Genomic DNA, 57,671 nt, shown 5'->3' on the forward strand with positions numbered 1-57,671 from the left:
GTAAAACATTGGGTTATTCAAAATCACCGGAAATGCATGACAAAGTCATCGGGACTTTTATCGAAAGAGAATATTATATTTAAGACCAATCAACATTTTGAATACGTGACCGGCATTTATTCTTTTAAACGACCCAAAAGTTAAATATGTACTTATACCAAAACCTACAATATCATATGAAAACTCGCCCACACCATCATTAGCCCGTCGATTTGATAACACTCATTTCTTTGCGATCGACAATTTTGCCACCGTAAAAGAAGATCAACTGTACGATCTGTTATTAAATGAGTTTAAAGACTGGCACGATGCCGCCGCCGCTGAACGAATTCTATAGTTATGCAGTATGCAATTTATAACTATGAGCGCCCCACAATTAGGGGCGCCAGATTCATCCTAAAATTTCATAGAGTCTCTTAATTTCCTTTCTCCATATCTCCTGATTTTTCAGCTTCTGATGTTTCGGTTTCCGAGCCAAATCCTCTGCCAGATTTTTTTCCAATACTACAATACGTTGAAGAACTTTCTCTTCATCCGCTAAATCCGCTAATATTTCTGATTCATCATGCGTGCTTCCCCGATCTCTAACTACTTCTTTTTGAGAAAAAATCACCTTTTTTTGAGAAGAAATCACTTTTTCATTCAGGAATAGATAATATCCATCGCTGGACGTCACTTCTTCCAACTTGCCATTTTTAATCAGTAAAAAACGATTAGCGACGTTATCAATAAACGCCCTGTCATGCGAAGTAATTAATATCGTCATTTCGTTATTAATCAATTCACTTTCCAATTCCATTTTGCCAAAAATATCCAAATGGTTAGTAGGCTCATCGAGAATCAAGAAATTATGTTTATTTAACTTCAAGATTAAAAACATTAGTCTGGAGCGCTCACCACCACTTAATCTCCCCACCAATTTATTAAAATCCGCATATTCAAAACCTGCCGCAATTAATTGTTGCTTACAGGTAATATCGTCGATATTCGGTGTGTTATTTCTAACCACATCGAAAATAGATTCATTCAGCGGGATTTTCTCCAATTCCTGATCGAGATAGCCCATATTACACTGTGGGGAAAAAGTGATATTTTCGGTATCGTAAGCCGAATTTTCCAATTGCTTATTATGCTTACTTCTTGCCTGATTGTAAGCCTCAACAAGGGTATGAATCAGGGTGGACTTCCCCACACCATTGTCCCCCAATAGAGCAATTCTATCTCCCGGCCGGATATACAATCCATTGGTAGCAAATAAAGAATTAAACTGTCCATTCAGTTGATAGCCAATCCATTTTTCCTCAATCTGCAACATCTGTTTGGATTTGATCGTGTCAGCATCCAGCGATAGACGATAAGTTTCTCCTTCGGTGGTTCTGGTCTTACTCTGTTCAAGTTTTTCGACACGCTTCTCCATCGATTTGGCTTTTCTGGCTAACTTTTCGTTATCGTAAAGTTTTGCCCACAGTGCCACACGTTTTGCGCTTTCCTGTATACGTCGAATATTCTTCTCCTCTGCTTTCAATCGCAGAGCATCAGCTTCATCCTTTTCCTGTAACGCTTCAAATGCCTGACTAAATGGCAGGGAAAACGACGTCAGTTGTTGGTCACGCAAGAAAATCGTCTGATTGGTAACGTTATCCAGAAAATTTCTGTCATGGGAAACAATGATAAAAGCACTCTTGAGATTATTATTAAAAAAATCCTCGAAGAATTTCAGAGTATTGGCATCCAAGTGGTTACTCGGTTCATCAAATAAAATAATATCGGGTTCCACAACTGCACTGATGGAAAACATCAACTTTGTCTTCTGTCCACCGCTGAGATCAGCGACTTTAGTATCAAAATCAATATCCTGAAAGCCAAAATTATAAAGCATGGATACTGCTTTATAATCACTATATTCATCAACTTGTTTCACTTTTTGAGAAATAGACTCAAGCAAGGTCATTTCAAGCAATGCCCCGTCAATAAACTGAGAAACCATTTCCAATCTAAGCCCATTGGCATACTCAATAAGCCCATCATCCAGTTTTTCAATGCCAGACAATAGCTTAAGTAAGTGAGTTTTTCCTGTGCCGTTATAACCGACCAATGCAATTCTGTCGTTTTCTTTAATCGTTATGGAAAGATTGCTAAATAATGGCTTTGAATTAATACCAAAGTTAACCTTATTACAATGAATCAGCGTTGACATTGTTATGTTCCCATCATAAAAAAACTTTGTTAATCTCAGATTGATGATTATTTTGCAAACAAAACTTATATATGCAAACAAAACTTATATATTCAAAGAAAAATCAGGTCAAGCCATTGTCATAATAAATGAAGGCATAACGACTAAATTTTATGTATCTTAATGTTATTATTTAATCCTTTTATGGATAAATCATTTTTAATGATGACAGGAATGATAATTATGTGAATCCGTGATTAACGTAATAATTACAAAAAGGTACTTTTCAATATAGAAAAGCACCTTTCTCTATAAGAATCAGATCTTGATTTAATCCCAATAAATATTGAGAGCTGCATCAAAGAGAAAGAGTATCCCTAAACACATCAAGAAATATACGCCTTAAATTCGTTGTTTAGAAACGATATCCCACACCGATATTAAATCCATTGATATTAAGTCGATCTTCACGACCTTTTAATGATGAACCTTCATAGCCAGCATAAAGGCTGAGATTTGGAATGGGATTGACGTCCACTCCAGCACCATAGGCGAAATCGGTCGATTTATTATCCAGCTTTACAGAATGAGAAATTATTTCCCCATTTCTTCCACGCTCAGTTCCGCTCTCGGAAACATCGACTTTTGAATGGGCAAAACCCAACAATCCATAAACACTTATATAATCATTAATTCGGTAAGCAGGGCCAGCCATCAACGAATAATATTTTAGATCAGCATTGGCTTTCCAAGGCCCGTGCTCATTATGGCCACTACCACTTTCATTATCTTTCATATAAGTAAATGAGCCAATAATACTCACAGGAGAATCCCATTCATAACGGTAGTGAAGATTCACACCGCGAATATTTTTAATATCTTGGATTTTACTTTGAGCGTAACCCACTGCGACAGTCTGTGAATCAGCATAAACGACTGAGCCACACATAAAACCGGATACGACTAAAGTTGCAAGGAGCGTTTTTTTCATCACCATTAATGATTACCTTTCATGTTTACTAAACGTTTTAACCGTTTAAAGTATAGATAGTTTCTGTAAGGCGATCGGGTAAAATGCAACAAATGTGAGTAAGGTTGAATTATTAACATTGTGATATCAATATAATTTATAGAGATACTTCATCAAGAAAACCAAATACCTCCCTTTTAACCCCAGTATCAATTTGATATCTATTGATATTTATTTTTGATATTGATTCACCACAATATCATTTTGTAAATTGGCTATAATTTTTTCTTTAATTTTATTAGTCAACAATAAGGCATAGAATGATAATTGAATTTATATTTCAGGATAAAATAATCTCTCATAAGATATATCTCGCCAGCTAATACAGGAACCGCAACCAACATCCAACAAAAAACGCGCCACTATTCTTGATTATCAGTCTCAAACGCCAGTACCACTTCACTTAACTAAAGGAAATGAGAATGAAATTAGAAACACTATCCATTCATGCCGGTTACTCATCAGATCCAACAACCAAAGCTGTTGCTGTCCCCATTTATCAGACTACTTCCTATTCTTTCGATGACTCTCAGCATGGTGCAGATCTTTTTGACTTAAAAGTCGAAGGCAATATTTACTCCCGCATAATGAATCCAACAAACGATGTATTGGAAAAACGTGTTGCCGCTTTAGAAGGTGGCATTGGTGCACTTGCAGTTGCTTCTGGGATGTCAGCTATCACCTACGCTATTCAAGCCATTGCAAGGGTTGGGGATAACATTATTTCGGTGGCGAAACTCTATGGTGGTACTTATAACTTAATGGCACACACTTTCCCAAGTATTGGGATTGAGACCCGTTTCGTGGCTCATGACGATATTGGTGCCATTGAAGAGATGATTGATAAGAAAACCAAAGCAATATTCTGTGAATCCATAACCAACCCAAGCGGGAATATCATTGATATCCAAGCACTGGCAGATATTGCCCACTGGCACGGAATTCCCCTGATTGTCGATAATACCGTCGCCACTCCTTATCTATGCCGTCCGTTCGAGCATGGTGCGGACATTATCATCCACTCCCTGACCAAATATATCGGAGGCCACGGTACTTCGATTGGTGGAATCATTGTTGATTCAGGAAAATTCCCATGGGAAAAACATCAAGATCGTTTTGCCATCCTAAGCACACCGGATGCCTCATACCACGGAATAACTTATACCGAACATTTTGGTGCCGCAGCCTTTATCGCCCGCTGCCGTGTTGGGCCACTGCGCAGCACTGGTGCAGCACTTTCACCATTTAATGCTTTTCTCATCCTACAAGGTCTTGAAACATTGGCACTTCGCATGGAGCGTCATACTGAAAATGCCTTGAAAATCGCCCAATATCTGGAAAAACACTCTCAGGTGTCATGGGTTAAATATGCGGGGTTGCCTGCACATCCAGAGCATGATTTGGCTGTACGTTATATGGAGGGAAAACCGGCTTCAATTCTTTCTTTCGGCATTAAAGGAGGAGAAGAAGCGGGCATCCGTTTTATTGATGCCCTGCAACTGATTGTGCGTCTGGTAAATATCGGCGATGCCAAATCATTGGCTTGTCATCCAGCATCAACAACACATCGCCAATTAAATAATGAAGAACTGGCAAAAGCAGGTGTATCACGGGATCTGATTCGCCTATCTATTGGAATCGAACACAGCGACGATATTATTGCGGATCTTTCACAAGCCTTGGATGCGGCAAAATAATTGTTAGTATTGCTTTACCAATAAAGATATCCAACAAGAATACGAATCAGGGCTGGTTAAAACCAGCCCTTCACTATGATGTTGATAAAAAGCTTCTCTGACTTTCTGCGGTTTATGCTTGATAGTATAAATATTGGTATCAAACATATATTTAATCATCAGAATTCTTCCCTGAGCTGTTCACTTGGCTGCTGCCTGTCTGTCATAAAATCAGGAGTAACATTTTCGCCATCAAACCAGCTATCCCATCCTTCTCCTGCCGGAGTTATGATACGGGTTCGGTCAATAGCAATAATATCAACGTGTTTTACACCTTCCGGTAAAGCAACAGCTTTGGGCAAACGTACAGCCTGACTTCGATTACTTTTAAAGACCGTTATTTTTTCCATACTGACCTCCAAAATAAAGTCTTCTGATTAAGTTCATTGAAAAGCATAGCGCTTTCATAGGATATGTTAACGGGATATACATTACTTGATTTGTCTTAATTTCACGCAAAAACGAGCAGTATTAAACCACCCGTTCTACAAATTATTCCTTTAAACTATCCCTTTTTCCTGATAATCCGACGACGTTTATTAAACAGATCCGGCAATATCGTTTGTGAAACGCACTGCCACTCAAGTTTATCGATATCAACACCCTGTTTGGCAAAATAGTCTGACAGCGCTGATTGGCATTGCTGGAGAATCTCAATGGCACAATCACCTTCTAATTTCAGCAATAACTCAGTTTGCGTAAGTCGATAATCACTCGTCAGCGGCAGGGTATTGGCAATGATCCGTGAACAAGGATCGGCGAAAATACTTACTGTTTCTCCATCTAGCGCAGGTAAAATTAACTGGTCATCACTACGCCCTTCAACGCGCTCTATCGCCAATGCTGGATTGCCACAAGCACACAGGGTTTTCTTCATCACCAAAATATCATCAAGCTGATAACGCACAATTGGCTGAGATTCCCGTGTAAAATCAGTAATGATCGGGTTAAAACGGGATTCATCAATCCATTTTGGCTCTATATGGAGAAATTCTTCATTAAGGTGCAGGGTTCCATGCGGACAAGTACATGCCAAGAAACCTTCTGTTGCCTGATAAATTTCTCCCACTTCCCTGAATACATTTTCCAACAGTTGACGATCCTGCGGCTCCAGCACTTCTGCCACTGAGATCACTTTCGCTGGTGACAAGGACACTTCACCTTGTTGAATTTTCAAGGCGAGCGCCCGCAATACTTGAGCAGGAGCGACGATAATCGTTGGTTTATACTCTGCCAACGCTTGCACCTGCTGGTTAAAGTCAGCGAACAAATCAAAAAAACGGAAGGATATCCAGCGATTCTGAACGCTGTCGTAGAGATTGTTTCCTGCCCGTAAAAACAGCGCGACCCGCTCACCGTGAAATAAGCCATTCGGCAGCATTTTGGCGAGCATAGTTCCAGCCCAGATATCCCGCTCTTTAGGGCTGATAACGAAAATCCCCCGCTGCCCTGATGTGCCCGATGACATTCCAACGCTGAATTTACCGACCGTTGGTTTGAAATTGCGTGACTGTTCGCTCAATCGCGCACACTCCAAGAGCGCATCACGCTTGAGACCTGCCGTATTCATTCGGTCGAAATTTTCCATCATGATGGCTTTATTCATGAGCGGATATTCCGCCAACGGTAAATCACCGTATGAGGCAAAATAAGGGCTTTTCGCCAGCACCCTGAGCCTGAATTTCGCTAGCTCTCTCGATTGATGTTGTTCAAGCTGCTGTCGGTTGGAAAATTTCCACTGTTTTTTGGCTCGCCAATAGTACCAAAGCGTTTTAAGTATCATTCCAAATCTCCCTCGTGACATAGCTGGATAGGAATCTGCTTTTGGTCAATTTGGTGCAATTTATTCAATGTTTCGTAATAGGCGCGGCTGTCATCCATAATGATATTCGCCAACTTTGCAGGCCCACGCAGTTCACGGTAGTTACTTGGTGACCAAGCCGCATCTCCTGCCAGCAATACCCAACCCTGTTCAGTCAATATACAAAGGCCGAGGTGTCCCGCCGCATGACCGGGCAGTGGAACAATAAACATCTGTTTCTGGCTCTCTGGCACAGCATAACCTTCACCCAATACCGCCAATTCTTCTGGCAGCGGACTGGTTTCAAATCCTTCATAAAAACAGGCTCTGGATTCAAAATCTTCTGGGATCAATCCCCGTACAAATGCTTTTCTCAGTGCAGCGATACCACGTAAGTTGCGGGTTTGCTGCCAGCCTTCCCCCGAACAGATGAATTTGGCCTGCGGGAAATCCCGCAAGCCAGCAATATGATCACCATGAAAGTGAGAAATGATAATGCCATTAATATCACGCGCTTGAATGCCTTCTTCTTTCAGCTGCATCACCAATGAATCTTTGGTGTCAAAGTAGACTGGCGTGACTGTGCGATATAACCGAATAACCCCACTGCGGGTATGATCGTAAAAATGGCTGGCATATCCGGTATCGAGTAGCCAGCGCTTGTCATTGCACTCCAGCAACCATGCGCGGGCCGGAAATTTACATATGCGAAGACTGGCGCCTTTCAGTGCCATGCAGCCGGGATGAGTGCAGTATCCTACTTCAAAAACACGCATCTTAACCATGTGAACCCGCCTGCTGATCTATCTGTTTTAACCAATTGGCTGTTAAATGAATGCCTTCTTCCATGGTATAAATCGGCGAATAGCCCAGCTCTTCCCGTGCCTTTGAGTTATCCAGTGTCATGGAATAATAAGCCGCCCCAATACCGTAACGAGTCAGCAACGGCTCTTTTCGGGTGAGCATAGCCATTCCTTCCAATACTGCCGCAACTCCATACAGAAATGGATAAGGCAATGATTTGATCCGATAACCAAACTGCATCTCGTCAAATAACTGTCCTAAGGTCTTCGCCAATGGTTGTGGCTGCTGATTGGTAATATTATATATCGCTCCGCTTTGTAAACCTTCGCGTTGGGTCGCCAATGACATGGCATGGACAACATTCATTACATAAGTGAGATCCAAGGTATTCTTCCCACCCGCAGGCAAGGCCATAACGCCTTTACTGGATTTAACCTGAGCCAGCAGGCGCGGCAACAACACTCGGTCATGTGGGCCAAATAACCCACGGGGACGCAAAATAATATAAGTTGTGTCTGGATAGCGGCGAATCAGTTTGAGTATGCACTCTTCCGCCAGGAACTTCGTTCGGGCGTAATCATTGGCGAAACGCTGGCTACGCTGATTTTCGGTAATATGCTGTTGGTGTGAAAAATTAAAATATACGGCTGGCGTAGAAATATGGATAAATCGCTGGATACCACATATTCCTGCTGCCTGCACCAACATATATGTCGCAGTCAAATTGATACGTTCAAACTCATCAGGATCACCCCAGGGAGAAGATTTGGCGGCACAATGCCAGACTGCATCACAATCTGACATCAGCTCGATTGCTTCATCCACTGTTAGCGTCGCCAGTTCAGCGCGGCGGAATTTGGCTCCCAATTGAGTTAACAACTCCCCCGCCTGCGGATCACGTCCGGTTGCTACCACCGTCTCCCCACGCGATAACAGGTAATCAACGGCATTACGACCTAAACCACTTGTTGCCCCAGTTACAAGAATTTTCATGGTCTTAAAATCATCTCACTTAATGAAAGCCCGGCCGCCGTGCCAAGCAACATCACATAATCACGGCCATAATAGCGATCGGTAATCATGGCTTCATGCAGAGCACTAGGAATCGATGCTGCGACCTGATTACCGCGATAACGATAAATATTCATAAATCTCTCATCCCTGATATTCAATCGATTGCGAATATGTTTCAGCCCCAAATGACTTGCCTGATGAGGAACCACGGTATCAATATCAGACATTTCAAGGTTGGCACTCGCCAGTACACGCTCTGTAAAGCCTTCAATTAATGACGCAGTCAGTTTAAACAGTGGCTTACCTTGCATCTGGAACAGAAAATCACTATCTTCCATGCCCGCACGAAGATTCTTGCGAGTTCCGCCAGCCCGGACCTCACATAATTCGAGGCCTTCTGGATAAGTCTCATGTTTGTAGGTCACAATCCCGCTTTGCCCATCTCCTCTTTCGACGATCATACACGCCGCTCCATCACCAAAAATCAGTGAAGATTCCTGATGTGACCAGTCAATGCCACGGGAAGCCATCTCTGCGGAGACAATCGCAATACGCCGATACTGTCTGGTCGCCAACAATCCACTGGCAACACTCAAAGCAGAGATAAAACTCACACAACTTGAATTAATATCAAAACAGGCAATTCCTGCCTTTAATCGGCTCACTTTTAAAATATGTGCGGCGGAATAAGGTAAGGCTTGAATCGGGATTGCAGAAGCTGAAATCAACAGATCAATTGAATCCGGCTGGATTTGATGTGTTTTTAAAGTATCATGTAATGCATCTACGGCTAATTTAGCTTGAGATGCCTGATAATCAGAATGATAACGATATTCTATTCCGGAATGCTTTTCTACAAAACCACTCGGTTTATTTAACCTCAAATCTAAATCGGATGAATACACTTTATTTTCTGGCAAAGCAGTGCCAGACGCAATGATCTTTAATGGGATCAATTCATTTGAGTTTTTCATTTTCTTATTACTTCCAAGTGTTAATTTTTTGTTTAAATTTATTATCAGAATATAAAGTTAGTTCTGAGTATAGGGTTAGATGAAATAAGTATTTATCAGATAGTCGGTCAAACAGGAAGTAGATATTTATGATACATCATATTACTAAATTGAAATATTTAACACAGATGCATGAAAAATAAAATTTTTTCCCGGCTCATTATTTCGATGCTATAAATTTTTTTTAATGAAATTAAAGTGCCATGAGATTTAATTATGGGATTTGTTGTGTTTATGTGAAATAAAAATAAATATTAATTTACAAATAAACCAACTTAACTTAGTCATAAGAAATAGTTTTATTGGTTTTTTATTTCAATGAAAAACTATTTAAATCTAATTATTCAAAAGAAACATCAATTAAATATCAATTCAATATTTTTGGTTATTTGCATCCTTAAATTAAATAAATCACCTCACTCATCAATGCATATATTTAAAAATAAAAACAATAAGAATATTATTCTGAATAATATATTGCTGTTCAGAAAAATGATTTCAATAAATCAAGTGCTATTTTATTCCTATTCCATTTTATTTTTCTGTCTCTCATGCACTACTCCGTTTGCTGGTTTGCTTGCGTTCAGAACGATCCACAACTACCTGTAAAATTAACTGACACAAGATGCCAATAACAATTGCTGTTAATAACCCTGCCATAAGATCAATAAATAAATGCCGCCGCAATTGAATAATGGAAAAACATATCAATACTCCCCACGTTAACCACAACAGCCGCCAAGATTTTTGTTTTCCTTGCCAAAGCGCATACACAGATAATGCGGTCAACGAAGCATGTAATGAAGGCAAACAGTTTTGTGATGAATCTATCGTGATCAAGTAAGCCAGCATACGATCTGTAATTTTGTCACCCGTAATCGACGGATAATCGAGAGTGGTGGGATAAAGCAAATAGATCAAACCGGAAAACAGGGCACAACCCTGCATTGCCAACATTAACCAACGTACACGGGATAGTGGACAGAACAGATAAGCCAACGGTATCAACAGGAAGAAAGAGAGATAGAACCAAACTCCATTGGAAGAAAATGCAATCCATTCATCAATAACAGAAAATTGCAATATCGTCACTTGATCGTTCAAATAATAGTTAGCCGTGAAATGGTAAATAACCCCAACTGTTCCCCATCCCAATAGACAACACAATAGTCGGTATCCTAACAGTTCGATTCTCCAGTTCATTCTGGCCTCTTTATCATTTGACAGCCTGTATTATTCATCATCTACTCCGCCCCATTTCTCACGCCATAATCCATTTATTGCATCAGCTACAAGCATATTTATCATCTGGATTTATTTAACTTAAGGTATAAATCAGAGGGTATAATTTCTGTTCCGGAAAAAATGTACCAGAGGCAATAATCTTCAATAAGATCAATCCCTTTGCATTATTAATTTTCACAAAATATTTCTGTTTGTTATTTTTTATTTTAAATGGTCTTCTCAGAAAAAATGGTTTCTGAACGCGGGGTTAGAATAAACTATTATTTATCAGACAATCGAGGGAACAGAAAGAGGATGTTTATTAAATAGAAGAGAACTAAAGTGAAACTCACATACAATCAATTGAAAATAAAATTATATTTAACTTGAGATTATAATTTTATGCCCACCTTGCTCTCCATCACTTTTGCGAGCATGATCGCAATACCTTTACCCATTAATCAAACAAGTTACATGCCTACAATCAAAGAACTTCAGGTCGCAATCTCAAACCTTTCTATATGGCGCAAGGGTGATCAACGAGCGCCACATAAGCCATTACTGTTGCTGTATGTGCTCTCTCAATATCAGAAAGGCCATGAACGACTGTTTGATTATGGGAAGGAGATCCACCAGCCATTACTGGAGCTACTCAACAACTTTGGCCCAAGACGCAAAAGTCACGATCCCTCTTTACCCTTTTGGCGCTTACGTGGTGATGGTTTTTGGGAGCTGCAAAATACCGAACTCTGCACACCACAAAAAGGCAGCAGGCAACCACCAAAACGTGAACTAATTGAATTTGGCGTGAAGGCAGGTTTCGACCAACCAAGCTATCAGTTATTACGCAAGAAGCCAGCTGCCATTGATAAACTGGCACAACAAATCCTCAGTGAACACTTTCCTGACAGCATACAGGAGCTGCTGGCTAATCAATTGGATTTCTCGTTAAGTGATATCCGCAAAATGCGCGATCCACGTTTTCGCCAGCAGATACTGCGCGCCTATAACTACGAATGTGCAATATGTGGCTACAACCTGCGACATGACAGTACTCCTGTTGGTCTGGAAGCGGCGCACATCAAATGGAAACAATATGGCGGCCCCTGTACCGTAAGTAACGGGCTTGCCCTTTGTTCATTGCACCATTCCGCATTCGATATGGGTTCAATCAGTATTGACAATAATATGAATTTACTGGTTTCAGAAAGTATTAATGGCGGCCCGATAGTTAAGCAACTTTTTTGGAATTTTGCAAAACAGCCAATATTACGTCCCCAGAACAAAAACTATTATCCGTTGGAAAGCTTCATCGCTTGGCATCGTAACCAAGTCTTTAAGGAATAATCCTCAGATATTAAAAGGGGAAGCAACGCTTCCCCAATACCTTAATTGAATTTCAGATCACTGACCTGCTTTCAATTTTTGGAAATACTCTTCGTACAAGATATTGGCATTACCAACATCATTCTGCCATTCTCCTTTTTGGATCACGGCTTCATCTGGATAGAGAGATTTATCTTCTGTCATTGCCTTAGGCAGTAATTTTTTCGCTTCCAGATTCGGGGTTGGATAACCAATTTTTTCAGCTACTTGCGCTGCAATCTCTGGACGCAACAAGAAATTGATCAATTTCATCGCACCATCGACATTCTTGGCATTCGCTGGAATAGCCAAGCTATCCATCCAGAAAATCCCGCCTTCTTTCGGCCAAATAATATCAACAGGCGTGCCAGCCTGACGAGCAACATAAGCAGAGCCAGTCCACATCATACCGATATCAACCTCACCTTCCATAAATGGGTTAGCGGGGTTGTCAGAGTTAAATGCCAGTACATTTGGCATCAGATTTCGCAGTTCCTGATAAGCGGCTTCAATCTCTTTCGGATCGGTGGTATTGCCGGAATATCCTAATTTCAGCAACGCCATCTGGAAAACTTCACGAGCATCGTCAGTCAGCACTAAGCTGCTTTTGTACTTTGGTTGCCAAAAATCAGCCCAAGAAGAGAGGGTTTTCGGATCAATAGTATCGCGATTAACACCAATCGCCGTTGCACCCCAAATATAAGGGATAGAGTAATCGTTATTCGGATCAAAAGACTTATGCAGCAAGTTAGGATCAAGATTATGGAAGTTGCTCAGTTTACTGGTATCGATTTTTTGCAACATCCCTTCTTTACTCATTTTTGAGACAAAGTAAGTGGATGGAACCACTAAATCATAAGCGTCGTCTTTATAGGTTTTCAGCTTGGTGTACATGCTCTCATTGGATTCATAGGTGGAATAAATCACCTTGATCCCAGTCTCTTTAGTGAACTGGTTGAGCAAACCAGGCGGAACGTATTCAGTCCAGTTGTAGAAATACAGCGTCTTGCCATCATTAGCAGCAGCATTTACCGAACCAATGCTTAATGCCATCATCCCAGCGGCTAACAGATAATAAAACCACTTTTTCATGTCATGTTTCCACGCAGTTAGTGCGTCAGTATCGTATATAGGCTCTGCATGAACCTACCCCCCAAAAAACGGCTATTATAAAAGCGGCATTTTGTAGGGTAAAGCCACTTGTTATGTTGTAGGCTTATGAATTGTACAATACGCTAACAATGCACATAATATACACAAATGCAGGAGAAAACATTGTGGATACATTCACCATTTCACACGCCCGCGAAAATCTAGCAGCAGTTATCGATCAAGCTGTGGCTGGACAACCCGTGGAGATTACCCGTCACGGTCGAGAAACTGCAGTAATTATCAGTAAAAAAGAATTTGAAGCACTCCAAAAAGCGAAATTGGACGCTGAATTTGCTGATATCGTTGGCCTATTAGACACATCGAACAGGATATTAACAGATAGATGATCCGACACGTCACTCCCAATGAAGTGATTGCCCTTCATGATTATCTTTTACGCCGTTATGCGGGTGTCCCCGGAATGTCTGACCCTGGCCGAGCAGATGAAATTGTTAGCCGAGTGATGAACCGAGAATTTTATGAAGATATCACTGATATCTATGAACTAGCTGCAACATACTGGCTCGCCATTGCCCGTGGTCATATTTTTATAGATGGCAACAAGCGGACAGCTTTGAACACCGCTATATTATTCCTGAAACGTAACGGAGTAAAAGTTTATGACCATCCAGAATTGGTTGAATTGACGGTAAAAGCAGCTAAAGGAGAATTTGTATCTGCACAATTGGCTACCAGACTCAGAGAACTTTTCAAACCAGAGGTTAGCCCTTATTGATGTTTATCGAATTACTTACCTATGGCGAAAACGATTACAAAATAAGAAAAGCGTGGTCAACCTACAACCACGCTTAAAAGAAGATTAAGACTTACCCGTGCGATCGCGCATTACAAATTGGCTAATCATCACCAAAACCAAAGACATAAGTAACAAAATCGTTGCCAATGCGTTCACTTCCGGCGAAATACCCACTTTTACCATTGAATAAATCTTAAGTGGCAGGATTTCATAGCTTGGTCCCGTCACAAATGAAGAAACAACCACATCATCCATTGACAGGGTAAAACTCAGTAACCAACTCGCCATGACTGCCGGCATCGCTAACGGCAGGATGATTTTTCGCAGGATGGTCAGTTCACTTGCTCCCAAATCACGTGCTGCTTCCAGCATTTTGACATCGAAGTCTTTCAGGCGGGAGTAAACCGTGACAACCACAAACGGCAGGCAGAAGGTGATGTGCGAAAACAGCAGCGACCAGAACCCCAGTGAGATGCCGAGCAGCATAAACAGCACCAGCAAGGAAATTGCCATCACGATATCCGGCGACATCATCACCACAAACAACATGCCGCCGACAAATTTTTTGCCACGGAACGAGTAACGATACAAAGCCACCGCAGTTAAAGAGCCAATCAAGGTCGCAAACGTGGCGGATGCTACCGCCATCGTCAGAGAGTGGCCTGCCGCTTGAAGCAGGCTATCATTGGAGAACAGCAAACTGTACCATTCGGTGGTAAAACCCTGCCAGTTAATACCAAAACGTGATTGGTTAAACGAACTTACCAGCAGAATGATAATTGGAATATACAGATAAGCATAAACGATGGTCATGAAGCCACCGCGCAACAGGCGTCTGATCATTCCAGTTCCACCTTCTTGTTCAACAGCTTAGCCGCACGATAGTAAACCAATAACATCAGCCCCATCACCAGCGTCAGACAGATGCTGGTCGCCGCCCCAAACGGCCAGTCGCGGATATTGAGGAATTGGCTCTTAATCACGTTACCGATCAGCAGGTTCTTTGCTCCACCCATCAAGTCAGCCACGTAGAACAGCCCCATCGCTGGCAGCAATACCAGCAAACAACCAGCGATAATACCCGGCATGGTGAGTGGCACAATGATGCGGATAAACGTCTGCAATTTCCCTGCCCCTAAATCGCGCGCCGCTTCCAGACAGGGTTTATCCAGCTTCTCAATGCTGGAATAAAGCGGCATCACCATAAACGGCAGCAGGATGTAAACCAGCCCCAATACAACCGCTTCGGGGGTATACATAATGCGCAACGGTTTATCAACAATCCCCACCCACAGCAGAAAATCATTCAAATATCCGCGGGTACTGAGAAACATCTTCAAGCCGTAAATGCGGATTAACGAGTTCGTCCAGAACGGTACGATCAGCAGGAACAGCATGAGTGGACGCAGTTTCTGCGGCATACGAGCCAGGAAAAAAGCGAACGGATAGCCAATCAGCAGACAGCACAGCGTCGCCACAATCGCCATATTCAGCGAGTGTAGCAACACTTCGGCGTACAGCGGATCGAACAATCGGGTATAGTTATCCAGCGAGAATACCATCTTCACTAAATTGGCATCATCTCGAGTCAGGAAGCTGGTTCCGATAATCATCAGATTCGGCAAAAAGACGAACAACATCAGCCAAGCGACGATGCCCGTAATGACGATATTCTGGAATAGCTTACGCGTCTTCTTCATCGACCAGCACAACCTCCCAGCTTTCTACCCAATTCACGGCAATTTTCTGGTTCAGGGAATGGTCAACGTCAGGATCATCTTCGTTGAAGAATTCGCTCACCATGACCATCTTGCCATTTTCCATTTCGACCACTGAATCCAGCGTCATACCCTTGTAGTTACGCTCGCGGACATAACCAATCAGGCCCGATACTTGCTCACCATTGTTGATCTCGTCAACGCGCAGGTCTTCCGGGCGCAGCAATACTTTCAGCGTTTGCCCTACCATCACAGGTAGCGAAGTGAAAATATCACATTCGTGGCCTTCAACATTGGCGCGTATCCGCTGCTCATCAATACGGTGCAATACTTCAGCATCAAAGATATTGATTTCGCCAATAAAGCGGGCAACAAACAGGTTTTTCGGCTCTTCGTAAATCTCACGCGGAGAACCATCCTGTTCAATGCGTCCGTCACGCATAACCACGATACGGTCTGACATTACCAGAGCCTCTTCCTGATCATGGGTAACGAAGATAAAGGTGATGCCGAGCTTACGCTGGAGCGCCTTCAGCTCATTTTGCATCTGCTTGCGCAATTTGTAATCGAGCGCGGACAGTGATTCATCCAGCAGCAAGACTTTGGGTTTATTGACTACCGCACGGGCAATCGCCACACGCTGCTGCTGACCGCCGGAAAGCTGGGCAGGTTTACGCTGGGCAAACTCTTCAAGCTGAACCATGCGCAATGCTTCTTCAACACGCGGAGCAATCTCTTTTTCCGGTGTCTTCTGCATTCGAAGTCCAAAAGCGACGTTTTCAAATACGGTCATGTGAGGGAACAGGGCATAACTCTGGAAGACCGTATTGACGTGACGGTGCTCGGCGGGAATATCGGTAATATCCTGCCCTTCCAGTAAAATTTTGCCGCAATCAGCATCTTCCAGCCCGGCAATCAGACGGAGTACTGTGGTTTTGCCACAACCGGATGGCCCAAGAATGGTCAGGAACTCGCCATCATTGATTGTCAGATCAAGCTGTGAAATAACTTGTTTGCCGTCGAAGCCCTTATTCAAGGCTTTCAATTCAACAAGTGGTGTCAGAGAGGTATTCTCAGTCATTTATGCTATCATCTATCCCTTGGAATAATGCAGATAGAACCGCCACGGGAAAAGACTGTGTCAGCTAGCAGGAGGCATCATTTCTCTGCTAAAGCTCAAAGCCAGTGGCGCCGGTTGAAATTACGAAGCGCGCATGATAAACGCAGTAAGCCCAAATTGAAAGCCGAAACAATGACAATATGTCATTTTTTATTATCATTTCACAAATGATAACGCTTCGAACCATCTTGAACTAAATTTAACCTCTTGAAAATAATTTACTACCGGATGCTTTCAATCATTTTTAATCTATTTTATTTTTAATGAGATCTTAACATGTCTGGGAGACTGTTTCTGCCATCCACGAATGCCTGTCAATACCCCCCATCCATGCACTCTCTGTTCTTTGACTGGCGGTGCATACTTCTCATTTCCTGCTTTCCCTCTCATCATTCTGGAAACTAGCCATTTATTCTCCATTGAAGTCAATAAAAACATGGCTCCACAGGCTATAAACACCATCTAACGGCAACAAACTAATGTGATGGGCGCTATCGGTTTATCCCCATATGCATGGGGAACAGATTCCGACCAAAGCAGAAACTACAGAATTCGTACGGTTTATCCCCATATGCATGGGGAACAGTTTAATTTCTCCTGAAACTCAGATTTAATCGCCGGTTTATCCCCATATGCATGGGGAACAGTCAGCCAGCATTTCAATAATACCCAAATCCCCCGGTTTATCCCCATGTGCATGGGGAACAGAGCTCTACTCACCCAATACTCCATGTAAGAGCCGGTTTATCCCCATATGCATGGGGAACAGACGAACCGTGTTACTGATACGAGCCATACGATCGGTTTATCCCCATATGCATGGGGAACAGTTTTGCGGTCAAATTTCCGTACCCAATTACCCACGGTTTATCCCCATATGCATGGGGAACAGTAATGTTAAATGTTCCGGCTTCATGGTTACCCCGGTTTATCCCCATATGCATGGGGAACAGGTCATTTTTTTCTCTTAAAAGAGATCATCGGTCGGTTTATCCCCATATGCATGGGGAACAGTAGGCAAATGATAAAAAAAGAAGGTCTAAACGCGGTTTATCCCCATATGCATGGGGAACAGAGTTTGAATGCGAGTCCCATTTCATCACAACACGGTTTATCCCCATATGCATGGGGAACAGACGTCATATTCTGCAGCCGTTTGGCATTTTTACGGTTTATCCCCATATGCATGGGGAACAGCTGACCGTTATGGCAAACGAATCTTATGAAAGCGGTTTATCCCCATATGCATGGGGAACAGTCAACAGTGATAGACATTGATTCCCTGAAAAAACGGTTTATCCCCATATGCATGGGGAACAGAAAACCAGCCAACCCGTGTTCATGAAATAGCACGGTTTATCCCCATATGCATGGGGAACAGTCTAGTTGTATCTTTATGTTTTTAAATAATTTTTTTGACAGAAAAAATTCTACCACATTTTCTCCTTAAAAATCTTATTTTATCAAATATAAAAATATATGTTTTTCAACATGTTAAAAAATACAAAACTCAAGCCATTTCAATCTACCGAAATTCCCTGAACGAAACATTTTTGCTACTTTGCTACAAGTATCATCTCTAGCTCCCAACAATTATAAGGAATCACTTTCCTGTACGATAATTTGCCCTTCAAAGCATATTGGCTGAATTTTCCCCCTAATATCATCTTTGTAAAAATGATTGGGGACTCCGGTGTTACCCAAGCTGTCGATAGCAGCACCGCTCCCGCTAATTTGCGTGATAACCACTGCAACTGCTCCTCTTCATGGATAAGCGGTATTCGGCAACATTTGATCTTACCGTTACGATCACGGCGCTGTTGTCCGTCTTTAATAGTCTTAACCGGATTAGCCCTTAGCTTAAAGCGTAGTTTAGCGCCATTGGGAATAGACCATTGAATGAGTTTACTCACCATCACCTGAGCCGCCTCCACTGACGAAGGTGCCTGTGCTGATTGCAATAAAGCTTCCGCACCGCGACCAAAGTGCTGCACCTCAATCCGAAAGAGAAAATCACGTGTATCATTAGGACGGTTGGGAAAAAGTTGCCACAAAGCCCGATGCAGTTGATAGGGGTCTTTCGCCCATCGCCAGTCGATCCAGACTTTGCTCAAGAACATAGCGAATCTCCCTGAATAACAAACCAATCATGCGTCGAAAATTAACGTTGCAAGGCAACAATAGGCTCATCCCGGGTACGTAAAGGACGCTCTTTTGGATTGATGGCCTCTTCACTATAAATAGTTCCTCTGTCACCAAATTGATTTAACGCCAATAGGGGATTGTCTGCCTCACATTGCCCCAAATAGAGTGGATGACTTAATGGGCAGCTGCGTCTTCCCAAATAGGGGTAAACCAAGGTTTCTGTACTGCGGCAACTAAGTTCGCTAATTTGTAATGACTGTTAGGTACACACCAAACGGCTACGGTAAAATGGGCATCACAGAGGTATTCACGCCAGGTTTGGATGGTGGCATGACTTTTCAGACTAACATAATCTACTCTGGCATCCTTAATGGTGTGATAGTCCGTAATTTTGCTCAACTTCACAGATTTATCATCCAATTTATGCTCATCACAGCACACCGCGAAACGTACACTGTCAGACAAAGCCAGAAGTGCATCTTTGTCATTTCGGCGTATCCCCAGACATGCCCCAAGCAATCCCAGTAAACCGCTGCGCGTGGGAAAATTAGCGGTGGGGCGTGTGCCTTCAAATGTGGGATGCCCCCAAAACTGCATCGGGCCAGAAAGGCGTAATATGAGATAAGATGCCATATTTAGCCCTCACCGTTACTACGGATCCAGTTTTTCAGCTCTTCCAACCCAGCTAACCAAAGAATAAGGTCTTTAAGGGGATCGCACAACGCGGAAAAACTTCAATGGGTTGGTTCTACGGTTTCAAGTTACATTTGGTCGTCAATCATCAGGGTGAAATTCTGGCGCTTAAAGTGACTGTCGGTAATGTAGATGATCGGGAACCAGTTCGCCAATTAACAACAGAATTAACGGGTTCTCTGTATGGTGACAGTAAGAATACCTCTGTCAGATGCTATAGACCTAAGCTCTTTTTAATCTATTCTTCTGATGTATGGCGTTTTTTCTGTTTCCTGACCCGTACGGCGATTGACCGAAATCGTGTCCTCCCTTTGATCTGTCGGTGACAAGAATACGTCATAAGAGGGTTCTCCTCACGGTACGCGTGACTCAAGAAGGGCCTGACGGCTTGTCTCTTTACTGTCCTGTCCGGGGTATCTGTCAGGAGAAACCAGCGTATTCTCTGACAGAGACTTTATCCTATGGCTGGAATTCAACAAGGCGTCATCGGTGGTGTTGATACCCATAAAGACCTACACGTTGCAGCGGTCGTTGATCATCATAATTGTGTTGTAGGGTGTGAATCTTTTCCGGCAACTCGAAAGGGATATTGCCAAATGTTATCCTGGATGAAGTCATTTGGAACACTAATCCGGATAGGTATTGAATATACGGGTTCATATGGTGCAGGTTTATTACGCTATTTTCAAATGGAAGGTATTGAAGTCCTTGAGGTGACTGCCCCTGATAGAATGGAACGCAGAAAGCGGGGGAAAAGTGACACGATTGATGCTGAATGTGCAGCTCATGCGGCATTTTCATTCATTCGTACCGTCATGCCTAAAACGAGGGACGGTATGGTTGAATCTCTTCGCGTTTTGAAAGCCTGCCGAAAAACAGCCATCGCGGCCCGGCGCGTTGCACTGCAAATGCTTCAGATGACTATCGTCTCTGCGCCTGAAGAATTACGGGCGCAGATCAGAAACCTCACCCGAATGCAACTGATACGCACTCTCGCCACCGCCAAACCCGATATGACCCGGTATCGTCATGTTGAGGATGCCTACCGTATTTCACTGAAATCACTGGCGCGACGCTATCTGGAATTACAGGATGAAATTAGCGATTTGGATATCATGATTGCCGCTATTGTGGATGATCTTGCACCCGACCTGATTAAATGCAAAGCGGTAGGATATGAATGTGCTTCTCAACTTCTTATCACCGCATGGGATAACCCAGAACGCTTCCGTTCAGAATCAAGTTTTGCTGCATTATGTAGGGTAAGTCCAGTACCGGCGTCTTCAGGAAAGAATCAGCGTTACCGTCTTAACCGGGGAGGTAATCGTGCAGCGAACAGCGCGCTTCATATCATCGCCATTGGCAGGCTACGTACAGATGCCAGGACACAGGAATATGTCGCTAGACGGGTTGGAGAAGGTCATTCAAAACTGGAAGCCATACGTTGCTTGAAACGCTATATATCCAGAGAGATATTTACCTTATTGCGTAACCAGAATCGGCAGATCAACAGCAGGCAAATAACAACTTGACACTTAGAAGGGCACCAAAGGTTATCTCAGTCATTTTGATCTTAATGATCAATTGATTGAACGCAAGGTTCGCAATAAACCACAGGAATAACCTGCCTCAGTTTGTGATCTACTTCGTGAAAATAATAAATTTTTATACGAAGCCTTGAGATTGAAATAGCTGCTAAATTTGACCATTTTTAGATCTCATGGTTTTTTTGCTTTAAATGACGATAAAACACACAAAAAGAAATAAAGATAAGTAAAATTCAAAAGAAAATAGACATCGCAAGATGTCTATTTTTTTATCTAAAATCAGCCAATTAACTTCATTTCCTTTCTACTCCAATATTTCCTTATCAGATACTTACACCCTGCCCATCATCAGAATTGCCATTTAAAACCGACATTCATACTATTATCCTGATGGCTGCTGGACAGCAATCCGCTATAACCAAGAGTGAATGAGACGTTGCTACTTGTGCTTATCTCTGCATTAGCTTTCAACACTACACCATCACGGGAAACCGGAACACTGCGGGTCACGAACGTCGTGTTGCTGCCACGGAATGACAAGCCTGTTGCTCGTTCCGACTCACCATATTGATGCTGCCAACCTAGCTCCCCATTCAGAGCAATCGAAGAACCCCATGAAGTCTGCCAGCTATGATTGGCACGCAACCCCAATGTGGAGAGTGTCGCTTCGGTATGTTGACTGTTACCACGAAGCGCTGCGGCAACACCGTTTTCGTTAATCCCTTCATTGCGGAAGTTAATGTAAGCCAAATTAATGAATGGCTCCAAATTCACAGTGCCTGCCGGTAGATGGTAAGCAAGCTCCGCAGACAACTGCGATGTACGCCCACTGTATTTTGCATTCTCACTATCACGCTGGCTGCCATAGTTGATAGAGCGGGTGGTATCAATACGGTGCCATGTGAATCCGCCATTGGTGCGCAAAGCAAAATCACCAAACTGACGGTCACCATAAAGAGCGAGGTGATAGTTATTGCTGTCAGCAGTAGCGCTGTTACCGCCATCAAGAGAAATACGGGTGTAACCAGTGGCAATCCCAAGACGACTGTATTCGTCAACAAGGGCATCCACGCCAAGGAATACGCCGTAATTGGAAGCCTGATAGCCGCTCGCATTTTCTGTACCAGAAGCGTGGTTCCATGCACTAAGCAATCGAACCCATGCACCGTTATCATCTCCATAAATATCAGGCGATGATGAACGGCCTCCGGCCTGACTTAAACGAGAGTTTAAGGTATCGCGTAAATAACGGCTGTCATTCACCAACAGGGAAGCTACATCGGCGTGGATCTGCCCATCAAGCTGACGAAACGCATATCGGGCTTGCCCTTTAGAGTCGCTAGCCAAGATACTTTCGTAGACAGGATTGCCTGCACCGAGGGTATCAGCGGCAGCCGCCACAGCTCGCTCATTTTGTGTCTTGGCAACATCCGCAAAAGCGGTATCATTGCGTCCGACATGGAGGAAGACTTTGCTAGGCTGATAGGACAATCTAGTGCCAAGGAAGAGATAATTCGAGACGACATTATCAAAGCGGCCGTTGATATTTTGCTTCGTATTAAAAATATTGTATTGCTGACCAGCTAGGCCTTGTACTTCTTTAAAGGAAAGTAAATTCCCCGTATTTTCAAGAGAAACGCTAACCTTGCCGCCATTGAGCTGGGCACTTTTTTCAACCTGAATGCTGTCACTGCGTCCATCGACGGCGATTTCAACAGCGTAATGAGAACCCGGTTCAAAAGTAATTTTGTCAGCAACTTTAAGTGTGCCAATAGAGTTACCCGGAGCAACAGTACCACCACTTTGTACATTAAGCGCCCCAACCGTACCATTCCCACCAAGAACACCACTTTCCATTACCGAAACAGTGGAAGAGACACTGCCATTGACATTCAACAATCCCTGTTTGACCAATGTTGGACCAGAATAAGTATTTTGACCACTGAGGATCAGCGCACCTCTGCCTTGTTTAGTCAGTCCGCCATGACCGCTGATATCGTTGCTCCATAGATCCAGAGCACACTGAGCGGTATCACAGGCACGCTCAGTCGGTCTGCCCTTATCAAGCACAGCACCAATACCCGGAATATCAGCAATAAGCTGACCGTTGCCGTAGGCCACACCATCAGGATCTGGGATGCGGAATTTTTCAGGAATATCTTCTGCGGTATAGAACATACCGGGGCCATTTATCGCTTTACCGAGGTTAATTAATCCCCAGCCGTAAATCTCATCAATCCCCTTTTCTCCCATATCAGTCGCCGTAGTAAGCAGCACAGAAGACACTTGAGCTCCGGTCATATATGGGAAACGCTCCATTAATACCGCAATACTACCACCAACATGTGGTGCGGCCATCGAAGTACCACTGTAATGAGCATATCCAGCAGTCACGTTATCCACTTTTCCGCCAATGACTGAGCTATAAATCTGACTACCGGGCGCACTGACACAAAAACTGGCAGTATAGCCACAGCGTGAGGAAAAATTGCTGATGGAATAAGGCTCACTATTGATACTATTCGGATCTTTTTGCACACTGGCGACTGTCAGCCAATTTGGTGCAATATCTGGCACAAACCAAGCCAGACCAGCGATGGCATCCGGATTACTGTAATTTTTACTATTACCCGCGGCAAAAATCGTCACAATACCACTGCGGGCAGCATCAATTGCCCCCTGATATGCACCACCAGGTTTTGTACCCAAAAGTGGCTTGATTTCATCAAACTGCTTTTGAGCCTCTGCTAAGGTAAAGTGAGCTGCGTTCGGATTGCTTCCGCCATTCTCAAGCTTCTTATCAATACCAATCCCCCAGCTGTTGTTAATGATACGAGCGCCATTATCTATTAGTGCATGCCAACCAGCTTGGTAAACGCCACCATCATTGCCTAAGATGATGCCATCTTCAGGGCCGGGATCACCGTTATCTGCACTGAGTATTTGGGCGTTATAGGCCACACCATGCATTTTTTTGCCATCTCGGCTACCCGCTGCAATACCTGCAACATGGACACCATGATTTCCTAACTTGCCGTATCCATCTACGGACGGTGCTCCACCATAATTAAATGAATCGCCTTTTTTCACCTTAATATAGGGATCGGTATATTCACGTATCCCAGAGGTAACTAAGTTGATGACCTTATTTTTCCCCACAAACTCAGGATGTTTGGCATAAACGACCTGATCGAATATCCCCAGCTTGATCCCTTTACCGGTATAACCTCTAGCATAGGCTTCATCAGCGTGAATAGCACCAAGCCCCCATTCAGCCAAAAACTCACTGGAACGCCAGCTGGTAGGATCGCCGGGCCGCCCTTTTTCAATATAATTTTCCGCATAAGCTCCAAAGCTGGCTGCTGCCAGATAACAAGCTATGACGTGGTAAAGCACTCGTGGCTGGATTTTGACCGATAAACGCGTGGCAGTCAGGGAGCCTCGAGGTATTCTGTATCGCTTATTCATCTTAGTTACCATCCATTGTTGATTTGCAAAAATACCAGTTCTTATGTTTTTTATTGTGTAGGCGGGTTGAAACCATCACCTGCATCACCTAAGCACACCATAAAATGACACATTTAATTAATGTAAATCTAATGATTTTTTAATAAAAAAATAACAAAAAGTATTATTTTGAAAAATTGGAGTGGTACTTTTTATGTTGCAGCGTGATGGCGTGATATTGATACCACGCCGTGATTTGTTTAACTGTGGGATACTTTTGCTAATGATCGTAGACGGGCTTCCTTCCCATTAGCTATCACTTTGCTTATGTTCTCTTTCTAAAGGTTTTTTTTCTGAAAGGTTTGTTTCTGATAATGCTGTGCTGCTACTCAGCGTAGAATGGCGCAAAGGTTTTATTACTGTTGCAAGCAACAGGCAGGTAAGCGCAGCAAAAGTGCCAAACGAAAAGACGGTCATTATAGGAGACAACAAACGTCCCATAAAACCCAGTCCCAACGCTCCCAAAGAGTCACCAGTAACATCTTGTGCTGTGACAAAACTGTTTACTCGCCCCAATAAATGATCCGGTGTATGGCTCTGAACAAGGGTAAATTGCAGTAAGGACGCAAACGCATTCAAATATCCATAACAAACCAGAACAAGTAATGCCAGAACGATATTTGTGACGACTCCCAGTAGGGATAACGTGATAAAGGAGCACAGCGCACATACAACAAGCAGAACTCCGGATCGTGAGCTTCGCCCTATCCATCCGCTGGTGAAAGCCCCTAACATGGCTCCCAAAGGAACGGCGGAATACATCAACCCAGTTGCTGACGACCCTTGGTGATATACTTCCTGAGACAATGCAGGAAACAGAATGCGAACCGCTCCTGCAACACTGAGCAGCATCCCCACCAGTATGACACTACCCACAATTTTATGCTGACAAACAAATTTCACCCCGCTTACCAATGCACTGAGCGGGTGCTCTTTATTGCTTAGCTGAGGCTTCATTTCAGGTAGCCTCATTAGGGGTAATAATGTGGCTAATGTACCGATTGCTGCAACGGCAAAGTTCCATCCTGGCCCACCAGCAACAATAATAATGCCTGCCAATGCCGGTGAAATAATGGCACCTATGCGAACAGTAATCATGCTCAAGGCACCTGCGGCGGCCAGATTTTCCCGCCCTACTAAATTGGGGATTGCCGCCATTAACGCCGTCATCCCCAACGCACCAAAAAAGCCATCCCAGATAGAAAGGAAATAGAGTATATACAGTGATGGCGAGTCTAAAAATGCATTAAAGCTTAATGCCACAAAACCGATGCCACAGGTGCCACGGGCAAACAAAATGAGTTTACGCCGATCATAACGGTCAGCCAGGATTCCCCCCAGAATTAGTCCGATAAACATACCGACGCCATCCAGTGCGACCACGATCCCCACCTGTAAGGTAGAACCCGTCAGAAACTGCATCTGGACAGGGACACCAACCGTCAACATTCCCAATGCAAAGACAGATAACATGCGGGCAATAAAGATAGCTCGGAAATGCGCATTATTTCTGAGCAAACTAAAATCCAAAAAGAGTGATGAACTGGCCATAATGCTCCGTACGATGCGATGGCGTTAAACGCGATAAAGTTAATTTCGGTCTTGTTTCAATAGGTTATTCTTTTCAACAGACTATTCTTTTCAACAGACTATTCTTTTTAACAGACTATTCTTTTTAACAGACTATTCAGCAGTGGTCCCCACTGTTTCAATGAAACGGGAGAAAGGATATCGGCATGTTCACAATCTTGCCGATAGACCTTTAAATGGCGAATCCAGGGAGCCCATGTCCCTTCGACATCCAAATCAGAAGGCAACGTCCGTTCAGCCACAAATAACGCTGCTTCGCCATCATATTTCTGATTAACGGCAGATAATAAACTGCGAACAGCATCTTGATAGTTAGCGACAATATCCTCGAACATTGCCTGTTTTTCCTGACGCAGTTGCGGATCGCGCTCATCTTCTGTCGTCGCCATAAACTCCGCCTGTTCACGGGCAATTTCCTGTTTGACTTCCTCTTCGCTTAACCCTCCCCAATCCTGCCCCTCCGGAGGATAAGCATCCAATAATCCCAAGAAAGCAACTTCCTCTCCTTCTTGCCGTAAACGAATGGCCATTCCCTGAGCCAACATTCCACCCAGAGAATAGCCCAGCAAGTAATAAGGCCCATGAGGTTGAATATTTCGCAAGGTCGCCAAATGACGTATGCACATTGCGTCAAGGCTATGACATTCAGCAATCACGCCACGGGGACGAGGGGATTGTAACCCGATAATCGGAAAATCCCCCTCCAGATAATGTAACAATCCACTGTATTGCCAAGAAAAACCTGATGCGGGATGCACACAAAACAACGCGGGCCCAGAACCTTCCCTTAATGGTAAAACCTCTCCCATCCCACTGTTTTCAGCCAAACTTTGCTTCTGTTCCTCCGCGAGTTCATCAATTGCTCGTTCACCAATCATTTGTTTACCAATCAATAGCGCACTCAATTTTTCTACACTTCGTGCGACTATGATGTTGCCAACTGAAACAGGGTAATTAAAGCGTCGGTGTATTTCGGCTGCCAGACGCATTGCCAGCAACGAATGCCCACCCAGAGCAAAGAAATCATCATCAGCCCAAACAATTTCACACTCTAAAATTTCGGCGAATAACTTAGCTAACTGACTTTCCAAACCAGCCTGCGGTAACCGGCCTGTCGTTAATTTGTCTGGCAGCGGCAGTGCCTTACGGTTCAATTTTCCATTTGCACTCAGCGGGAAATTTTCCTGTATCACATAGCTGACAGGCAGCATATAAGCAGGTAATTGTTTCATCATCGTTTGTTGTAGTTCGGCAATATCCAATGTCACACCTGATTGAGGAATCAACCAAGCAATTAGCTGGCGCGCATCGACATTTCCCATTACCTGACCTGATTTACCCAGCTCACGTGCAGCAACCGCCGCCTGAGCTACTCCGGGTTGTGCCAGTAAAACTTGTTCAATTTCACCCAGTTCAATACGCTGACCACGTATTTTTAATTGCTCATCACTGCGCCCCAGATATTCGACTTCACCATTTTCTGACCAGCATGCAATATCTCCCGTTCGGTACATCCGTTCGCCAGATGCAAATGGATCAGCCACAAAGCGGCTGGCTGTCAGATCGGGTCGGTTCAGGTAGTTTGTCGCCAGCTGAATACCGCTGAGGTAGAGATCACCTGCCACCCCAATGGGAACAGGACGTAACCAAGGATCTAAAATACACAATCGGGTATTCCATACCGGACAACCAATAGGAACACCAGAGCTACTGCAACGCGCCAATGCCTCGCCAAACGCCGGTTGCCATGTCACATCCACCGCCGCTTCTGTTGGCCCATAAAGGTTATGCAAAGGTGCTGATATCAATGTCTGATAGCGATGTGCCAGTTCACATGACAAGGCTTCACCACTACAGAAAACACGTCTCAGGCTGTGGCAGAACGGCGCCTCTTGTTCTCGTAACGCTAATGAATCAATTAAAGTTGCCAGCATTGATGGCACAAAATGCAATGTCGTGACACGGTAATCATCAATAAGTTGGAGAAGCGCTGCGGGATCGCGATGTGCCTCTGGTGGTGCCATCACTAATTGGGCACCTGTCATTAAAGGCCAGAAAAACTCCCATACAGAGACATCAAAACTACATGGTGTTTTCTGCAATACCACATCATTCCCCGTCAATTGGTAGGCTTCCTGCATCCACAATAAACGGTTAACAATAGCTTGGTGGCTCACCATAACCCCTTTGGGTTTTCCTGTAGAGCCAGAGGTATAGATAATGTACGCCGTATGTTCAGGAGACACATTGGCGGCAGGATGGACAGGCTGCTGTGTTCCATTCGCCAGCTGATCCAGTAACAATCCATTTAGCAACAACAAAGGCGCCTGATTGGCAAAACGTGCCCGATGTTCACTTTCCGTAATTACTAATCGAGGTTGGGCATCTTCCAGCATGATGGTCAAGCGTTCATCAGGATAGCCGGTATCAAGAGGCAACCATGCAGCACCCGCTTCCAGAATCGCCTGTAACGCCAGACTCAGCCGAACCGAACGTGATAATGCAACGCCAACAATGTCCCCTGTTTGCACTCCCGCTTCAATTAGACGATCAACTAACAAGCGAGTTTGGAGACGCATTTGCCGGTAAGTCAGACGATGATGGCAATCCAACAATGCCAAATCGTCAGGCGTTTTTCTTGCCTGTTCAATAACCGCCTGATGGAGTGTTACAGAAGGGATATCATGATAAGTGCTATTGATTTCTTCAATGAATGCGATTTCATCAACCGATTGCAGAACCCACTCGCGCAGTGCAATCTCAGGTTGTTCAATTAATTGTCGGATCAAAAGTAATATGCGCTGTGCCAAACGCTCAGGCTGTTTAACACTTTCACGATATTCCATCAATAAACGCAGACGCTGACCCGGCAGCACCAGTAATGTCAAAGGATAATGGGTATAACCTCGGTTATTGATGCTCTGGCAGGTAATGTTTTGGATCTCTTCTTGGTTCCGCTTCACTTCAGGGTAATTTTCGACCACCAGCAAAGTATCAAAAAGCGTGCCAGTACCGGCAATTTGCTGGATTTCACCCAGACCTATATTGTCATGTTCAATCAATTGGATCTGCTGTGCCTGTAGTTTTTCTAGTTGTGGCAATAGAGGTTGTGCCATATCCAGAATAATCCGAACCGGTAAGGTGTTACTAAACAGCCCAACATGCTGGCCTAGCCCGTCAGTCTGCCCGAATCGCCCTGAGACCGGGGAGCCAAAAACAACATCAGGCGAGCCGCTGTGGATACTCAATAGCAAAGACCAAATGCCTTGCATCAGAGTGTTCAGGGTTAAACCACGTTGCTGGCACAAACTGATTAACTGCTGCTCCATCGCTGGTTCGAGTAATATTTCAAGCTCCTTAACCTCACCAGTATGGTGTTGTTCACCGAACAAACATGTTGGTTGAACATCTTTCAATACCTGTTGCCAACATTGGCGGGCTGGCCCGGTCTCACGCGCCAATAATTGCCGGACCACATCTTGATAACTTATTTCAGTTCCGTTTATTTTAAATTCATGCAAGGCTTGCTCATCTTGATTCAGTAATATCAAAAGGTCTTGCACCAGAATAGGTGTTGACCAACCATCAACGATCAGATGATGGGCATTCAGTAATATTGTATGGCGTGAACTGTTACCGTGGCGAACCAGCAATGCATGTAACATCGCCATTGGCTGCTGAAAGAGATCTCGCGCCAGTTCTGTTTTTTCCAGTTCCCGTAACGCCATCTCCTCCTCTTCCGCCGTTAATTCAGGCAGTTGATGGAAATCGAGTGTCCAATAATCTTTATCATCAGAGATGATCGGTATTAATTGCAGCGGAGAAGTATATTGCTCAGTATCAAATTTCGCAGCAAGCTGAGGATGATGCCGGACTAAAACTGACAACGCCTGACGTAATTCAGCAACAGTCAATGACCCGAACAGGGAAAGGCGTGTCAATGAATTATAACTGCCATGCTCGGTGGCTGTTTGTGCGTGGAATAATAATCCTTGTTGCAGTGGTAGCAACGGTAATACCACAGATAATGGGCCATAATGCTCGGTCAACTGAGTGAGATCGTTCTCCTCAAAATCTGCCAGCCCCGTTTCTGCGGCAACTAACGTGGCCATAGCCTGCAAGGGCTGCTGTCTGGCGAACTGAATTAAGCGATCAGCCACCCATACCATACCGTGATGTAATTCTGCGATATCTTGATGGCTAAAAATACCATCAACCCATTGCCAGTTAATGACTAATTGTGGAGTATGTCCCTGCTCATCAACGAATAGGTTGATTTCCAAACTATGGTTCAGGGACATTTCAGGATCTTGATAAACAGCAAACGCATCCCGGAAAAGATTTTTAGTCCGTTGAGGCGCCCATAAATTATCTGCCTCGACAAAACGCCCCAGATAATTAAATAAGATCTCCGGCGTTTCTTGCGTTGCCAGTATTTCCCGTCCCGTTTGGTCTAGATAGCGCAGCAAACCATAACCTATCCCACGATCGGGCACTGCCCGCAAAACACTTTTCACCGCCCTGACCATCTCTGCTGGCTGGTATTCTCCTGTTTGTGGCAGACCTACCACTATCGGGTATTCAGCGGTCAACCAACCAACAGTCCGAGCCAAATCGCCCTTTTCGTCTAATTCAACGCGACCATGAGATTCTAGCTGGAAGCGTAACTGACTGACGTTAAAATGGCGATAACAAGCCATTGCCAATATGGTTAATAAAACTTCTTCAATATTCGCGTGATATTGTTTGGGTAATATTCCCAATAAAGCGGCTGTTTGCTCACCGCTCAATAATGTTCGTGCCGTACAGGCGTTTATTTGACGATCCCGGTGTACATCCAACGGACGCAGCCCTAATAGAGATGTTTTTTTATTCAACATTCGCTGCCAAAAAGGCAATTCGGCTACACGTTGTGGCAAATTTTGGCGTAGATAATCGTTCCAATCGTGCAAAGAATACTCTTCCGCTGGTAAAGTCATAATTTTGCCATTTATAGTTTTGCCATTTATTGCAGCTTCAACTCCCTGACGTAATTCATCCAATAATATTCGCCACGAAACACCATCTGTTGCCAAATGATGAATAATAAATACCAATCCCTTAGACACACCGCCATTGCCATCGCCTCCCTGTTGTAATAAACAAGCGTGGAATAGCTGACCATTTGTGGGTTCCAGACACATAACCGCATCGTGGAAGGCTTGCTCTGCACAGGTTTCAATATCTTCGCAATTTTGCCGTATGCTGCAATACGTTGCCTCAAATACAGAAATCGGCTCATTGGTAAACTCACCGACTATAAGCTGGCCATCACGGGTAAACGCGCGCAGTACAGGATGTGCTTGCACTAAAGCAATCAATGCCTGCGATAAATGTTGCGGCTGTAGTTCTGCCGGGACACGAATAAATACACCATGAGCGAAACGGGTATTAATCCCATGAGATTCAGCAAACCAATGTAAAATAGGCAGGCTATCGATCGCCCCTTTCTGAATGCGCTTAGGACTCTGTTTTGCAATGGTAACAGGCGTCATTTTCAACGACATCCGTGCAGGTGTACGCTCACTGAAAATATCCCGTGGACGTAACTGCCAACCAAGACGGCGTAATTGCGTTCCCAGCGCCATCGCAGAAATACTGTCGCCCCCCAGCACAAAAAAATCATCATCTGCACTGACCTCTGACACAGCTAATAGGCTGGAGAATGCTTTACAAATGGATTTTTCCTGCTTACTTTCCGCTTTTCTGCCTACTGGCAATTGAAATTGCTGTGGTTTGGGCAATGCGCTGCGGTCGATTTTGCCATTGATTGAGATAGGTAAGGCTTCCAACACCATTAAGAAAGCAGGAACCATATAATCAGGCAGTTTCTTTGCCAGTTCAGCTAACAATAAAACCGAGATATTCGCTAAAGCGCGCCGTTGCCCATCTGGGACAACACAATACCCCACCAGCCGATATGTTGCGCCGATAGGCTCAGCAATTACTACCGCAGAACTGACCTCCGGCAAATCAACCAGCGCATTTTCTACTTCACCTAACTCAACGCGGAAACCACGCACTTTAACCTGATGATCCACCCGACCAATAAATGCAAGCAGTCCATCAGACCGCCAGCGCATAAGATCACCAGTGCGATACATCACCTCACCATGACGGAACGGATTAGCAACAAAGCGTGTTGCCGTCATTCCCGGACGATGTAAATAACCACGGGCGATACCCACTCCAGAGAGATACAGTTCTCCCACTGCACCAATTGGCACGGGTTGTAAGTAACTATCTAAAAGCCAGATATCGGTATTGGCAACCGGACGCCCAATCACAGGCTGATCGGCCATTTGAATGCTGGCACCCAACGTATCAATGGTATATTCGGAAGGGCCATAATAGTTGTGGATATCAATTTGCGACTGCTGTTTAAGTAACTCCCATAACCGTGGTGTGGCAGCTTCGCCACCGATCATAATACACGCAGGCTGGTGATTACCTTTTTCCAACAATCCACTATCGATAAGTTGGGTCAAGAAAGAAGGCGTAATATCCATGATATCAATCGGCAGCAGATTCATCTGCTGTACCACGCCCCATGCATCCCGTCTCAGTTCCTCATCAAAAATATAGAGTTCACTGCCTAAGATCATACAAAACAGGGGTTCCCAAGAGGAATCAAAGGAGAAAGATGCAGTGTGTCCCGCACGTGCCCTTCGGTTATGTCGCTGATAAAAATTCTCGATGACAGGCCCAAACAAATGCGTTGCGTGGGAGGTTAACAAATTCAGTAATCCGCCATGTGTGCTCATAACACCTTTTGGCTTACCTGTAGATCCCGATGTATAGATTATATAAGCCAAATGCTCACCGCACAGTTTTTCGCGTCGTTCTTCGTCTGTGACAGGTAACGAAGATAAACCGGAACACTGCGCTACTATCTGCTGATCATCCAGACAAATGATCTTGGGTACTTCGGGCATTTGTGCCAACGTATTCAAGTGAGTGATCAGCAAGGCGGGCTGAACATCGTCACACATTAACTGCAAACGTTCCGGCGGATAATCGAGATCAAGGGGAATGTAAGCAGCACCACTAGCCAATACTCCCAGAATCGCAATAATTGAATCCACTGAACGAGGGATACCAATAGCAACCACATCCTCAGCCCCAATTCCCTGTGACAATAAGAAACGTGCAAGCTGCACCACTTTTGTCATCAATTGGTGGTAACTAAGCTGTTCATTGCGACAACGTATAGCAATGGCATCAGGCTGCCGCCCGACCTGCTGCAAAAAGATATCCAGCACAGAAACACTGTTTATAGAAACACCAGTTATAGAAACACCAGTTACAGGCGCTTGGATTCTTGGCCCACAAGACCATTCATCAAGCCGTTGTTGTTCCTGTGGTGGAATAAGTGGGGCGAGCGCAATAGGCTGTTGCGGCTGCGTCAGTAATTGATTCAACAAATAACTGATCCGTTCACCATGCCACTGTAAAGTTTGCTCACTATACTTTTTACGATTCGCGATCAGCACTAGCTGGAGCTGATCATCGTAACAACACAATTCAAACTCTAAATCATCCACTGGTCCCATAGCGAGCGTATGTGTTTTGATGGGTTTACCATCTATTTTCAACGTCTCGTTATAGATTTTGTAATTGAAAACAGGGCCATAAAGCGCATTTTTACTACCTGATAACCCCAGATCGCAACGCAGTTGCTCGGCTTCATACCGCTGGTAACGGCGGACTTGCTTCATTTCATCCACAAACGCTTTCGCTACCCCTGCAAGGGTCATACTCTCTTTCAGGTTTATTTGCAGCGGCAAGAGATTGACTACAGGTCCCATTGCACAAAGCGCCTGAGATCCCAGACGCCGCATAAAAGGAAAACCAATTGACAAATGTTTTTCTCCGCTCATGCGATAGAAATAGATGCAGAGTGCAGCCATCACAATTTCAGTCGGCGGGAATTGCCGTAATAAATTATCCTCACTTAATGGGGCAAATTGAGAAAGTGGGAAATAGCAATGGTGATGTAAAGGTAAGGTCGTTCCTGTATTCACAATTTCTTCAGTGGAAAGTGAAACAGAAGCACCGCGCTCACGGGTATGTTGTTGCCAGAATTCGGCTGCCTTTGCTTTTGCCGGAGACTGTTCCCACTCCTGATACTCTTGAACGACCAGATCGAATGAACAGAAAGGATTTTCAGTGGGCTGCCTGCCAGTGTTTAACGCGTTATAGATATCAATAATACGCCGTGTCAGTGCTTCAAAACTAAAACCATCAAGCATAAGATGGTGAAAACGCTGATACCAGAACCATCGTTCAGGTTGAGCACCGACTTTCATAATTACCTGCCGGTAAAGTGAGCGTTCCCCGTCAGCGGGCAATTCAGCGGCTAGATCTGCCTGCATTAATACCTGTGACGTGCTTTCCCCCCGCTCGTGGGTAAAATCGAACCACTCAGGGGCAACAACTTGTTGTGCATGACAGAAAGCAGGGATTTGCTGTACAGCTTCCCCCTGTTCATTAATAAAATAACGCGCATGAACGGTATCGGCCTCAGCCAAACCTTGGCGGATAGCCACATCAAATAAGGAACGCTCCAGCTCTCCATTGATTTCAATATAATGCGCAATGGTAAACACATTGCGATGACTGGCAAGTTGGTCAGCCATCCAGATTCCGGGCTGAGCAGCCACAAGCGGCAACGTCAGATTGACTGATTTAATTTCAGAAAGTTGCAATACATTCGGCACGTTTGATTTCCTTGCTTATCTACTCTACAGACTAAACCATCGGCATTATCAATTTGATTTATCTATGTTTTATTTATCTATGTTTTATGCGGATGTGTTTTATGCAGACTGGCCGGGCGCATATCCACCCAGTGCTCTTCTATGTATGCGATACAAGTCGCCCGTGAATCCGGGCCAATAATCTGCTTCCAACCAGCAGGATGGTCAGCAAAATCTGGCCAAAGGCTATATTGCTGTTGATCGTTTATCAGTACATAAAAATTAGCTTCATCATCATCAAAAGGGTTCTTTTGTTGCAAATTCATCATTGGTTCTCATCATATTTGGGACTTCAATAATCGGTTTACCGCATCATTTTTCAGCCAGTAACCAACTCAGGCCATCAATTAATCCTCCGCGCCAGCACAGCACATCATGCCCACCATTAAACACACGATAATTCACGTTGTGCCCTGCCTCCTGTAATGCGGCATACATTTGCTCATTCACAAAATGGATATCTGCTTCGCGGGAACCCGCCTCCTGAAAGATTTTCAATGACGAAGGAATAACTTTTTGCTCAAGCAGTTGCTGGGTCAGCCAGCCGGGCTTATGTTCTGCGGGTGATATAAACTGCCGAACAATTTTGCTGTCAGGCCACCAAAAAGAACCCGATTGCGTGAGAACACAACCAAAACGTTGCGGCCAATGAAGTGCGGCATACAGTGCCGCCAATCCACCATAACTTTGCCCTGCGATAACAGTTTGTTCAGGATCATCACTGAAAGCGGCATGCTGTGCGACAAGCGGCAAGAGTTCATCCTGAATCGCTTGCCAAAAATCAGGGTTGCAGGGAAGCTCCCGCTCTCGATGAGGCATATCAATAACATCAATCAAAAGCCAAACAGCCCCCGGTATCTGCCGTTTTTCAGTGGCTGCATCAATCACCGGAAAAATCGGTATTCTCTCTACCCAATTCAATCCATCCAAGAGAATGATGAGAGGACGGGGGTTCGCGTTTTCTTTCTCCGTTTCTTCACCACTGGAATAAAGCCAAACATGCCTTTGGTTGTTGAGCCGCTCACTATTCCAATGCAAAAGCAAAGGCTCTCGTTTATCTGCCTGCCCAATATGATTTGGGTTTATCCCATCAATCAATGCCCATGCAGTCTGTTCAGGTGCTTTAGGCATATGAATTGCCGATAAAGGCAAACCAAGCCCATTATGGTGATGGCTTTGCAGATTCAGGGGATCTGGAACGGACAATGGAAAGAGTGAAATCCACCATTCACGTTGTTGTTGATTGCGCTGTTTGATTTCATCGGAAAATTTGGGGGGGAGATATGCATCAGTGACAGGTATAAATCGATAACTTCCTCTCCAATCATCTTCAAGGTTCACTGACCAATACCAGATATCTGTTTCAGGCAATCGTTGCAAACTTTGCGGATCTGGACAATGGTGATTAGTAATGCCATTGATATCGATATAGATTTTCAGAAAATTTGAGTTTTGTTCATTCCCGTAAGGATCTCGCCAGAAGAAGGTTGTTTGAACTTGCTGGTTCCTCATAACTTCTATGATCGGAGTTCCCAAAGTAGCAATATGTTCCCACCATGATTCACTACCAACATTAGGGGCAGATAATAAATTATCTACCGTACCTGATGGCTGAAATACTAACTTCATCCCCTTCTCCCCTGCAAAAACATCCGCTCATAAATGACATATGCATTTGATACACCACGCCTGATACATCGCACCCATAACGCCCATTAAAAGAAATGATTATCATTAACCAATGATATTGATAATGATTTTCGTTTGCAATATTATTCAATTTATTTTATTAATCTTAATCACTGGCTAACAGAGTTAATGGAGCATTATCAGGAAATGTGGCAGGAGGCCTTCACTATTCAGCTTAGCCAGAATGGTGTCGCCTTATTTATCTAACTGATTTTTAAGTTTTTATTTTGAAAATATCTATATTGAGAGATGAAATCCATGGTACTGCCTATCAAGAACAATGCATCGAAAGCCGCAAAAAGAATGACGGTAAACTATAACTATAATAAATTATTCTTAATGTTTACTTCTGCCCTACTGATATCTCCATATGCCTCAGCAAACAATGGGACTGACAATAACAACGAATACACCGTAACTGTCACAAGTGCAATTAAAGGGAATTCTGAAAAAAACTTTGTAGAATCAGACAGTGCCGCAGGCACCAAAAGTCTCACTCCTCTTATCAAAACGCCCCAGTCAATCAGCGTCATTAATCGCACACAAATGGAAGCGCAAGGTGTAGCAACTGTTGCTGACTCTCTGAATTATTCAAGTGGTGTGGTGACTAATTATCGCGGCTCTTCCAACCGCAATGACGAAGTGATTACCCGCGGTTTCCGTTATGCGCCTAAGTTCCTTGATGGCTTGAGTTATGGTAATCAGATCGATCCTTGGTTATTGGAACGGGTGGAGTTGGTGCACGGGCCAGCATCTGTGCTATACGGTCAGGTCAGCCCCGGCGGCTTGATTAATATGACCAGCAAAAGGCCAACTGCCCAGCCCATCCACAAGGTACAGATGAAAGCGGGCAATCAGAGCCTTGGTGAATTGGCTTTTGATTTCGGTGGGGCACTGGGTGATGATATCCCCGTTCTCTATCGTTTAAATGGCATACTCAGCACCCAAAAACAGTTCGTCAAAGACTATAAAAAAGAGCGGATTGCCATCGCCCCTGCGCTGACATGGATCCCCAACAATAATACGACCTTTACGTTACTGACCAGCTATCAGTACGATCCCAAGGCAGGATACCGCAACTTCTACCCTAAAGTCGGCACAGTAACGCCTGCCCCCAATGTGGGTTATATTCCCTACGATATGAATCTCAGTGATCCTTCTTTTAATCAGGCCAGACGGGAGCAGGGATCTATCGGCTACATGATTGAACACGACATTAATGATGTCTTTTCTTTCCAGCAAAATCTGCGCTATTCAAGGTCAAATGAGCGTTATAAACTTTTCGTTTATGTATCGGATATAAAAGACCAACCAACTAGTATCCAACGCCGCCCACAGAAGGAATACAGTGAAGCACAGACATTCACCATGGATAATCATCTGAAAGCACAATTCTCAACCAGTAACATTGATCACAGCGTCACCAGTGGAATCGATTACAAGTGGGCGGATAACCACAACAAAAGATGGCAAAAGAATGGTGATCAATACAAATTCGATTGGTCAAATCCAGCCAGAAGTGTTCCCGTTGATGAAAAAGAGCTATCCCTTGCTTTAAACGATAAAAAGAAACTCCACCAGTTAGGCGTTTACGTACAAGACCAACTCAGTTGGGAGAACTGGAATTTAGTCCTGTCGGGGCGTTATGACTGGACTGAAACCAAGCAACAAAATATCATCAGCAACACATCAACAACCCAGAAAGACCGTGCTTTTACAGGGCGTGCGGGATTATTGTATGCCTTTGATAACGGTATTTCGCCTTATATCAGTTACAGCACCTCCTTTGAACCTAATCTGTCTCAAGGAGCGCCGGGAACACCTGCCTTCAAACCAACAACAGGTGAACAAACTGAAATAGGCATCAAATTCCAGCCAAAAGATCACAATACCCTGTTAACCCTTTCTCTGTTCGATATCACCCAGAAAAACGTGACCAGCCGTAACCCGGTCACCCGCTTTAGCGAACAAATTGGCAAAATTGGCTCAAAAGGGGCAGAAGCCGAAATTCATTCCAAAATCACGCCAGAAATCAATATGATAGCCAGCTATACTTATACAGATACCAAAACCAAAAATGATAACAATGCCTCACGAGTCGGCAAAAGAATGCCTTCAATTCCTGAACATGCAGCTTCTGCATGGGGGAGTTACAGCTTTACACAAACGGCGCTGAAAGGATTTACATTAGGCGCCGGCGTACGTTATACCGGTTCCACTTCCGGTGATTATGCAGAAACATTCCACGTAAAACCCTACACCCTCTATGACCTGATGGCGAAATACGATCTTGGTGAAGCCTCCCCTCAGCTCAAGGGTGCCAATATACAACTGAATGTGAATAACCTGACCAACAAATATTACGTTGCTTCATGTTCAAATACAGAAGCTTGTTTCTATGGCAGCGGGCGCAGCATTGTTGCCATGATGGAATATAGTTGGTAAAGCAAAATTTATTGATTTCAGTGGCAAAAAGCAAAATCTTTCTGCCACTGTGAATTGCTTCCATCAAGGCACATTTACACTTATTGGAATGATATGTATTGGAGTACTTTTATGTTTCAAGCGCCACAAGCCATAAAACTGAATAATAGCCAATCTATTATTTAAAAATAATAGGGAAACATCGTGCTTAATTTAACAACTGAATATCACACATCCGAATTACTGGGCTTTAGTTGTGATGATTTTGTGTTCTTATCCTCAAATAAAAGCCTGCATGCACAAGGATGTTTTACCAAAATAACAACGCCTGCCAATCATCATGATGATATTGGCAATTTATTAAGTGGCAATTCATTAAGTGGTAACTCATTAAGTGACAATCTGTCTCAATTATTCCATCAGGCTGAACAGGCGGGAATTAAAAACCCCATTGCAGTAGGGGCAATTCCTTTTGATAAACAACAACCGTCTGCTCTCTATATACCTTATGAACACCGTTGGTTAGAACGGGAAACCTTACATTTTTCCGCTCTGTCCCCCATGTCACGGTTGCAATTGCAGCAGAGCCATTTATGGCCGGAAAAAGAAGAGTTTTGCCAGATGGTCTTTCAGGCAGTTGATGCCATACATCATGGTCTGCTTGATAAGGTCGTCCTTTCGCGCCTACTGGATATTGAATTTGATCGGAAGCCTGACACTATCCGGCTTTTTATGCAGCTTAATGCCCAAAACCCTTATAGCTACAACTTTCATCTTCCGCTAGAGAACAGCACTTTAATTGGTGCCAGCCCGGAACTTCTACTACGTAAACAGGGCAATACCATTATTTCTCAACCACTGGCTGGTTCGTCACGCAGAAGCCGCAATATCGTAGAAGATAACGCCTTACGCCAATCGCTGCTGCATTCAGCTAAAGATCAGCATGAACATCAATTAGTAATTAATGCGATACGAACCGCACTCACTGAACATTGTACTGAACTGATGATCCCTGATTCGCCTTCAATATTCAGTACTCCTTTACTCTGGCACCTCGCCACAGAAATACGCAGCGAATTATGCAACAAACATGCAGATTCCCTTTCAATTGCCAGTTTACTCCATCCAACACCAGCGCTTTGTGGAGCCCCAAGAGAACAAGCATACGAACTCATCGCTCAACTCGAACCTTTCAAACGAAACTATTTTGGCGGCATTGTCGGTTGGTGTGATGCCAAGGGTAATGGCGAATGGGTTGTTACTATTCGCTGTGGAGAAGTATTCGAAAACCATATTCGGCTCTTTGCCGGAGCGGGCATCGTTGCTGACTCCCAACCCAATGCCGAATGGCAAGAAACCGGAGTGAAACTTGGCACCATGCTACAAGCACTAGGATTATCTGAGAGTAAGGAACGTGTGTTATGAGTATTGAATTTAATCGCTGGCCTGAAGCATTGTCACAGCGTTATCGTCAACGTGGCTACTGGCTGGACCTTCCCCTTTGCGACATACTCAGTCGTCAGGCTGACAACGAAAATATCGCGCTGGTTTGCTCAAATCATCAATCCGCTAATCATCAATACAGCTATCAACAATATATCTATCAACAATATAGCTATCGTCAGCTCAATCAGCTGGCGGATAATCTTGCGGCTTCCCTCAAGCACCGTGGTGTCCGGCATGGGCAAACCGCATTGGTGCAGCTAGGCAATATCGCGGAATTTTATATCACCTTTTTTGCTTTACTGCGTTTGGGCGTGGTTCCCGCCAATGCGCTGTTCAGCCACCAGCGTAGTGAGCTATTGGCTTATGCCGAGCAAATTAAACCCTCACTCTTGATTGCAGACCGTAGCCATTCACTATTTTCTGATGATGTTTTTATTCACGAACTGCATACCCGCAACTCTTCACTGACAAATATATTTCTGCGGGGAGATAACCTCAGCCCAATAGATTTAACCGCATTATCTGATGAAAAAACAGACAATTTTATCGCTACACCCACGCCAGCGAACGAAGTGGCTTTTTTCCAGCTATCGGGTGGCAGTACAGGTATCCCCAAGCTGATCCCCCGAACTCACAATGATTACTACTACAGTATTCGTGCCAGCGTTGATATCTGCCATTTCAATGGGCAAACACGCTATTTGTGCGCCCTCCCTGCCGCACATAATTATCCGATGAGTTCACCGGGAGCATTAGGGGTTTTTTATGCAGGGGGACAGGTGATTATGGCTAATGATCCCAGTCCATCAAGTTGCTTCCCTTTGATTGAACAGCATCGGATTAATGTTACTGCTTTAGTACCTCCTGCGGTAAGCCTGTGGCTGGAAGCCATCGCACTGACAGGGGATAAATCACCCATTGAAAGCCTGGCGTTATTGCAGGTAGGAGGTGCTCGCCTGAGTGAATCACTGGCACGGAGGATACCTTCAGAACTGGGTTGCCAATTACAACAGATATTTGGCATGGCTGAAGGGTTGGTTAACTACACACGTTTAGATGATGACGAACAAACCATTTTCACTACACAGGGCCGTCCGATTAGTGATGATGATGAAGTGTGGGTCTCCGACTCTCTGGGTAACCCACTACCACATGACACTCCTGGCCTGCTGATGACTCGTGGGCCTTATACTTTCCGTGGATACTACCAAAGTCATCTATATAACAGCCAAGTGTTTGATGAAAATGGTTTTTACTGTTCGGGTGATTTAGTTATTCAAACAGAGAAAGGTTATCTAAAAGTTGTCGGTAGGGAAAAAGATCAAATTAATCGTGGGGGCGAAAAGATTGCGGCAGAGGAAATAGAGAATTTACTGTTACGCCATCCACTCGTGCTGCATGTCGCATTGATCGCTATTCCTGATTCACTGATGGGCGAAAAAAGTTGCGCCTATGTCGTTACCCGCGAAGAGGTAAAGTCAGCCATATTGCGGCGCTTTTTACGTGAGCAAGGTATCGCTGATTACAAACTTCCCGACCGTTTTGAAAACGTTCCGTCCCTTCCTATGACGCCTGTCGGAAAAATTGATAAACAGAAATTACGCCAAATCGCACGCAGCACATTCATTCATGCCGCCCCCTAACGTATCACAGAGGTATAAAATGAGTATTCCAACACTTAATGATTATCTTCTCCCCACCACTCAAGAATTACCAACCAATAAAGTGAATTGGTCACTTGATGGCAAGCGTGCCGTGCTACTCATTCATGACATGCAAAATTATTTCCTCAATTTTTGGCAGGCTGACAGCCCGCTGGTGAAGCAGGTTATCAATAATATTGCGCGCCTAAAAACCATATGTAAAAAGCAGGGAATACCGGTTTTTTACACAGCCCAGCCCAATCATCAGAGCAATGGAGACCGAGGATTGCTGAATGATATGTGGGGAGCGGGATTAAATCAGTATCCTGAACAGCAAAGCATTACTGAAGCATTGACGCCTGAAAGTGATGACACTGTATTAACCAAATGGCATTATAGTGCCTTTCAACGCTCAGATTTGGAGCAACAACTGAAAGTTATGGGGCGTGATCAATTAATCATCTGCGGTATTTATGCGCATATTGGTTGCATGACAACAGCCACAGATGCCTTTATGCGTGATATCCAACCTTTTTTTATCGCTGATGCACTGGCAGATTTCAGCCACGATGAGCACATCATGGCATTACGTTATATTGCCGGTCGCTGTGGTCGTGTACTGACAACAGAAACACTGCTTAATGAACTATCCCCGCAACCTGTTCAACCTGAATGGACGCGTGAACGTCTCCGAGCTGAAATTTTACCTCTATTGGATGATGATTGCGGTGATATTGATGATCATGAAAATATGCTGGATTACGGTCTCGACTCGGTGAACATCATGTCACTGGCGGCACGCTGGCGCTATGAGAGTCATCATCAGATCGATTTTATCTCACTAATGAAAACCCCAACATTAGCAAACTGGCTCATTCTGCTGACTGGTAAACCAGAGTCCAAACAATGAACATAACTTTTGATTTCAGCGGTAAACATGTTTGGGTCACAGGGGCAGGACGTGGCATCGGCTATCACATTGCCAGTCGATTCAGTCAGGCCGGAGCGAATGTCATCGGATTGGATCTGGCATTTCCCGATCCTGATTTGCCTTTTACTGCCTATAAGTTAGATGTCAGTGACCATATCTCCGTGAGTCGGCTCTGCCGGGAATTACTCACAGCAGAACCTCACTTAGATGTGCTGGTCAATGGTGCTGGCATCCTGCGCACAGGACGTACAGAAACCCTGAGCTGGGAAGATTGGCAACAATGTTTCAACGTCAATGCCGGCGGAGCGTTTAACCTATTTCAAGCCGTGATCCCGCAATTTCAACGACAACACAGTGGAAATATTGTTTCTATTTGCTCGAACTCCGCTCATGTTCCAAGAGTTGAAATGTCTGCTTATGGTGCTTCTAAAGCTGCCATGCGCAGCTTGTGTCAGAGTGTCGGGCTTGAATTGGCTCCCTACGGTGTGCGCTGTAATCTGGTTTCTCCCGGTTCAACGGATACGCCAATGTTACATGCCATGTGGAGAAATGATATGCGGCAAAGCGCGGCATCCAGACAAAGCATGATTGATGGCTTTCCTGACAAGTTTAAGGTAGGTATTCCTTTGAAAAAAATTGCCTTGCCGGAGGAAATTGCAGATGCGGTTCTTTTCCTTGCTTCTGATCTCGCCAGTCATATCACCATGCAGGATATTGTCGTTGATGGTGGTGCAACTTTGGGTAGCTGAGCTGAAAAATCACCATTAAATATTACCCAAACGAAAATATATCCTAGTTATTAATTAACCTAAATTCAGGTTATACTGCCGCTCTTTTTATCCTTTTTGTAACTTATAGAACACACAATGGAACGTTTTTTTGAAAATATGATGTACGCCTCTCGTTGGCTACTTGCACCAGTTTATTTCGGCTTATCATTGGCATTACTTGCTCTTGCGGGAACTTTCTTCCATGAAATCTATACCATAGCCATGACTCTATTAGGCAAGTATATTGATTCTCACGGTAAAATTGTAGAAATGACCGAAGCTCTCCTAATCCTGAAACTGCTTTCTCTGATAGATATGGCTATGGTTGGTGGGTTGGTGGTCATGGTGATGTTTTCTGGCTACGAAAACTTTGTCTCACGTCTGGATATCGACGCACACAAAGAAAAACTGAGTTGGTTGGGGACAATGGATGCCTCTTCACTCAAGAGTAAAGTTGCAGCCTCAATTGTCGCTATTTCTTCCATTCACTTGCTGCGTATCTTTATGGAAGCCCAGTCATTGCCAGACAATAAACTTATGTGGTATGTCATTATTCACCTCACCTTCGTTTTATCTGCATTTATAATGGGATACCTTGATAAAATTACCCGCAATCATCACTAAGTGATCAATCAAATTAACAAGCATCTCCTGACGCCAATTGAATTCAATCGGTTGGCATCAGGGGATTCGCCGCTTTGATATGCTCCCGTTCATATTCTCTTTTAACAACTTTTCAATAAACTGATCCACCACCATTTCAACCACTTCACTTCTGGTTGTTTCCAGACGATTGGCCAGACCATCAATTTTTCTGAGCACAGACATTCTCAGAGAAAGAGAAATAGGCTTTTTCTTCTCTTTATCAAGGAAAACATGACTGGTGGCTTCTTCAGCTTTGAAGCTGAGATGCTGGACAAGCAATTCTTCAATCCTTTTCACATCCTTCTTGGCCAGCATTCCTTTATCAACTAACTGATAGGTATTACCCATTTTGCTAAACCGGATATCAGCGCAGTAAAGATCTCTCAATTCCCGTAATGCACGCGTTAATGTTGGCTCCGAACAATTGAGTTCCCTAATGATCTTAACTTTACTAACCGGTTTGCCATGTGAAAGTAATAAAGTTAACTTAAAATTTCTGAATTGTTTGGGATTGAGCAGCATTTTTTATTACCAAGTTAGGGGTAAAAACCCCTAAACTTCCTACTATTAACTAAAAAATAATTTTCAGAATAACCACTATCACAGGTAAATCAATATCAAAACAAATTAAAATCATTAATAATATTTTACCTGTTCCGGGTTCTATGCTGCTTCAGGCTCTATACCATAATGTTCTGCTCTCGCAAGAATATTCACCGCCCAGCGTTGATGGGTGGCAGGTTCACACATCACTCCCTGTGATTTAAAAACAGCCTTACTGGAACTGAGAACATTCAGCGCTTCAGCGTGATCATGGGCGCTGACCATCAACGCTCGTTGGATGCATTTAATCTGCCTTGGATGTATGGCCGTTTTTCCCACCAGACCGTGGGCAATATCTAACTCAAGCTCTTTCTCAAGCAATTTCAAGTCGTCAATATGCTCACAAACTGGCGCAGTCAGGACAAATCCCCGTGCAACAAAAACGGCAATCAACATTTTAATGACATATCCCATTGGACCATCATAAAGGGTGAAATTACGGGAGCGCCGCAGAGACATAACATTCATCAGATCATTACCGCCAATGCGTAAGGCAATAATGCGATCCTTGCAAGGGTGAATTTTGAGAATGTCGGCAAGCTGATTCATTTTCTGAACATCAAACACCTCTTCACTTTCCAGTGTTGGCATGATGCACAGATGAGTTGGACCAATGATATCCCACCAACCGGATAATGAAGCGTGGGTAAATTTGGGTAAAACCAGTCCATCAATGGCACTGAGATTCACATTGGCAACCAGATATTTCGCCATCATTTCATTACGCGCCCGGATAAAAATCAGGGGACGATGGCTTTCGGCATTAGAAGAAAAACTATCAGCTTCCGCCAATGCTTGCATAATCTCCCTGAGATTTTCGATGGCAGCAGGAATCTCCTGCTCACTGACCGCATCTTCCAGACAAATAACCAGAGAACGCAGATTAGGGATCTTATTCTGCAATACAATTTCTGCAATATTTTGGCGGGTAGCAGGTATATACAGAGTGGCGCCAAGTTGGTATGGAGAAGGAATCGGTTTCATCAGACGACCTTTTTGATGATAGTTACAGCACGATATTGACCTATTAGAGCACCGACTTCCGTAATCACTACATTTTTCTGACGTGCTAAGTGAACCAATAGGGCAACATCAGGATCATCCTGAGAACGCACAAGTACATGTTCTGGCACACGCCGTAATACTGCGCGGGTTGCTTCTGCAATACCGGGTTTAATTCGGTTAATACTGTCAATCCGGTATTTTTCAACAAGATCGGAAATCACTGTTTTGCTCAATTGCTGCAAAGGCGCTTTTTCCTGCGACAACCAAACAGCTTCGGGTATAGTGGCCACATCCAATTGATCTCGCCAATCAGCAACAGTATCCACCAACAAGCGACTGCATTCAAACTTGATCAGGTGATCACACTGCATACAACCGTGCAAACCTTCTTCACACCAGATCGAACGCGATATCAGACCCGATACCGGTGCCCCCATAATGCCAAAAGGAATCAACCAATCATCATCGCTGGCTGCCAGCCACGAACAGCCACAAGGATCAGCCAAAACCACCAGTCTAGGGATCCCTGAATAACCGTCCCGCCCCGCCAAAGATCGCGACAGTTCTGTGGTAATCGCACCTTTGCCTGTCCAGCCATCAACAAATACCACCCCATCCGTGCCATGTTCCTGCTCGATATACGATAAAGCTGTATTATCAATGCCACGATCCCGAATAATGCTGATGCCATAATGATAAGAACGCTTGCCCATTTTTCTGAGGGCCTGATGCAACATAACCCCCAAAGGAACACCAGCCCTGACTAAACTGACCAACACAATCGGCGTATCACCAAAGCGGGCTATCAGTGCCTTGGCTAGCATAACAACTTCCGTTGCCAGTCGAACAGCCCCTTGTTCAAGCGCTTTATCAAACAGTTCAAGGTGATAAGGCGTTGGCTCTGGCTCCTGACTTAACATATCTGAATAATGACGAACGCCAGACTGGATCAACTGCTCTTTAACATCGACAGGTGTCATCTCAATTTGAACGGGTTCCAGCAGAAATTGAACATCATCAGAAGCATAACTCCCAGAGAAAGGGGGAAAGCTATTCATTATTTACAGCTCCAAATAAAGCATTCATTAATATGTCAGAAAACTGACTTTGCCGGGGCATACCAAACCAATCACAAAGTTGCATAAAACGGTGATCGCTCAGACTATCTCCCAGGCCAATAACCGGGAAAACGCCTCTCTCGGCGTGAAGCCTTTGCAAAAGGTGATGAGTAGCCAAGCCCTTGTCAACACACTTTGGCAGCACAGTAAGATTGTTATTGTTTTGATGAAAGTAGAAATTTTTATGTAAATCAAAGCATTGATGGAGTTTATTCTCTTGAGCCAAGGCTTCAGCCAGTATATTAAGCTCATTCAACCTATCTTGATTACGGTGTTTAATAATCAGGAAAACCGGCATATCACCATACTCATAATCAATGCGTGCCCATGCATCCATGCCATAAGACGCGATCAAACAATGGCTCAAATGTTCCAACTCACACAATTTATCCCGATACGACATCAATTCCGATAGTACGTGCGATTGCCAATACTCATCAACAGAACCTTCTGGCGTAAGGATCACCGCGCCATGCGAGGCAATTCGCCAAGAACTGAAAGGAATTTGTACACGGCTGAGTTGTTCTGTATTTCTGGCTGTGACCGGAATAACCTCAGCACAAGCCAGCAACCAATCAACTAACATGGACTGTTCTTCGGTCATATAACTGTGGGGAGAATTTTTCCGATCCAACGCTCCCACCCGGAAAGTCGATGTATCCGATATTTCTTTCAGCTTCCGGCGAGATTGAAATAATGTGTCATCAAGATCGGTCAAAAATACGGGCTTAATCATATCCGACGATCTCTACAACCGGAGAAACTTGGACAAGTTGTGCCATCAACGCCGGATCAACGGACAATTTTGGCGTTTCAAGACAGAGCAATATACGGTCAAACTTCTGGTGCGCGACATTGTAGAGAAAATTCGGAATGCTAAGCCCGTAATTATCTGTAAAAGCCATTACTGATTGAATAGCATGACCGCAAGAGATAGGGGAACGGGTTGTCGAACCAAACACCACCGATGCTCCTTCCTGCTCAAGCCGCTCAGCAAGCAGGAACGGCTGCCAGACAAATTCACTGGAACCCAATACCAACACATTTTCACCCGCTTTGGCCCTGATTGTTGTACCAATATCGCACTGAATTTCATCCAGGCCCAAACGCCCCCAATTCTGTTGGCCGATAATGCTGACCTCTCCCCGAGCCGTCACATTAACTGGAGGCATCACCGGAACAGGAGCAGATATATCAGCATCCCACTGCCAGTTTCCTTCAATCAGAGACACCACAGAAACCGGCAATGGACTGCGTTTCACAATCGATTCTCCACTCCAGTCCGTTAATGTCACGGTGACAATATGTTCAATATGCTCAAGCCCTGCATTACGCAGCGCATCCAGCAAATTCAGGAACGTGTTACCCGTAGTTGCTTCATCATCAATCAAAACCAGAGTTCTGGCATTTATCACCCTTTGGTGCAAGCGGTTTTCTGCTGGCCAATAAATCAGATGATCCGTAGCATGACTGTGATTTTCCTTAAACTCACACAATAAGTCTCCATCAACGGGATGGCGTGTTGAAGTCAAGAAAACTGACTCATCAACTTTGTGTTTCGTTTCCTGAAACACGCCCGCAGCTAGCCCGACCGCCGTTTCTGCCATACCAATATACAGGGCTGGGCCGGGAAGATTAGTAGGAAACTGCCCAGACAATTGCTGGTAAATCGAACGCATGATTGATGGCTTGACCGGAATATGTCGTCCCAAGACCTTACTGACAAATAAGAAGGCCCTTTTGGGATTACGGCGTTCAGCGATATCAAACAATGTTTCCAGAGAGGCTGTGCCACGGGAAGCCATCACCGTCAACGTCCCACTGTTTAATTTTTTTTGATAAATCTGTTCTTGAACAACCTGTTTCTTATGGTTTTGTTTTTTATAATTTTGTTTTTTATAAACATGGGTGTCACCCAACACAGTCATGATGTTGCCTTTTAAAAAATTTCAGCGCATTTCGGATGATTGATGAAAACAATGACTCTTTTTCATCAATCAAATTCAGCTATTCAGCTATTCAGCTATTCAGCTATTCAGCTATTCAGCTATTCAGTTATAAACATATTCAGTTATAAACAATAGTTAAATGGTTAGATTGCCAAGTCACCAAAATGTTAATCTGTTAAATAACCATAATTAAATACCATAACTGTCAGAATTTACTCTTAATTTGGTGTGATAAAAATGGCAGTCTAGAATCGGCAATAAACATATGTCAATCATATTATGATTTTTTAGTGTAAAATTTGTTTGACTTTTTTTTATGAAAAAGAAATCATAAACTATGAAGCCAGATCGCTTCCTATCATACGATTAACAGCCAGATATACTGTTTATGGGAATCATAATATGACAGATTTCAGCTATCTATTTGTCATATTATGATTTTTTAATACGTCAAATTGCCGTGATTCACCGACAAACAGGATAGAGGTGTCATTAATGGTTTCGTTAAACAAAAATCAGTCAGTTTCGCTCGCCAAACAGAGCGCATCACTGGCTAAAGTAGATTTTGGTCTGGGATGGGATCCTGTCATCAAAAAGAAAGGCTTTCTTGCGAGCTTATTCGGTAGTGGCAGTGATGAAATTGATCTGGATGCAAGCTGCATGATGCTTGATAAATCTGGCAATGCCATCGATACAGTGTGGTTCGGCCAACTGAAATCAAAATGTGGTTCTATACAACACACTGGCGACAACCTGACGGGAGAAGGCGATGGCGATGATGAAGTTATTCGCGTCGATCTGCTCAAACTTCCCGCTAATGTCGAATACCTTGTATTTACCGTTAATAGTTTCCGTGGTCAAACCTTCAATGATGTTGAAAATTCCTTCTGTCGCGTCGTTGATCAAAGCGGTAAAGAGTTGGCTCGCTATCAGTTGAATGAACAAGGGACCCACACAGGCATTATCATCTCCTCTCTACGCCGCAATGGTGGTCAGTGGGATTTTACGGCACATGGCGTTCCTTGTCTTGAGCGTACTATTGACGCTATGTACCCGCAGATCGTTAAGACGGTGGTGGTGTGGTAATGAATTTAACCCCTGGGGGCAATGCCCCCGTTTCTAATCAAACCCTTACAGTACGGGTTCTGTCTGGTTCAGCCGTTGATGTTTCTGCTTTTCGTCTATATGCAAATGGTAAAGTCAAGGGCGATCCGGACATGGTGTTCTACGGTCAGCCAGTCAATAACGACAATACCATTCGTCTTACTGGCGGCAACATCAATACCTCATTCAGCGTCAACTTACCCGCATTGGGTCAGGATGTTCAGAAAGTCGCATTCACCGTAACCTGCGACGGCAACCAAACAATTTCCAATCTGCGCAATCTAACTATTCAGGTTGAACTGAACAGCAGCGTGATTTTGCAGGGAGATGTTGAAGTACAAGGACGTCCAGAAGCAGCCTTAATCCTCGGCGAACTGTATCGCCGTAATGGCGAGTGGAAATTCCGTTTTATAGCCCAAGGTTTTAATGGCGGCCTCAAACCACTGGCGGAGCATTTTGGCATGGATATCATTGATGATAATGCGCCAACCTCAACACCTGCTCCGGCATCCACTGCACCAACGCCAATTAATGTTAATTTAAGCAAAGTTTCTCTGACCAAAGAAAAGCCGGCTATCAGCCTGAATAAACGCGACAACTACGGTAAAATCCGCATCAATCTGAACTGGAATCAAACCTCCTCATCCTCTTCAAGGGGTATATTGCAGGGTATGTTTGGTTCAAACAAAAATGTGGATTTGGATCTTGGTGCATTCATCCGGTTGCAGGATGGAAGTCGGGGCGTTGTACAGGCATTGGGGAATAGCTTTGGTGATTACCGTTATGAGCCATATGTAGAATTACAGGGCGATGATCGCACGGGTAGTGTAAGTGACGGTGAATGGCTCCACATCAATGGTCTTGAATGGAAAAACATCAGTGAAGTTTTGATCTACGCCTTTATCTATGAAGGTGCACCTAGCTGGGATAAAACCGACGGTGTAGCCACAATCTATGTCCCTGACCAGCCACCAATTGAAACACGCATGACGGAAGGTCACAACAACAAAGGCATGTGTGCCATTGCACGCCTTGTAAATGAAAACGGAGCCATCAAAGTAGAACGTATAAATCAATACTTCAAAGGGCATAAAGAAATGGACAGAGCATTTGGATGGGGCTTTAGTTGGACATCCGGTAGTAAATAATACTCTTTTTTACAAGACGTTTTTAACAAGTGGAGGGGCTTATGTCCTTTTTAAACAAAATTAAATCAGCATTTAACTCAGGACGTGAAGAACTGACTAATCAAGTTAGTCGCTTCAAAAACAAAAAGTTTATGGAAGGCACTGTAGCAGTATGTGCGCATGTTGCCATGGCGAGCGATGGCGTCAGCTCAGAAGAAAAGCAGAAAATGATAGGGTTCATCAAAAACTCCCCTGAACTAAATGTCTTCGATACTACAGAGATTATCGGATTTTTTAACAAGCTGGTCAGCAGCTATGAATTTGATGCTGACATCGGCAAAGGTGAAGCAATGAAATTCATCATGGCCCTGAAACAACAGCCGGAAGCGGCACAGCTTGCTTTGCGCGTAGGTATCGCAGTTGCCAAAAGTGATGATGATTTTGATGACAACGAAAAAAAGGCGGTTCGAGAAATTTGCTTAGCCCTTGGCTTTGCACCGGCTGACTTCGGACTATAATCGCAGATAATTTAAGAGACTTACTCTATGTCATCCACGCACATTGGTTTTCCGATGGAAACCGTTGCTGTATTCATTTTTCTGTCGGTTGGTGCGCTCTTTATCGACCTATTTATGCATCGTCATGATAAGCCGATTTCGCTGCGCAGTGCCGCTCTTTGGTCTATTTTCTGGATCGCGATTGCTTTTGTTTTCGCAGGATTTCTGTATGTTCATCATGGTGCAGAAACAGCGAGTCTGTTTGTAACAGGGTACGCACTGGAAAAAGTGCTTTCTGTCGATAATTTGTTTGTCATCATGGCGATTTTCTCTTGGTTCGCTGTTCCTGACCGCTATCGTCACCGAGTTCTGTATTGGGGTATTATCGGTGCTATCGTCTTCCGCGGTATTTTTGTCGCCATCGGGACAAGCCTTCTGGCACTTGGACCGTGGGTTGAAATCTTATTTGCGGTTATTGTTGGCTGGACAGCAGTCATGATGCTGAAAAGTGGTGATGACGACGATGAGATCGAAGACTACTCACAGCACCTTGCCTATCGTCTGGTAAAGCGCTTCTTCCCAATTTGGCCGAAACTGCGCGGTCATGCTTTTGTGCTGAACCAAAAAGAAGTAGATGAAGAGCTGGCTAAACCAGAAAACGCCGATGTGAAAGTGGGTCGAGTAGGCAAATTCATGCTTTATGCTACACCACTGATGCTGTGTCTGGCAGTGGTTGAACTATCTGATGTTATGTTTGCCTTTGACTCTGTACCTGCAGTTATTGCTGTCAGCCGGGAACCTTTAATTGTGTATAGCGCCATGATGTTTGCTATCTTGGGCCTGCGTACGCTCTATTTTGTACTTGAGGCATTGAGAAAGTATCTGGCGCATCTGGAAAAGGCAGTAATCGTTTTGCTGTTCTTCATCGCCATTAAACTGGGTCTGAACGCCTCTGAGCACATATTCCATCATGGCTATTCGATTTCAGCGACAAGCAGCTTGTTTGTGGTGATTGGGGTTCTGGCAGCCGGTATTATTGCCAGCTTGCTGTTCCCACAAAAAGAAAACGCAAGCTAAATCCGGTATTAAGAATAATCAATTAACACGATGTAACAAAATGAGGAAATAACAATGGGTGTATCTCTCTCTAAAGGTGGTAACGTTTCTCTAAGCAAAGAAGCGCCAGGCATGAAAAATGTTCTGATCGGTCTCGGTTGGGATGCTCGTTCGACTGACGGACAGGACTTTGACCTTGACGCATCAGCTTTCCTACTGGCGGCAAACGGAAAAGTACGCGGTGATGCGGATTTCATTTTCTATAACAATCTGAAATCGTCTGATGGTTCCATTATGCACACTGGCGACAACCGTACCGGTGAAGGCGATGGCGATGACGAATCACTGAAAATCAAACTGGATCAAGTTCCTGCTGACGTAGACAAAGTGGTGTTTGTTGTCACTATCCATGACGCACAAACTCGTAGCCAGAGTTTCGGTCAAGTTTCCGGTGCATTTATTCGTCTGGTTAACGATGATACTCAAGTTGAAGTCGCCCGTTATGATCTGACTGAAGATGCTTCTACTGAAACCGCTATGCTGTTCGGTGAACTGTATCGCCACAACACAGAATGGAAATTCCGTGCAGTAGGTCAAGGTTACGCTGGTGGTCTGGCTTCTGTTTGTGCACAGTATGGTATCAATGCTGCTTAATTTAGATATTATTCAATATAAATATTTCAGTATGAATATATAAGTTAACATACTGAAGTTAATATATTGAAGTTAAAAGCCCTGCTTATATTATTCAGCAGGGCTTTTTTATTAGCTTGTTAAATAAAGGCATCTATTAACTAATAAATATCATCATCCAAATAACTCAAAGAAAATAACCTCAAATCTTATCTAATTGACAGTGCATCTTCCCGACTTAAAAGTTAACATTTAGTACCAAACTGTTAACACAAGATGATTAAACTAATTTTTAACATCATGTTGGTTTATTCTTCCAACATAATTGACAATGTTAAATTATACCGCTTTCGATATCGAGCAATTTAAATTTTTGTTCAACATAATGAAAAAATCGAAAAATTATGATGAGGAAAAAGAGAAAGGAGATTTTTAAATGGATAACTATTTTTTAAGGATAAATCAAAGAGTTGCTTTGATTTTTATAGGTTGGATGTAGATAAATGGAGTTGAAAAAATGAGATGATTTATTGGTTAACAGTTTGGTACTAAATGTAACCCTTTTTCGCTTCCCTCTTGCCCGCCAAATTCCATCAAAGCGCCCCGCATTACTCGCGGTATACCTGACTGTATGACGAATATTACGATGACCTAAATAGTCTTGAATCAATCGAGTATCGACGCCATTATCCGCTAATGCATAACCACAAGAGTGACGCAACATGTGCGGATTCGCGCAAATCGCAATTTCTGCCTTGATGCTTGTGTTCCTAATGATCTTATAAAACTGTTGCCGTGATAAAGGCTCACCAGTTCTGGAAATAAACAACCATTCACTCTTGCCGAACCTCTCAAGTTTTTTACGCACACTTAACCACTTACGCAATAATTGAATTTCCCGGGAAACCATGGGATGGATAGTGGAAAAACCATTTTTCAAACGATTAACGCTCAAGCTCCGGTCACGCAGATCCACATCAGACATACGCAGCCCCAATAGTTCAGAAACGCGAAAACCGTGAATAAAACCCATAAAAAGCATGCAGATATTACGCTCTGCATTAGCACCTTTTTCTAATTCAGCCAATAGTTGTTCAATTTCAGATTGAGTTAAATATTTACGCTTTAACATAGTGTATGACTCTCTGTGGTAGTTAGTTATCTTCTCTTATAATTAAAATCATTTTTATAAAAAACCATCTTAAGCTCCCAATGACACAAAAAACACAATAAAATTATAAAAACAGAACAAATTATATGAAAAATTTATATTTTCTTTGCCTTTTATAAAGCAATTATATTAAAATTTATTAAATAATTCGATAATAAAAACAATCAAAAAATCGCTTTTAGCCATCCAAAATAATAATTAAGTAAAATTATATCAATATACCTCTTCACGCTGATAATGAATTAAATAAGATATTAGTGAAGAAGTAAATGACAATGACATGACCAATTTATGTCATAAATATGACAGTATGATTACAGTCAGGTTAATTAGTATAAACAGAAAAGTAACTATCTGAAATTTATTGATTATAAAAATAAAAACATCATTTAACTATTAAATAATCTATATATTTGATAATCCCAAAAATCACATAAATATTTACCAAATTCTTACTTATTCGAATTTTAGATAGGTATTTCAAAATGGATAAATATACAGTTATTTTTTGCGAGTTGCTTCGCAAAGAGTAACATTACCGATGGCATATTAGCCAACTAACCGCTAGGGTAGACATCGATTCTTAACCAATGAATGCGATACAGATGAAAAACACGTATGAATTCGCGGTGCAGTTCGGGCGAAGTGCTGATAGAGTATCGCTGTATATCCCAATAACACAAGGAACGTACAAATGAGCCTTCATGTTTCATTTTGCCAGACTGACATTGGTATCCCAGAATTAATACTGAATGGTAGTACACTCAGCGATGCTGGATTTACCGCGAATGAATTATTTCATATCTCACAGTTTTCCAATGGCGTTATTATCTCCCTCGTTGATCCCAACGCAGACTTAGTTAGTTTGATCAATGAAGTAGAAGATAACCCATACGAAGGAATCGATAGTATTCGTGAAAATGGTGAACTTTATATTGCAGGAGATTGGCTAACCATCAGCAACTTAGTGGAACAACCTATTAACATTGAAATGGAACCCGGTAAGATTGTTCTTAAGCCTAAATTGATGGAAATGCTGGCTTAAAAGCATTGTCATTAAAAAATAACCTTCCATCAATTAGCCGGAAAATATTAAGCAGAATTCCGGCTTTTAATGTTTCCTAATATTAAAGACGCGTTATTCGAAACGGCACTTCAAACCCTATAACCTATTTCCCACCCGCTAAGTCAATGAAATTGCCGGTAACATATGATGATTCATCAGACAACAGCCATGCAATGGCCTGAGCAACTTCTTCCGGCTGCCCTCCTCGTTTCATCGGTAAGGAATCTTTGATTCGCTCAACTCGCCCAGGCTCTCCACCATCGGCATGCATTTCAGTATAAATGAATCCAGGACGCACAGCATTGACCCTAATACCCTGTGCCGCTACTTCTTGCGCCAGCCCGATTGTCATCGTATCAATGGCACCTTTCGATGCCGCATAATCAACGTATTCATGGGGAGAACCCAGTCTGGCGGCGGCAGATGAAACATTAACGATCACGCCACCTTGCCCACCATGACGCAAAGCCATTCTCTTGATCGCCTCACGTGCACAGAGAAAAGCCCCAGTGACATTGGTTGCGAAAATTTCATTCAACCGCTCTGCCGTCAACTGTTCAATAGTGGCTTGAGGCTTTAATATTCCGGCATTATTCACTAACCCAGAAATATATCCCAACTCTTTTTCCGTCCTTTGGAATAACGTCATCACTTGTTTTTCATCTGCTATATCGACCTGAACCGCAATTGCTGACTGCCCAAGAGCGCGGATCATATCCACAACTTCATAAGCTCTATCTTCACGGTTACGATAACCAATACAGATATGATGCCCCTGCGTTGCTAAACAACGTGCCGTGGCCTTGCCAATGCCACGGGAACCACCTGTAATGATCGTGACTTTTTGCATTATTTTCACAATGCCATTCCCCCATTTGCGGTGTTATTTTTTCACATCAAAACCTTGAGCACGCACTAATTGGCTCATCGATTTTAAATCAGTCATCAAATCATCAACATTGTTATTCAGCAGATTCTGGTGCATTTCACTGAATGCCGCAGCCATCTCTTACAAGCTCTGAATAGAAGAATTAAAAACAAACAATTATAAATATATAAAATATAATACCTCCAAAACATAATCACTTATTCTAAAAAGAAATACAAATACGTTCTCTAGAAAAATAGAAATACTCCCTATGTTAAATTTGCAATCATAACATTCAAAACTATACTCCAAACTGCAAGAGTAGATTTCGGGTTTCAGTACTCTAATCAGAGGAAATATATGATGAAAAGCTTGAAGTTATCAGTTGCAGCATTACTGGTGTTGTTTTCAAGTGCAACGCTTGCAGCGCCAGCAGTATCAACCTCAGCCGAAGCTGCACCAAAAATAGCAACGGCAGTAAAATATGATGTTAAGACAGCAAAAAATAAAACTAATTCGTTAAAGAAGAAAGTAAGCAAAAAGGCAAAAAAACAAAAAGCGTCAAAGAAGAAAAATAAATCAGTAAAAAGAGGAGCCAATACGGCTCTTTGTAAAGACGGGACTTATAGCAAGAGTAAATCCCGCAAAGGGGTCTGCTCTCGCCACGGCGGTGTTTCTAAGTGGCTGTGATATTTTAGTTAATTGTCCATTATGCACAATTAGGGAGTTTAGGCTC

At 43.5% G+C, this 57,671-nt stretch carries 47 protein-coding genes, 2 pseudogenes and 1 CRISPR repeat array; of the genes and pseudogenes, 21 read left to right on the forward strand and 28 right to left on the reverse strand.

Annotated elements, in window-relative coordinates:
• Positions 1-83 (forward strand): IS1 family transposase (locus PSI23_RS07875; RefSeq protein WP_228011593.1); only part of this gene is annotated, 83 nt, incomplete at its 5' end.
• 86 nt (positions 84-169) lie between these two features.
• Positions 170-337, forward strand: a complete 168-nt coding sequence (locus PSI23_RS07880; RefSeq protein WP_373567295.1) for a VWA domain-containing protein — start codon at positions 170-172, stop codon at positions 335-337.
• A gap of 54 nt (positions 338-391) precedes the next feature.
• Here the strand turns inward: PSI23_RS07880 and PSI23_RS07885 are convergent, their stop codons facing one another.
• Positions 392-2,197: an ABC-F family ATP-binding cassette domain-containing protein gene (locus PSI23_RS07885; RefSeq protein ID WP_273554576.1), complete on the reverse strand. Its 1,806-nt coding sequence runs from the start codon at positions 2,195-2,197 to the stop codon at positions 392-394.
• A gap of 394 nt (positions 2,198-2,591) precedes the next feature.
• The gene (locus PSI23_RS07890) at positions 2,592-3,173 is read right to left on the reverse strand and encodes an Ail/Lom family outer membrane beta-barrel protein (protein WP_273554577.1); all 582 of its coding nucleotides are present in this window, start codon (positions 3,171-3,173) and stop codon (positions 2,592-2,594) included.
• 455 nt (positions 3,174-3,628) lie between these two features.
• On the opposite strand from PSI23_RS07890, the gene PSI23_RS07895 reads away from it, so the two are divergent.
• A complete protein-coding gene (locus tag PSI23_RS07895) occupies positions 3,629-4,903 on the forward strand; it encodes a bifunctional O-acetylhomoserine aminocarboxypropyltransferase/cysteine synthase (protein WP_273554578.1) in 1,275 nt (424 codons plus the stop codon).
• Positions 4,904-5,061: 158 nt separating this feature from the next.
• Here PSI23_RS07895 and vapB read toward each other — a convergent pair whose 3' ends face one another.
• The 6 genes from vapB to PSI23_RS07925 all read right to left on the reverse strand — a co-directional run bounded on the left by vapB (position 5,062) and on the right by PSI23_RS07925 (position 10,777).
• The gene (gene vapB / locus PSI23_RS07900; protein WP_273554579.1) at positions 5,062-5,292 is read right to left on the reverse strand and encodes a type II toxin-antitoxin system VapB family antitoxin; all 231 of its coding nucleotides are present in this window, start codon (positions 5,290-5,292) and stop codon (positions 5,062-5,064) included.
• A 155-nt stretch (positions 5,293-5,447) separates the two neighbouring features.
• Positions 5,448-6,725 (reverse strand): F390 synthetase-related protein, encoded by a 1,278-nt coding sequence (locus tag PSI23_RS07905; protein ID WP_273554580.1) that lies wholly within the window; start codon positions 6,723-6,725, stop codon positions 5,448-5,450.
• On the reverse strand, positions 6,722-7,528 hold the full coding sequence (locus PSI23_RS07910; RefSeq protein WP_273554581.1) for an MBL fold metallo-hydrolase: 807 nt from the start codon (positions 7,526-7,528) through the stop codon (positions 6,722-6,724). The genes PSI23_RS07905 and PSI23_RS07910 overlap by 4 nt, the downstream gene beginning before the upstream one ends.
• Positions 7,521-8,540 carry an NAD-dependent epimerase/dehydratase family protein gene (locus PSI23_RS07915; RefSeq protein ID WP_273554582.1) on the reverse strand — a complete coding sequence of 340 codons (1,020 nt, stop codon included), beginning with the start codon at positions 8,538-8,540 and terminating at the stop codon, positions 7,521-7,523. Before PSI23_RS07915 ends, PSI23_RS07910 begins: the two co-directional genes overlap by 8 nt.
• On the reverse strand, positions 8,537-9,535 hold the full coding sequence (locus tag PSI23_RS07920) for a 3-oxoacyl-[acyl-carrier-protein] synthase III C-terminal domain-containing protein (protein ID WP_273554583.1): 999 nt from the start codon (positions 9,533-9,535) through the stop codon (positions 8,537-8,539). The genes PSI23_RS07915 and PSI23_RS07920 overlap by 4 nt, the downstream gene beginning before the upstream one ends.
• 588 nt (positions 9,536-10,123) lie before the next feature.
• On the reverse strand, positions 10,124-10,777 hold the full coding sequence (locus PSI23_RS07925; protein ID WP_273554584.1) for a phosphatase PAP2 family protein: 654 nt from the start codon (positions 10,775-10,777) through the stop codon (positions 10,124-10,126).
• A 495-nt stretch (positions 10,778-11,272) separates the two neighbouring features.
• Between PSI23_RS07925 and PSI23_RS07930 the strand changes: the two genes are divergently transcribed.
• Complete coding sequence (locus PSI23_RS07930) at positions 11,273-12,145, forward strand: phosphorothioated DNA-binding restriction endonuclease (RefSeq protein WP_273554585.1); 873 nt, start codon at positions 11,273-11,275, stop codon at positions 12,143-12,145.
• Between the two features lie 57 nt (positions 12,146-12,202).
• Here PSI23_RS07930 and potD read toward each other — a convergent pair whose 3' ends face one another.
• Positions 12,203-13,255 carry a spermidine/putrescine ABC transporter substrate-binding protein PotD gene (potD, locus tag PSI23_RS07935; RefSeq protein WP_273554586.1) on the reverse strand — a complete coding sequence of 351 codons (1,053 nt, stop codon included), beginning with the start codon at positions 13,253-13,255 and terminating at the stop codon, positions 12,203-12,205.
• A 185-nt stretch (positions 13,256-13,440) separates the two neighbouring features.
• Here potD and PSI23_RS07940 point away from each other — a divergent pair, with 185 nt between their 5' ends.
• On the forward strand, positions 13,441-13,662 hold the full coding sequence (locus PSI23_RS07940; RefSeq protein ID WP_273554587.1) for a type II toxin-antitoxin system Phd/YefM family antitoxin: 222 nt from the start codon (positions 13,441-13,443) through the stop codon (positions 13,660-13,662).
• Entirely contained in the window at positions 13,662-14,051 is a 390-nt protein-coding gene (locus PSI23_RS07945; protein WP_273554647.1) for a type II toxin-antitoxin system death-on-curing family toxin, read from the forward strand. Before PSI23_RS07940 ends, PSI23_RS07945 begins: the two co-directional genes overlap by 1 nt.
• A gap of 84 nt (positions 14,052-14,135) precedes the next feature.
• Here the strand turns inward: PSI23_RS07945 and potC are convergent, their stop codons facing one another.
• The 6 genes and pseudogenes from potC to cas5e all read right to left on the reverse strand — a co-directional run bounded on the left by potC (position 14,136) and on the right by cas5e (position 19,688).
• Positions 14,136-14,915 (reverse strand): spermidine/putrescine ABC transporter permease PotC, encoded by a 780-nt coding sequence (potC, locus tag PSI23_RS07950; protein WP_273554588.1) that lies wholly within the window; start codon positions 14,913-14,915, stop codon positions 14,136-14,138.
• Positions 14,912-15,772: a spermidine/putrescine ABC transporter permease PotB gene (gene potB / locus PSI23_RS07955; RefSeq protein WP_273554589.1), complete on the reverse strand. Its 861-nt coding sequence runs from the start codon at positions 15,770-15,772 to the stop codon at positions 14,912-14,914. Before potB ends, potC begins: the two co-directional genes overlap by 4 nt.
• Positions 15,756-16,871, reverse strand: a complete 1,116-nt coding sequence (potA, locus tag PSI23_RS07960; RefSeq protein ID WP_273554590.1) for a spermidine/putrescine ABC transporter ATP-binding protein PotA — start codon at positions 16,869-16,871, stop codon at positions 15,756-15,758. Before potA ends, potB begins: the two co-directional genes overlap by 17 nt.
• A gap of 288 nt (positions 16,872-17,159) precedes the next feature.
• On the reverse strand, positions 17,160-17,348 hold the full coding sequence (locus PSI23_RS07965; RefSeq protein ID WP_273554591.1) for a hypothetical protein: 189 nt from the start codon (positions 17,346-17,348) through the stop codon (positions 17,160-17,162).
• 57 nt (positions 17,349-17,405) lie between these two features.
• Positions 17,406-18,291: a CRISPR direct-repeat array (repeat unit 29 nt; unit sequence CGGTTTATCCCCATATGCATGGGGAACAG).
• A gap of 175 nt (positions 18,292-18,466) precedes the next feature.
• Positions 18,467-19,030 (reverse strand): type I-E CRISPR-associated protein Cas6/Cse3/CasE, encoded by a 564-nt coding sequence (gene cas6e, locus PSI23_RS07970; protein ID WP_273554592.1) that lies wholly within the window; start codon positions 19,028-19,030, stop codon positions 18,467-18,469.
• Between the two features lie 41 nt (positions 19,031-19,071).
• A pseudogene (gene cas5e / locus PSI23_RS07975) lies at positions 19,072-19,688 on the reverse strand (type I-E CRISPR-associated protein Cas5/CasD).
• A 56-nt stretch (positions 19,689-19,744) separates the two neighbouring features.
• Between cas5e and PSI23_RS07980 the strand changes: the two are divergent.
• Together PSI23_RS07980 and PSI23_RS07985 are read left to right on the forward strand one after the other, a co-directional pair.
• Positions 19,745-19,939: pseudogene (locus PSI23_RS07980) on the forward strand (transposase); the annotation flags it as partial.
• Between the two features lie 270 nt (positions 19,940-20,209).
• Positions 20,210-21,280: an IS110 family RNA-guided transposase gene (locus tag PSI23_RS07985; RefSeq protein ID WP_273554593.1), complete on the forward strand. Its 1,071-nt coding sequence runs from the start codon at positions 20,210-20,212 to the stop codon at positions 21,278-21,280.
• A gap of 363 nt (positions 21,281-21,643) precedes the next feature.
• Here PSI23_RS07985 and PSI23_RS07990 read toward each other — a convergent pair whose 3' ends face one another.
• The 5 genes from PSI23_RS07990 to fes form a co-directional block, all read right to left on the reverse strand.
• On the reverse strand, positions 21,644-24,763 hold the full coding sequence (locus PSI23_RS07990; protein ID WP_273554594.1) for an autotransporter domain-containing protein: 3,120 nt from the start codon (positions 24,761-24,763) through the stop codon (positions 21,644-21,646).
• Between the two features lie 288 nt (positions 24,764-25,051).
• On the reverse strand, positions 25,052-26,353 hold the full coding sequence (entS, locus tag PSI23_RS07995) for an enterobactin transporter EntS (RefSeq protein WP_273554595.1): 1,302 nt from the start codon (positions 26,351-26,353) through the stop codon (positions 25,052-25,054).
• 107 nt (positions 26,354-26,460) lie between these two features.
• Positions 26,461-35,151, reverse strand: a complete 8,691-nt coding sequence (locus PSI23_RS08000; RefSeq protein ID WP_273554596.1) for a non-ribosomal peptide synthetase — start codon at positions 35,149-35,151, stop codon at positions 26,461-26,463.
• 77 nt (positions 35,152-35,228) lie between these two features.
• A complete protein-coding gene (locus tag PSI23_RS08005) occupies positions 35,229-35,456 on the reverse strand; it encodes an MbtH family protein (RefSeq protein ID WP_273554648.1) in 228 nt (75 codons plus the stop codon).
• A 46-nt stretch (positions 35,457-35,502) separates the two neighbouring features.
• A complete protein-coding gene (gene fes, locus PSI23_RS08010; RefSeq protein ID WP_273554597.1) occupies positions 35,503-36,819 on the reverse strand; it encodes an enterochelin esterase in 1,317 nt (438 codons plus the stop codon).
• Between the two features lie 318 nt (positions 36,820-37,137).
• Between fes and PSI23_RS08015 the strand changes: the two genes are divergently transcribed.
• From PSI23_RS08015 to PSI23_RS08040, 6 genes are all read left to right on the forward strand, one after another.
• On the forward strand, positions 37,138-39,324 hold the full coding sequence (locus PSI23_RS08015; protein ID WP_273554598.1) for a TonB-dependent siderophore receptor: 2,187 nt from the start codon (positions 37,138-37,140) through the stop codon (positions 39,322-39,324).
• A gap of 183 nt (positions 39,325-39,507) precedes the next feature.
• On the forward strand, positions 39,508-40,728 hold the full coding sequence (locus PSI23_RS08020; RefSeq protein ID WP_273554599.1) for an isochorismate synthase: 1,221 nt from the start codon (positions 39,508-39,510) through the stop codon (positions 40,726-40,728).
• Positions 40,725-42,392, forward strand: coding sequence for a (2,3-dihydroxybenzoyl)adenylate synthase (locus tag PSI23_RS08025; RefSeq protein ID WP_273554600.1), 1,668 nt, complete (start codon positions 40,725-40,727; stop codon positions 42,390-42,392). Before PSI23_RS08020 ends, PSI23_RS08025 begins: the two co-directional genes overlap by 4 nt.
• A gap of 19 nt (positions 42,393-42,411) precedes the next feature.
• Positions 42,412-43,302: an isochorismatase family protein gene (locus PSI23_RS08030; protein WP_273554601.1), complete on the forward strand. Its 891-nt coding sequence runs from the start codon at positions 42,412-42,414 to the stop codon at positions 43,300-43,302.
• On the forward strand, positions 43,299-44,072 hold the full coding sequence (gene dhbA / locus PSI23_RS08035; RefSeq protein WP_273554602.1) for a 2,3-dihydro-2,3-dihydroxybenzoate dehydrogenase: 774 nt from the start codon (positions 43,299-43,301) through the stop codon (positions 44,070-44,072). The genes PSI23_RS08030 and dhbA overlap by 4 nt, the downstream gene beginning before the upstream one ends.
• A 117-nt stretch (positions 44,073-44,189) precedes the next feature.
• A complete protein-coding gene (locus PSI23_RS08040) occupies positions 44,190-44,717 on the forward strand; it encodes a TIGR00645 family protein (RefSeq protein WP_273554603.1) in 528 nt (175 codons plus the stop codon).
• Between the two features lie 57 nt (positions 44,718-44,774).
• Here the strand turns inward: PSI23_RS08040 and PSI23_RS08045 are convergent, their stop codons facing one another.
• From PSI23_RS08045 to PSI23_RS08065, 5 genes are all read right to left on the reverse strand, one after another.
• On the reverse strand, positions 44,775-45,260 hold the full coding sequence (locus tag PSI23_RS08045; RefSeq protein WP_273554604.1) for a tellurium resistance protein TerW: 486 nt from the start codon (positions 45,258-45,260) through the stop codon (positions 44,775-44,777).
• 141 nt (positions 45,261-45,401) lie between these two features.
• Positions 45,402-46,325 carry an HpcH/HpaI aldolase/citrate lyase family protein gene (locus PSI23_RS08050; RefSeq protein WP_273554605.1) on the reverse strand — a complete coding sequence of 308 codons (924 nt, stop codon included), beginning with the start codon at positions 46,323-46,325 and terminating at the stop codon, positions 45,402-45,404.
• Entirely contained in the window at positions 46,325-47,404 is a 1,080-nt protein-coding gene (locus PSI23_RS08055) for a cysteine protease StiP family protein (protein WP_273554606.1), read from the reverse strand. Before PSI23_RS08055 ends, PSI23_RS08050 begins: the two co-directional genes overlap by 1 nt.
• A complete protein-coding gene (locus tag PSI23_RS08060) occupies positions 47,397-48,200 on the reverse strand; it encodes a hypothetical protein (protein WP_273554607.1) in 804 nt (267 codons plus the stop codon). Before PSI23_RS08060 ends, PSI23_RS08055 begins: the two co-directional genes overlap by 8 nt.
• The gene (locus PSI23_RS08065; RefSeq protein WP_273554649.1) at positions 48,193-49,269 is read right to left on the reverse strand and encodes a phosphoribosyltransferase domain-containing protein; all 1,077 of its coding nucleotides are present in this window, start codon (positions 49,267-49,269) and stop codon (positions 48,193-48,195) included. The genes PSI23_RS08060 and PSI23_RS08065 overlap by 8 nt, the downstream gene beginning before the upstream one ends.
• 639 nt (positions 49,270-49,908) lie before the next feature.
• Here PSI23_RS08065 and PSI23_RS08070 point away from each other — a divergent pair.
• Genes PSI23_RS08070 through PSI23_RS08090 form a run of 5 tightly spaced genes read left to right on the forward strand, consistent with a single transcriptional unit; the run spans position 49,909 to position 53,851 of the window.
• Positions 49,909-50,499 carry a TerD family protein gene (locus PSI23_RS08070; protein ID WP_273554608.1) on the forward strand — a complete coding sequence of 197 codons (591 nt, stop codon included), beginning with the start codon at positions 49,909-49,911 and terminating at the stop codon, positions 50,497-50,499.
• Positions 50,499-51,665 carry a TerD family protein gene (locus tag PSI23_RS08075; RefSeq protein ID WP_273554609.1) on the forward strand — a complete coding sequence of 389 codons (1,167 nt, stop codon included), beginning with the start codon at positions 50,499-50,501 and terminating at the stop codon, positions 51,663-51,665. Before PSI23_RS08070 ends, PSI23_RS08075 begins: the two co-directional genes overlap by 1 nt.
• A 41-nt stretch (positions 51,666-51,706) precedes the next feature.
• Positions 51,707-52,162, forward strand: a complete 456-nt coding sequence (locus PSI23_RS08080) for a tellurite resistance TerB family protein (RefSeq protein ID WP_273554610.1) — start codon at positions 51,707-51,709, stop codon at positions 52,160-52,162.
• A 27-nt stretch (positions 52,163-52,189) separates the two neighbouring features.
• Positions 52,190-53,218 carry a TerC/Alx family metal homeostasis membrane protein gene (locus PSI23_RS08085; RefSeq protein WP_273554611.1) on the forward strand — a complete coding sequence of 343 codons (1,029 nt, stop codon included), beginning with the start codon at positions 52,190-52,192 and terminating at the stop codon, positions 53,216-53,218.
• Between the two features lie 54 nt (positions 53,219-53,272).
• The gene (locus PSI23_RS08090) at positions 53,273-53,851 is read left to right on the forward strand and encodes a TerD family protein (RefSeq protein WP_273554612.1); all 579 of its coding nucleotides are present in this window, start codon (positions 53,273-53,275) and stop codon (positions 53,849-53,851) included.
• A 430-nt stretch (positions 53,852-54,281) separates the two neighbouring features.
• Here PSI23_RS08090 and PSI23_RS08095 read toward each other — a convergent pair whose 3' ends face one another.
• Positions 54,282-54,962, reverse strand: a complete 681-nt coding sequence (locus PSI23_RS08095; RefSeq protein WP_273554613.1) for a tyrosine-type DNA invertase — start codon at positions 54,960-54,962, stop codon at positions 54,282-54,284.
• 733 nt (positions 54,963-55,695) lie between these two features.
• Here PSI23_RS08095 and PSI23_RS08100 point away from each other — a divergent pair.
• Entirely contained in the window at positions 55,696-56,046 is a 351-nt protein-coding gene (locus PSI23_RS08100; RefSeq protein ID WP_273554614.1) for a SymE family type I addiction module toxin, read from the forward strand.
• Positions 56,047-56,170: 124 nt separating this feature from the next.
• On the opposite strand, the gene PSI23_RS08105 is transcribed toward PSI23_RS08100, so the two are convergent.
• Together PSI23_RS08105 and PSI23_RS08110 are read right to left on the reverse strand one after the other, a co-directional pair.
• Positions 56,171-56,917 carry an SDR family oxidoreductase gene (locus PSI23_RS08105; RefSeq protein WP_273554650.1) on the reverse strand — a complete coding sequence of 249 codons (747 nt, stop codon included), beginning with the start codon at positions 56,915-56,917 and terminating at the stop codon, positions 56,171-56,173.
• Between the two features lie 33 nt (positions 56,918-56,950).
• Positions 56,951-57,073 carry a hypothetical protein gene (locus PSI23_RS08110; protein ID WP_273554615.1) on the reverse strand — a complete coding sequence of 41 codons (123 nt, stop codon included), beginning with the start codon at positions 57,071-57,073 and terminating at the stop codon, positions 56,951-56,953.
• Between the two features lie 222 nt (positions 57,074-57,295).
• Here PSI23_RS08110 and PSI23_RS08115 point away from each other — a divergent pair, with 222 nt between their 5' ends.
• On the forward strand, positions 57,296-57,625 hold the full coding sequence (locus tag PSI23_RS08115) for a DUF3761 domain-containing protein (protein ID WP_273554616.1): 330 nt from the start codon (positions 57,296-57,298) through the stop codon (positions 57,623-57,625).
• The last annotated feature ends 46 nt before the right edge of the window (positions 57,626-57,671 follow it).

It is taken from the genome of Xenorhabdus yunnanensis (genome assembly GCF_028598805.1).
GTDB classification, from domain to species: Bacteria; Pseudomonadota; Gammaproteobacteria; order Enterobacterales; family Enterobacteriaceae; genus Xenorhabdus; species Xenorhabdus yunnanensis.

Bases quoted from the DNA above. Each gene is read 5' to 3' on its own strand.
- PSI23_RS08060 (WP_273554607.1), bottom strand. From the start codon at position 48,200: ATGATTAAGCCCGTATTTTTGACCGATCTTGATGACACATTATTTCAA.
- PSI23_RS08075 (WP_273554609.1), top strand. From the start codon at position 50,499: ATGAATTTAACCCCTGGGGGCAATGCCCCCGTTTCTAATCAAACCCTT.
- PSI23_RS08115 (WP_273554616.1), top strand. From the start codon at position 57,296: ATGATGAAAAGCTTGAAGTTATCAGTTGCAGCATTACTGGTGTTGTTT.
- cas6e (WP_273554592.1), bottom strand. From the start codon at position 19,030: ATGTTCTTGAGCAAAGTCTGGATCGACTGGCGATGGGCGAAAGACCCC.
- PSI23_RS08105 (WP_273554650.1), bottom strand. From the start codon at position 56,917: ATGCAAAAAGTCACGATCATTACAGGTGGTTCCCGTGGCATTGGCAAG.
- PSI23_RS08110 (WP_273554615.1), bottom strand. From the start codon at position 57,073: ATGGCTGCGGCATTCAGTGAAATGCACCAGAATCTGCTGAATAACAAT.
- PSI23_RS08095 (WP_273554613.1), bottom strand. From the start codon at position 54,962: ATGTTAAAGCGTAAATATTTAACTCAATCTGAAATTGAACAACTATTG.
- fes (WP_273554597.1), bottom strand. From the start codon at position 36,819: ATGAAGTTAGTATTTCAGCCATCAGGTACGGTAGATAATTTATTATCT.
- PSI23_RS08030 (WP_273554601.1), top strand. From the start codon at position 42,412: ATGAGTATTCCAACACTTAATGATTATCTTCTCCCCACCACTCAAGAA.
- vapB (WP_273554579.1), bottom strand. From the start codon at position 5,292: ATGGAAAAAATAACGGTCTTTAAAAGTAATCGAAGTCAGGCTGTACGT.
- PSI23_RS07990 (WP_273554594.1), bottom strand. From the start codon at position 24,763: ATGAATAAGCGATACAGAATACCTCGAGGCTCCCTGACTGCCACGCGT.
- PSI23_RS08065 (WP_273554649.1), bottom strand. From the start codon at position 49,269: ATGGCTTCCCGTGGCACAGCCTCTCTGGAAACATTGTTTGATATCGCT.
- PSI23_RS07905 (WP_273554580.1), bottom strand. From the start codon at position 6,725: ATGATACTTAAAACGCTTTGGTACTATTGGCGAGCCAAAAAACAGTGG.
- PSI23_RS07895 (WP_273554578.1), top strand. From the start codon at position 3,629: ATGAAATTAGAAACACTATCCATTCATGCCGGTTACTCATCAGATCCA.
- PSI23_RS08090 (WP_273554612.1), top strand. From the start codon at position 53,273: ATGGGTGTATCTCTCTCTAAAGGTGGTAACGTTTCTCTAAGCAAAGAA.
- PSI23_RS07965 (WP_273554591.1), bottom strand. From the start codon at position 17,348: ATGTTTTTATTGACTTCAATGGAGAATAAATGGCTAGTTTCCAGAATG.
- dhbA (WP_273554602.1), top strand. From the start codon at position 43,299: ATGAACATAACTTTTGATTTCAGCGGTAAACATGTTTGGGTCACAGGG.
- PSI23_RS07885 (WP_273554576.1), bottom strand. From the start codon at position 2,197: ATGTCAACGCTGATTCATTGTAATAAGGTTAACTTTGGTATTAATTCA.
- PSI23_RS07910 (WP_273554581.1), bottom strand. From the start codon at position 7,528: ATGGTTAAGATGCGTGTTTTTGAAGTAGGATACTGCACTCATCCCGGC.
- PSI23_RS08080 (WP_273554610.1), top strand. From the start codon at position 51,707: ATGTCCTTTTTAAACAAAATTAAATCAGCATTTAACTCAGGACGTGAA.
- potC (WP_273554588.1), bottom strand. From the start codon at position 14,915: ATGATCAGACGCCTGTTGCGCGGTGGCTTCATGACCATCGTTTATGCT.
- PSI23_RS08005 (WP_273554648.1), bottom strand. From the start codon at position 35,456: ATGAATTTGCAACAAAAGAACCCTTTTGATGATGATGAAGCTAATTTT.
- PSI23_RS08015 (WP_273554598.1), top strand. From the start codon at position 37,138: ATGGTACTGCCTATCAAGAACAATGCATCGAAAGCCGCAAAAAGAATG.
- potD (WP_273554586.1), bottom strand. From the start codon at position 13,255: ATGAAAAAGTGGTTTTATTATCTGTTAGCCGCTGGGATGATGGCATTA.
- PSI23_RS08045 (WP_273554604.1), bottom strand. From the start codon at position 45,260: ATGCTGCTCAATCCCAAACAATTCAGAAATTTTAAGTTAACTTTATTA.
- PSI23_RS08050 (WP_273554605.1), bottom strand. From the start codon at position 46,325: ATGAAACCGATTCCTTCTCCATACCAACTTGGCGCCACTCTGTATATA.
- PSI23_RS08085 (WP_273554611.1), top strand. From the start codon at position 52,190: ATGTCATCCACGCACATTGGTTTTCCGATGGAAACCGTTGCTGTATTC.
- PSI23_RS07915 (WP_273554582.1), bottom strand. From the start codon at position 8,540: ATGAAAATTCTTGTAACTGGGGCAACAAGTGGTTTAGGTCGTAATGCC.
- PSI23_RS07985 (WP_273554593.1), top strand. From the start codon at position 20,210: ATGGCTGGAATTCAACAAGGCGTCATCGGTGGTGTTGATACCCATAAA.
- PSI23_RS08025 (WP_273554600.1), top strand. From the start codon at position 40,725: ATGAGTATTGAATTTAATCGCTGGCCTGAAGCATTGTCACAGCGTTAT.
- potB (WP_273554589.1), bottom strand. From the start codon at position 15,772: ATGAAGAAGACGCGTAAGCTATTCCAGAATATCGTCATTACGGGCATC.
- PSI23_RS07925 (WP_273554584.1), bottom strand. From the start codon at position 10,777: ATGAACTGGAGAATCGAACTGTTAGGATACCGACTATTGTGTTGTCTA.
- entS (WP_273554595.1), bottom strand. From the start codon at position 26,353: ATGGCCAGTTCATCACTCTTTTTGGATTTTAGTTTGCTCAGAAATAAT.
- PSI23_RS07930 (WP_273554585.1), top strand. From the start codon at position 11,273: ATGCCTACAATCAAAGAACTTCAGGTCGCAATCTCAAACCTTTCTATA.
- PSI23_RS08070 (WP_273554608.1), top strand. From the start codon at position 49,909: ATGGTTTCGTTAAACAAAAATCAGTCAGTTTCGCTCGCCAAACAGAGC.
- PSI23_RS07890 (WP_273554577.1), bottom strand. From the start codon at position 3,173: ATGGTGATGAAAAAAACGCTCCTTGCAACTTTAGTCGTATCCGGTTTT.
- PSI23_RS08040 (WP_273554603.1), top strand. From the start codon at position 44,190: ATGGAACGTTTTTTTGAAAATATGATGTACGCCTCTCGTTGGCTACTT.
- potA (WP_273554590.1), bottom strand. From the start codon at position 16,871: ATGACTGAGAATACCTCTCTGACACCACTTGTTGAATTGAAAGCCTTG.
- PSI23_RS07920 (WP_273554583.1), bottom strand. From the start codon at position 9,535: ATGAAAAACTCAAATGAATTGATCCCATTAAAGATCATTGCGTCTGGC.
- PSI23_RS08100 (WP_273554614.1), top strand. From the start codon at position 55,696: ATGAGCCTTCATGTTTCATTTTGCCAGACTGACATTGGTATCCCAGAA.
- PSI23_RS08055 (WP_273554606.1), bottom strand. From the start codon at position 47,404: ATGAATAGCTTTCCCCCTTTCTCTGGGAGTTATGCTTCTGATGATGTT.